The organism is Caballeronia arationis (assembly GCF_001544975.2).
Classification (GTDB): Bacteria; Pseudomonadota; Gammaproteobacteria; order Burkholderiales; family Burkholderiaceae; genus Caballeronia; species Caballeronia arationis.
In genome coordinates, this window is record NZ_FCOG02000033.1 from 1 (window position 1) to 56,361 (window position 56,361).

Genomic DNA, 56,361 nt, shown 5'->3' on the forward strand with positions numbered 1-56,361 from the left:
GTCCCCGCTGCATTTGGCTTCATCCGCAGCACAAGCACCCGCCCCGATGGCTCATCCCGTAGCTGCCCGCGGATTCATCCTGCGTGCGTGACGAGTCGCCTGCAACCGTCGGCGCGCCGATCACGACGCGCGTCGCAGCCGTTCCGCATCGTGGACAGAGGGCCGGATCGTCGCGTTCGGCGATGCGGCGAACCGCTTCGAAAGCGCCGCAGTCGGTGCACTCGTAATCGTAGACTGGCATGGTGTTGGAGCAAAAAGACAAGCGAATGCTCGATGATACGCGCGGCGCCGGGCGATCCGCCGTCAGCGCGCAATAAGCGACTCATGTAAAATCCGCTCCTTCGCAGTCGATTTATCGCGTCGCCGTGTGGTTCCCCTCGCGACGCCAGTCCTTCGCATTCCCCGCTTCGCCTCAACAGTTCCCGGACATCTCATGGAAGTTCTCACCGCCGAAACCGGCCGGTTTTCGGACCTGCGCAGCAATGTGCTCGCGGGCCTCACGTCCGCGTTCGCGCTGGTTCCCGAGTGCATCGCCTTCGCGCTCGTCGCGCAACTGAACCCGCTGATGGGCCTTTACGGCGCATTCTTCATCTGCACGATCGCGGCGCTCTTCGGCGGCCGTCCGGGCATGATTTCGGGCGCGGCCGGATCGATGGCGGTGGTCATCGTCGCGCTGGTCGTGCAGCACGGCGTGCAATATCTGCTCGCGACCGTCCTCCTCGGCGGCGCGCTGATGATCCTGTTCGGACTGCTGCGGCTCGGCAAGCTGATCCGCATGGTGCCGCATCCCGTGATGCTCGGCTTCGTGAACGGCCTCGCGATCATCATCGCGATGGCGCAACTCGAGCACTTCAAGGAGACGACGCCCGCCGGCGTCGCCTGGCTTCACGGCGACGCGCTCTGGCTGATGTGCGGCCTCGTCGCGCTGACGATGTGCATCGTCTACCTGCTGCCGCGCCTCACGAAGGCGGTGCCGCCCGCGCTCGTCGCGATCGTGGGCGTCGGCGTGTTCGCGCAACTGCTGCACCTGCCGGCGCGAACGCTCGGCGACATGGCGCACATCGCGGGCGGCCTGCCGACATTCGCGATCCCGACCGTGCCTTTCAACCTCGAGACGCTCTCCATCGTGCTGCCCTACGCGGTGCTGATGTCGGTCGTCGGACTACTGGAAACGCTGCTCACCCTCAACCTCACCGACGAGCTGACCGAAACCCGCGGCCAGCCGAACCGTGAATGCATCGCGCTCGGCGCCGCCAATGTCGTGTCGGGTTTGTTCGGCGCGATGGGCGGCTGCGCGATGATCGGCCAGACGATGATCAACCTGAGTTCCGGCGGACGCTCGCGCCTGTCCGGCGTGACGAGCGGCGTGATGATCCTGCTCTTCATCCTGTTCTTCTCGCCGCTGATCGAGCGCATTCCGCTCGCGGCGCTCGTCGGCGTGATGTTCGTCGTGGCGCAGCAGACGTTCGCCTGGGGTTCGCTGCGCGCGTTGAACAAGGTGCCGCGCAATGATGCGCTCGTGATCGTTGCCGTCACGACGATCACGGTGTTCACCGACCTGGCGATCGCGGTCCTGTGCGGCGTCGTGATCGCGGCTCTGAATTTCGCCTGGCAGCACGCGGGCGAAATCCGCAGCGACACGAAAGACGAGCCGGGCGGGAGGACCTACGTTCCGCATGGCACGCTCTTCTTCGCATCGAGCGCGCATTTTCAGGGCCTGTTCGATCCGCTGAACGATCCGCAGCACGTGACGATCGATTGCAGTCACCTGCGTTTCGCCGATCACTCCGCCATCGCGGCGGTCGAAGCCATCAACGAGCGTTATGAAAAGGCCGGCAAGCAGTTGACGCTCACGAACCTGTCCGTGCGCTGCCAGCGGATGCTGCAACGCGCCCGCGTGGGGCTCGCGCTCGATTGAGCGCGTCGCGTGCGTAAGGGCCGATGCGAGCCCGCTTCCTCGCGGCGGCGGCGCGCTGAGCGAAAGCTGCTGCAATAGCCGATAACACCTCGAAAGGACTTCGCGAACACGAACGTTGCTTGCCGCTTTGCACCGTGCGAGTGTGCCCGAACATGACGATGCGCGATCAATCGATTGCGCCATGTGAGCCAACCCTCGATAAACGCACCGTCAAGCCATGCAAGCACGTCTTCGTATCCGTTCCCGTTTCGCCGCGCTCAAGAGCGCGCTCGCCGTTGCCCCCGTCGCTTTCCTGGCGCTCGCCACGCCGATGCACGCATTCGCAGAAGACCTTCCGGACGTGTGCACCGCGCTCAAGGCAATCGTCGCGGCGAAGTCCTTCAGCACGCTCGACGCCGCGCATCCGCTGATGCCCGCCGGCGCGCCCGGACAGGGCACCTGCCGCGCGAGCGCGCATGCCTACGATTGCCGCTGGCAGGCGCACTGGGGCGCGGACGGTATCGTCGCCGATCCGCTGCAGGAACTCGGTGCCGATATCGCCGCGTGTTTTCCGGACGTGAGGCACGACGTCAACACGGCGACTCGCCAGCACTTCGTGATTCACGCGAACGACGAAGGCGGCACCCGCGCCGCGCGCCCTGTCGCGCTGACGGCGACGATCGACGGCCCGAACGCGCTTCGCCTTCGCGTCGTGCGCTGAAGTTCCCGGCGATGCGTCCGATGAATCGTGCGAAGTTCGCGGCGGCGTGTGTGTCGATCGTGGGCGCAAACCTGCTCTCGGGCTGCGCGTGGACGCTCATCTCGGCCGCCGATGCCGCCGGCTCGCTCGTGCAGGCGGGCTTCACGGTGGCATCGAACTATTCGTCGCCATCGTTTGTCACGGGCACGCCCGCGACGCTGCGCTCGGTCTGCATCGAACTGAACCAGACCGTCAACGCGAGCGACTTCGTGCCGACCTTGCAACTCGCGTTGCAGCGGCGCGGCGTGAACTCGATGGTCTACAACCCGGGCACGTCGCCGCCCGGCTGCGAAGCCATGCTCGTGTATGCCGCGACCACCGACTGGGACCGCCGCGCGTTCAGCGACGAACCGACCTCGTATCTCGCCGCCATCGACCTCACGCTTGTCAAGCAAGGCCAGATTCTGGTGACGGCGCGCTACCAGACGCGTGGACTGAACGTCGACCGCTTCGCGAGCGCGCGCCAGAAGCTCGCTGCGCTCGTCGACAAGATGGTGGTCGCGCGGGCGGACTAGCAGGCCGCGCGCTTACCGGCCTTGCTTCGAGGCTTGCTTCCCCGCTTGTTTCGCCGCTTCCTTCCCGAGCCTTACTTCGGCCAGTGGCAGCGCGCAGGCGCTGCTATCTTCCCCTCGTTGTTGCTTCAATATCGATCCCTCTTCGGTCCGCCCGGGTCTTCCCGGGACGGGCCGTCTTTTTATCTGCGCGGCGTTTCTGTTCTTCAGAGCACGAGTCTCGCCCGCAGCATCTCGATGTCCGCCTGCGCGATGGCGAGGCCTTTCACCAGATAGTCCGTCAGCGTGCCGAAGCTCTGCTGCATCTGATCGAACGCGGCTTCGAGCGTTGCGCTTTGCGCGCGAAAGAGCGGCGCGACGTTGGCTGTATCGGTGCCGATGCGTGCCGCATGCGCATCGATGCGCAACTGGATCGCCGCGGCCGCGACGCTATTGGTCAGCAGATAGTCCTGGACGATCACGTCGAGCGGCACGCCCGCGATCGCAAGCAACAGCGCGGCGGCCCATCCGGTGCGGTCCTTGCCGGTCGCGCCGTGAATGATCTGCGGCCCCGCCGTGAATGATCTGCGGCCCCGCCGTGTTGGCGAGGCGCGTGAAGACGACACCGAGATGCGCACGCGCGGTGGCATCGATCACGAGACGGCGCTGCGCCTCGGTCATCCATGCGCTGGCGGCGGCTGCGCTGGCGGGCGCGGCTGAAGCGAAGTCGAACGGTGCGATGTCGGCGAGATCGCGCGTCGCGCCGGAAGGCACGCGGTCCGGCGCGAGCGATGCCTCGTTCAGCGTGCGCAGGTTGTGAACCGCCTGGATCTGCAGGCGGTTCAGCGTGGCGGCATCGTTGTCGTCGGGCGCGAGCGTGCCCGAGCGATAGAACACGCCGCGCCGCAGGCGACGGCCATCGGCGGTGGGATAGCCGTCCGCATCGCCTGCGAGGTCGCGGAAGTTTTCGACCGAAGCGAGACGCGGCGTGTCGATTGCCTGCGTGTTGTCGTTCGCACCGCCGCATGCCGCGAGCAGGCTCGTGCCGAAGCCGCCGGCCACCGCGGATGCGAGCGCGGAACGGGTGCCGCCGCGCAGGAAGGCGCGGCGCGTAAGCGGTGCGTCGCGCAGGAAAAGTGGGAGCATGTGTTGATCGATGTTGTTATCGGATCGGCAATCGCTTCAGGCAATCGCATCACGCAATCGCTTCAGGCCAGCTCGGGCACGGGCGCTTCATGGCGCGCGGTGGTGGCGGGCATCGCGATGCGCACGAGCAGTCCGCCGCCCGCCGCGTTCCGCACTTCGCAGCGGCCGCCATGCTCGCCCGCAAGCCGGCCCACGATGGCAAGGCCGAGCCCGCAATGACCGTCGCCACTGCGTGCCGGATCGAGCCGCACGAACGGCTTCAGCGCTTCCTCGATGCGGTCCGCGGGAATGCCCGGCCCGTGATCGCGCACTTCGACGATCCATTCGCCCGCGCGCCGCGCGGTGCGGATTTCGACCGGCGGCTCGCCGTGTTCGAGCGCGTTGTCGACGAGATTCGTCATCAGCCGGTCGATGAACGTGCGCGGCAGGCGAAACGCATCGCCCGCTTCGAGCGTTAGCGCGAAGAGCGTCGCGTCGCTGTCCTCCGGCAACGAGAACTGCTCGGCGAGAAACGCATCGACGCCGACTTCCGGTCCGTGCGAGGGCGAGCGCGCCGCGAACTCAAGGAATTGCTGGACGATGCGCGTGAGCGAGTCGATGTCGCGCATGAAGTGACTGCGCTCGGCGTCGTCGTCGACGAGCATGCTCGTGCGCAGCTTGAGCCTGGTCAGCGGCGCCTTCAGGTCGTGCGCGATGCCCGCGAGCATCACGGCCTTGTCGTCATCGGCGTCGCTGATCGTGCGCATCATCTGGTTGAAGGCGCCGATCAGGTCGCGCAATTCGCGCGGCCCGTTCTCGCCGACCGGCATCGGCCGTTCGCCCGCGCCGAAGCGGCGGGCCGCCTGCGCGACGCGCGACAGCGGCCGCTGCAACTGCCACGTCGCGAAGAGCGAGAGGATCACGGCGCCGACGAGCATCGCGATCGATTCCATCATGAAGGGCGGTGCCGGCGGCAGGTCGATCGGCGTGACGATCCAGTTGCTGCTCGTCGGATAGCGCACCCAGAGGCGCGGCTGGTGTTCCTTGCCGCCGTCGACCGCGAGCTGCGTGCCCGGCGGCAGGTCGCCCGCGAGCTGGCGTGCGAGCGGCGCGAGCGGCGTCTTCGCGGGATCGCGCAACTCGACCGATGCGGGCATGTTCCACACCGGCACGAGATGGACGCGCATCGCGCGCGAGAGGCGGCCGCCGAGCGTCGCGTCGCTGTTGGCCGCCTCGATCACGAGCAACAGGCCGCGCGCATAACCATCGGCATCGTGCAGCGGACGCTCGATCGCGAGGATCGTGAACCAGCCCGCCTGCACCACGACGAGCACGGTCACGGAGATCAGCGCCATCCGCCCGAACAGCGAATTGAACGGGCGGCACAGGGACTTTCGCAGGTTCATCGGGATGGCGCGTCCGTGACGAAGGCGGCGCCGTCGGCGTCCGGCACGAACACATAGCCCTGGCCGCGCACCGTCTGGATGTGGCGCGGATTCGACGGATCGTCCTCGACGATGCGGCGCAGGCGCCAGATGGGCACATCCAGCCCGCGGTCGCGAAACGCGAGGTCGTCGCTGTGTACCAGATTGTGAATCAGCACGCGCGAGAGCACCTTGTACGGGTGCTTGATGAACACCTTCAGCAACGCGAACTCGCTGTCGCGCAATGGCATGCGCTCGTCGCCTGCCATCAGCGAGCGCGTCACGAAGTCGACTTCGAAGCGGCCGAACCGCTCGCGCGCGCGGGGCTCCGGCTTGCTCGCGACGGGCGCGCGGCGGCGCAGCACCGTTTCGATCCGCGCGAGCAGCTCGCGCGGATCGAAGGGTTTCGCGAGATAGTCGTCCGCACCGGCTTCGAGGCCGCTCACCTTGTCGGTCACGCTGCCGCACGCGGTGACGAAGATCACGGGGATGTCGTCGCCGGCGGCGCGTAACTGACGCAGCGTCTGCAACCCGTCCGTGTCCGGCATCATGATGTCGAGCACGACGATGGACGGCCGCTCGAGTTCGAGCCGCCGGCGCAGGCCGCGGCCGTCGTGCAGAACCGACACGTCGAAGCCGCGTGTTCTCAGGAAGCGGCACAGCAGGTCGCGCACCACGGGGTCGTCGTCGACGATCAGAACCGATGTAGTCATCCCGAAATTTTATTACCGCATCTCGAAATTGATGACGTTTGGCGGCGGGGAACGCATTACCGAATCTTACGGAGTCTTGTGGAAAGAGCTTGCGCGCTTCGTCCGGCGACGAAAATAGCACTTGTCTCAGGCGGTAAAAACTACGGCCGGCCCGCGTGGCGCGGGTGCCGGCGTGTGCGCGCATGCACGCGAGGCGAGACGGGCGCAGTAAGAATCGGAAAGCGACTCGCTATCGCGGAAAGATCGCGATGCGTCTTAAAATGAATCGCATGACTCAACAAGTGCTGATCGTCGATGACGACCCCGTGGTGCGCGACCTCGTTCGCGAATACCTGCAATCCCACGGCTTCGCGGTGTCCGTGCTGCATGATGGCGCGGGCCTCAAGCGCCGCATTGAAGCCGAGCGGCCGTCCCTTGTCGTGCTGGACGTGATGATGCCCGAGCGCGATGGTATCAGCGCGTTGCGCGAGTTGCGCGAGTTGCGCGACGGCGGCGAGGATATCCCCGTGATTTTTCTGACCGCGCGCGCGCTGATGTGGTCGATCGCGTGATCGGACTGGAACTGGGTGCCGACGACTACCTCGCGAAGCCGTTCGATCCGCGCGAACTGGTGGCGCGGATTCGATCGGTGATGCGGCGCCGACATGCGGCTGTGCCGGGCGCGCCGGAGAATCGTCCGCCGTATCGCTTCGGACCATTCGAAGTGGACTTCGCTGCGCGCGAATTGCGCCGCGCAGGCGAGCGGGTGCCGCTGCGTTCCGGCGAGTTTGCCACGCTCAAGATCTTCGTGAAGAACGAGATGGTGGTGCTCACGCGATCGCAACTGAACGAGAAGCTGCGCGGGCAGGCAGGCTCGTATCGCGACCGGAGTCTCGACGTCTCGATCTGGCGGCTGCGGCGGCTGCTCGAAACCGATCCGTCGGAGCCGCGGTATGTGCAGACCGTGTGGGGTCAGGGGTACATCTTTGTGCCCCACGGTGAGACGGGTGCCGCTGAGCGCATCGTGCGGGGGGCATGCTGATGGGGCATGCATTGGGGGGTGTTCACACCGTTTGATGTTTCTGGGCTTCTATGGAACTTGTTTTCTTTGTGGTCTATTAGCTCTGCCCCTGTGCGGGGCGGCAGTCACTTTCTTTGCTGCTGCAAAGAAAGTAACCAAAGAAAGCAGCTTTTTCAGGCAGCAGTCTTAGGACGGCAACGCACCAGCAATACCGAGTGGCCCAGCGCCTAAGTGTCGCCCTCAAAAGACCGAGGGGCTTGGTGCGCGGCACGCACTGTGTCATCGCGCAGTGAACAAGTTGGCACAGCAGTCATTCATCCGTTTTCGCTTCGCTGGACGAAAGGTGCATTAGTCGTGCGGTTGAGGGTCGCGGTCGAGCTTGCAATCCGCTGGTTTTCGGTTGTGCCCGTCGTCCGAGCGAAGCGCGGACGGACCGGAACGGAGCGCATACCGCTCCGTGAGAGACTCAGAGGTGTCAGTGCGTGCGCGCGCCAAGCCCGGTGGTCGTTTGAGGGCGACACTTAGGGGCTGGGCCACTCGGTACTGCTAGGGTGGTCACGTCCTAATACCGTTGGCCCCCTAGCTGCTTTCTTTGCTTACTTTCTTTGCAGCAGCAAAGAAAGTAAGTCCCGCCCCGGACAGGGGCAGAGCTAATAGACCGATAAGAAAGCAAGTTCCATAGAAGCCCAGAAACATCAAACGGTGTTGCAGACCAACCGCCCCAAGCGCCACGTACAACCGCGCGCCAGCTAAAAAGTCAGCACGCTCAGAAAGAGCCGCTGCAGCCAGCCCATCGTAGTGGAATCGGCAAGCATGCCGACGCCTGCCTGCTCGATGCGCGCATTGGCGACCTTGTTCGACGGCACATAATTGCCCGCCTCGATGTCCTTCGGGTTCACGATGCCCGAGAGTCGCAGGCGGTCGTTGTTGCCACTCATCGCGATGACCTTGTCTCCAGCGACGATCAGGTTGCCGCTCGGCAGCGTGCCGATCACCGACACCGCGAGAGTCCCGTTCATCGCGCTCACGTTCTTCGTGTTGCCCTCGCCCTTGAACGTCGTGTTCGCCGAGCCGATGTTGAACAGGCGCGCGAGCCGCGCCGCCGCGCCAGTCGACTTGTCGGCGGCTTCCGCGCTGATGCTGCTCGCGCGACTCGCGGCGGCGTCGGCGGAACTGCTGCCTTCGTAGTTCTCCGAGAGCCGGATGGTCAGCACGTCGCCGACGCGCTGCGCACGCGGCGTTTCATAGAGCGAGAGCGAGCTGCTCGCCTGAAAGATCGCGCCCTGCGTGTTCACGTTGACCGGCTGCGCGACCACCGGCGCGAACGTCGGCATCTCGACGATGGAGCGTGGCGGCGAAGACGTGCAGGCGCTCGCCGCAAGGGACGCGCAAAGGACGAGGATTCGGTTGCATCGGATCATGTCGGTGAGAATGAGGTTCGGTCGCGAGGTCATGGCGCACTCAGCGATGCGGTGGCGGAGCGCCATCGGTTCATCACGTCGCGCAGGTACGCTTCGTGATCCTTCAGGCGATAGATCACGCGGCCCGCCGTGGCGACACCGTTCGTATCCAGCGTGATCGAACTGGAGGCGTTCTCCCACACGCGCTTCGATGCGCCGTGTTCGCGCTCGATGCGGCTCGCGCCGTACTTCGACGTGAGCGCATCGGTGAGATCGGCGAACACGGCGGCATCGACGACGAACGACATGCGATAGAGCCGCGGCGAGGCCTCGCCCGGCATCGCGAGAAAACGCAGGATGTGATCGCGCGCCGGCGTGCCGTCGACCACCGCTTGCCACGCATGCCAGCCGTCGTCGGCGCGATGCGCCCACTTGCACGCGATCGACAGGCTTTCCGCATTACGCAGGCTCATGCCGAGCGCGGCGGCTTCGGAGTCGGTCTCGCAGATCGCGACGCTTCCCGCGGGCGTCGCGCGCGCGGCCTCGTGGCTGCGGAATGCGTCGATGGAGATGCCGAGCGGCAGGCCGCGAAATTCGTACGGCTTCTGCGCGGCAGCCACCGACGGCATGAGCGTGCAGGCAGCGAACGCGCAGGCGATGAGAGTCGTGTTGAAGGCGAACATGGATTCACACGCTCAGTCGATGGCGTTCGCGCAGACGTCGAACGGCGACGCTGCCGCATGGCCGACCACGGGAACAATCTTCAGCGTCGCGGATGTCAGCCGGCAGGGAAGGGCGGCGAGCGCGCAACCGTCGAGCGTCAGCGTGCAGGCGATCAGGGCGCCGCCGAGCGCGGCGCGAAAGGTATATCGGGCGAGCATCGGCGGATCAGGCCGTGGTGTCGATGGTCGTGCCGAGATGCGAAGGCAGCGAGCGGCTGGGTGTCGCCGGAGTGGCGGGCGTCTTTGTCGATTGCGTCGATGCCGCGCCGGACGTGCCGGAGTTGCGCTGAAGAGGCAGGGTGCGCGCGGTCGATTGCGGCGCGTGGTTGCCGATCGGATTGCTGACGGTCATGGCGATGTTCCGTGAAGAGTTGTCGACTGGATCGAAGCGCGCGGTGGCGTCTTCGATGCATGAATCTTCACGTAGGGACCGTCTTGCCGATGGTGCGAGAAACGCGCGGTTTCCGGGGGTTCTTACTTGCCGTTACCGCATGTGAGAGATGGTGAAACAGACGGGCGCCTCACCCCTCCTTCGACACCATCCAGCCCACGCCGCGCACGTTCCTGATCGCGTCGCTGCCCAGTTTCTTGCGCAGCGAATAGATGATGAATTCGACCGCGTTGCTCTCCACTTCCTCGTTCCAACCGTAGATGCGGTCTTCGAGTTCGGCGCGCGAGAGGATCGCGCCGGGCCGGATCATGAGCGCCTGCAGGAGCGAGAACTCGCGGCCGGAGAGCCGCGTGGCCTGACCGTCGACAATCGCCTCGCGCGTCGCCGGATCGAGCGAGAGCGCGCCGTTCGTCATAACGGGCGCCGCCTGCCCGCCGCGCCGCCGCATCACCGCGCGCATGCGTGCGAGCAACTCGGTCATCTCGAACGGCTTGAGCACGTAATCGTCGGCGCCGCCGTCGAGGCCGCGCACGCGGTCTTCCACCGTGTCGCGCGCCGTGATCACGACGAGCGGCACCGGATTCATCGAAGCGCGCACCGTATGCAGCACGTCGAGACCGTCACGCTTCGGCAAGCCGAGGTCGAGCAGTACCACGTCGTACACCTGCGTCTCGATGCTCGCGAGCGCGGTCTGTCCGTCGCAAACCCAGTCGACAGCGTAGCTCGCGTCCCTCAGCACGCTCGCCACGGCCTCTCCGATCATCAGGTCGTCCTCGACCAGCAATACCCTCATCGCGCCGCTCCGCTTGTTCATGATCGCCACGCCCGAGAATAGCGCACCGGTTGCGAGCGCGTCATCGCGACACCCATCCGCGCCGGATGAGCGGCGCAAATACCGGCCGGTAAATGGCCGTCGCCACGCGCAGCACCGGCTCTGCGAACCAGCGCCCGGTGGCCGCCGCGAGCCCCGCGGCCGCGCTCGCGACGAGCGCCGCGCCGACCATGTCAAAGGGGAAATGCACGCCGAGATAGATGCGCGACCACGCGATCGGCAGGCCGAGGAGCCCAAGCAGGGCGCCGGCTCGGCGCGTGCGGGCATGCAGCATGAGACTCGCTGCCACGGCGCAGAGGAACGTGAGATGGTCGCTCGGCAGCGAGGGGTCCGCGATGTGCGGCATCAGGTAGGTGCCGAGCCCGATCATGAACGGTCGCGGATGAGGCCAAAGCAGCACGACGATCTGCGCAAAGAACAGGGCAGCGAGCGCCGCAGCGCTCGCTTCGATCAGACCGCGCCGCAATGAGTCGTTGCCGCGCAGCCAGCCGATGACGAGCCCGAGCGGCACGAGCCAGATCGCGTAGTCGGCGAACACGAACGCGGCTGTCACTGCATAGGGGTTCGGATGGGCCGGCGCGTTGATCAGGAGGAACAGCGATTGATTGAGTGATTCCATGAGCGTCCAGATGCGGATATTTATTTGCGACCGTAACGAGGAAGACTTAGCGGATACCGAGGAAGCTTCAGAGCGGCATGCGGCGCGGGATCGCGGCGGGTTCGCGAAGACCGCGCGCCTTGACCGCCCGCCATGCGGCGATGGCGATGCACCCCCAGGTGATTTCGCATATCCGCCGCGCGTGTGCCGGCATGAGACGCATGGCTCATGCCGGCACACGCGCGGCGGCGCGCGCCTTGTGGCCGAAGATGTCGGCGAAACCGCCCTGCATTGCGCCGCTCGCGGCGAGCGCCTCCGCGACCGCCGGCGAGCGCAGGGCCGCGAGTTCGTCGGCGTGCCGGTAGCCGCGCATCGACGACGTGAGTTCGCCCGTGCCGGGGCTCGCCGGATGGCAGTAGATCTCCAGCACGCCATCCGGTTGCTGCGCGAGCACCGCGAGCAACGCGGCCTCGTCCATGCGGCCAGTCAGTGAAAGGCCGGCGACACGATCGTTATGGTCGATGCCCGCGCGCGCCATGCGCGCTTTCGCGAGTGCGATCCACGGACGCAGACCGATCGAGCCGTGGAGTTCGTTTGGCAGGCGCATCGCACGCATGCCGAACTCGCGGCCGATCTCGAGAATGAGCGCAAGCACGGTCGGATGCAGATGAAAATGCTTGTGCGTGTTGACGTGATCGAGCGCGAGGCCGGTCGCGGCGAAGGTTTCGAACTGCGCGCGGATTTCCGCCGCGAGTTGCGCGCGCACACGCGGCAGGCAGAAGAAGCGCAGACCGTCCAGCGCCATTGACGAGCCGAAGCGGCCCTCGCGGTCGACGAGATCGGGAATCGCGCGATGCGGCAGCGTCGCGCGGCCGTCCGCGAGGACGATGTGCAAGCCGACACGCAGTCTCGGCAACTCGTGCGCGCACGCGATCGCGCCTTGCGCGGCGGGTGCGCCGACCATCAGGCTCGCGGCGGACAGCACACCGTCGCGATGCGCGAGCACGACCGCTTCGTTCACCCGCGCGTGCAGGCCGAAGTCGTCGGCGGTGACGATCACGCCGCGCACGCTCACGCCTCGTGCGTGCGCGTGAAGCGGAAGAACTCGAACGACGGAACCTGCAGGAACAGTGTCTTCATGACGGAACTCTTTGTGGTGAGAAGGGATTCATCGGCTATCCGGAAGGTCGGACGCGTCTGGGTCGGGGCGCAAATGCGGCTTGCTCGCGGTGCGCGCGCTGTCGACCGGCACGCGCGCACCGCGCCATGACACGCTGCTGCCGAACGCAGCCGCGAACCATTGCAGCCAGAGAAGGGCGTCGCGCAGCGGCAGGAGCGGCAGGTCGCGCCAGAAGCCGCGCCAGCTGCGCGCGCTGCGCCAGTGCAGCAGAAGACGCGCGCTCAGGCCGAGCGACGTGCTGAGGTCAACGATCGTGTCGACGTACGAATGCTCGATATTGCCGCCGCTCGCATCGATGCCGACGCCGAGCAGGCCGCTCGCGACGAGCCACGGCGATGTGAACGTGACGAACAGGAACGCGAAGCCGATCGGATTGACGGAGCGGATCGTGCGCAGCCAGCGCGTCTCGCGGCGCCAGAGCGAAGCGAAGTCGCGTTCGGTCACGTCGGTCGCGACCACCACGTCGGAGAGCACGACCGCGAGGCCCAGGTCGCGCACGCGTTCGGCGAGGCGGTAGTCGTCGGCAAGACAGTCGCGCAGCGCGTGAAAGCCGCCGCTCGCCGCGAGCGTGTCGCGTGTGAGCGCGAGCGTCGCGCCGAAGCCGAAACTGCGCGAACCCGCCGCGTGCGCAATGTGGACCGAGGGCACGAACCATTCGTCGATGAAGAGCGCGCCGATCCGCGCCCAGAAGCCGCCGACGCGCCGCGCCCGATAGAGGCACGTGACGATGCCGACCTCGCGCTCGAAAAGCGGCGCGGTGACGCGCGTGAGATAGTCGGGCTCGACGGCGATGTCGCTGTCGGCGATGACGAGCAGGTTGTGCCGCGCGTGTGCCGCAAGGTTGATGAGGTTGCCGACCTTGCGGTTGCTGCCGTGATGCGAGCCATCGACCACGAGCTGGATGTCGAGATGCGGATAGGCGCTTCGCAGGCGCGCGACGACCGCCACGGCCGGATCGCTCGCCGACGCCACGCCAAACAGCAGTTGATACGACGGATGGGTCTGCACGCAGAAGGTCTCGAGGTTTTGCACGAGGCGCGGTTCGGCGCCGCACAGCGGCTTGAGCACGCTGATCGCTGCGGTCCTCGACAGGCGAAGCGCTTCACGGGTCCCGCCGACGGTTTCGCGCACGGCGGGACGCACGAGCGACGCTACGGCCACGTAGCAGGTCGCGATGCAGCACAGGCCGATGAGCACCCATTCCGCGAAGGGCAGCGACGGCGCCATCATGAAGCTTTCCGCCTCGCCGGATCCGCATTCTTCTGCTTACGACTGACTGCGAGCGTTGCTGTCGGCATGCTGTCGATCACGGCGGCTCCCCTTGCATTGCGGTTTGGTCGGACTTCGTGACAGCGCTGCATTGCCACGGTCGCGAGGCCGCGGCACATGGCGCGGATTTCGCAAAGTCGAAAGGCTGCCTCGCCCATGCTTAAGGAACACTTAAGCGCACAACCGCAATGCACTCCGGGCAACGCCGTGTGCAGACAAAAAAAAGCCCGGCTTTCGCCGGGCTGAAGAGAACGGTCACGATTCCGAGGCCGTGGCCGTCCGCGTGGGGGTGTCGCTTCGAAGCGCGTCGTCGAAGACAAAGCGCCTCCGCGGAATCTACTCTGACCGGCCAGACTTAGATCAGACTTAGATCAGACTTAGGCCACACTCCGATTGAACCGCCGTGAGGGAAAGCCCCTATCCCTTGGCGGCCGCCTTACTTTGCGCCGCACTCCGGTTCAGTTCGATGTGCAGTTGCACAAGCCAGTCCTGGCTGCACGTCGAGGCGATGACAGGCTCGTGACTCGCGAGTTGACGCGACGATTCGGCAGCATCGAACGCACGGCGCGCCCGGCGCCTGACGAGCATCGCGATTACCGCCGCGCCGCCCAGCGCGGCAATCCGCGCGGCAGGCAGGCTCATGTAGTCTGACCGGCCGAGGAGCGCGGCCACGATCAGGCACACGGCATCCGACAGCGCCACCGCGAGCGCGAACAGCACCAGGTTCGCGCGGATCGCGACGGAAGTGAGCACTTGCATGGTTCTCTCCTGAACGGCGCATGACGCACGGTTAGCGCCATGGTGCGGGTGCGTACCTTAGGAGACCCTTAAGCGCACGATGGCAAGACCGCAGCGTTATGTATTGGGGCGCATCAGCAGCCGGAGGAGCACAGGCAGCACGAGCAGCACGAGCGGCAACTGCACGATCAGACCCGAGATGATCGCGATGGCAAGCGGCTGCTGCATCGCGGAGCCCTGGCCGAGCGCGAACGCGAGGGGCAACAGCGCGAGAATCGCGGCGATGGTCGTCATGGCGATGGGGCGCAGGCGGTTGCGTCCCGCCTCGATCAGCGCGCGCTCGAATGGAACGCCCTCCTCGCGCGTCAAGCCATTCAGTTCTGACACATAGAAGATCGCCACTTCAGTCACGATGCCGATGATCATCGTCATGCCCATCATCGCGGAGATGTTCAGTTCGATGCCCGTCAGCCACAGGCCGATGAACACCGCGCCGGTCGCGAAGAGCGGCATGGCGAGCACGGCGAGCGCGAAGCGAAAGCGTTCGTAAAGGAAGAGCAGCAGGCCGAAAACGAGCGCGACCGCCGCGCCGAACACGCTCATCAGCCCTTTGAAAGCGATCTGCTGCTGTTGATAGAGACCGCCGAGCTCGTAGTACACGCCGTTCGGCAGGAGGCCTGCGGTGCCGAGCGCCTTCTGCACATCGGAGATGGTCGAGCCGAGATCGCGTCCGTCGATGCGTGCCGTCACCGCCACCATGCGCTTGAGATTGTCGCGGGCGATCTCCGACTGGCCGCTCACCGCGACGCGCTCGGCGACGCGCTTGAGCGCGAACAGATGCCCGTCCGGCGCGCGAATCTGCAACTCGCCGAGTTGCGTGTCGGTCAATTTCATTGCGCCCGCGACGCGTACCCGCACGCCGACCGTCTTCGGCCCGGTCTGGAACTGCGCCGCCACACTGCCCTCGATCATGTCCGACACCGCTTGCGCGATCGCCTGCGGGTCCATGCCTTCGGCGGCCGCCGCGTCCGGGCGGATGTGCAGTTCGAGCGCGTCGCCGGCCGGATTGATGCCGTCGTTCACGTCGACCACGCCCTGAATCCTGCCGATGGCGGCGGCCACCTTGCGCGCAGTGGCATCGAGCGTCGTCTGGTCGTCGGAATAGATCTTGATCTGGACCGGTTGCGGCACGGCGGTCAGGTCGCCGATCAGGTCCTCCATCAGTTGCGCGAGTTCCACGCTGACTCCGGGCACCTGCGTTTCGACCTTCGAGCGGATTTCCTCCATCACGGTTTCGATCGGCTCGCGATTGCCCGATTTGAGCCGCACGAAGAAGTCGCCCTTGTTCGGCTCGTTGAGGTCGCCGCCGAGCCCCGCGCCCGTGCGGCGCGAATACGTCGCAACGTTCGGGTTCGCGCTCACGATCGTCTCGATCTGTTTCATGAGCCGGTCCGTCTCGCTGACGGACGTGCCCGGCTCCGTGTGATAGTCGAGCACGAAGCCGCCTTCGTCCATCGTCGGCATGAAGCCGCTGCCCACGCGCATGAACGCGATCGCCGCGACCACCGCGAGCGGCACGAGCCCGACCAGCACGAGCCACGGCCGCGCGCTCACGCGCTCGACGAGCGACCCGTAGCGCGTGTTCATCCATGCGGCGAGGCGCGTCTCGCGATGCTCCTCCGCATCGCGCGGCTTGAGCCAGCGGTCGCACAGGATCGGGACCGCGAGCCAGGTCACGAGGAACGAGATGAAGAGCGCGCTTGCCATCGTCACGGAGAGCGCCTTGAAGAACGCGCCTGTCACGCCCGAAAGAAACGCGAGCGGCACGAAGATGATGAGCGTCGCCGCCGACGACCCCGCAAGTGGCCGCGTGAACTCCAGTGCCGCCGACATCACGCGTCCGTGAAACGCTTTCGCGCCGCCTTCGCGCATGCGCCGCACGATATGCTCGATCATCACGATGGCATCGTCGATCACGAGGCCGACCGCCGCCGCCATGCCGCCGAGGGTCATGATGTTGAAGCCCATGCCGAAGACATCGAGCAGGAGGATCGTCGCGGCCATCACCACCGGCACGAGTGCGACCGCGATTGCCGTGATCTTCCAGTTGCGCAGGAACGCGAAGAGCGTGAAGGCCGCGAGCACGACGCCGATCATGATCGCGTCGCGCACGCTCGTCGCCGACGCGATCACGAGTTCGCTCTGGTCGTACCAATTGGAGAGATGCACGACCGCCGGTATCTGATGCTGGAAGTCGGTGAGCTTCGCGCGGATCGCCTTCGCCATCGCGACGCTGTTCGCACCCGGCTGTTGATAGATGTTCACGAGCACAGCGTCCTGGCCGTCGGCGGTCACGCGCATCCATTGCGGCACGACGCCTTTTTGCACCGTCGCGATGTCGGCGAGCCGTACCTGCGTCGTGCCGTTCGCCTGCACGACCACGTTCTTCAGTTCGTCGATGCGCGTGATCGTCGTGTTCGCGATCACGAGATAGAGCTTGTAGTGATCCTCGATGCGGCCCGTTGCCATCAGCACATTGCTCGCGCCGATCGCCTTCGAAACATCGGCGAGCGAGAGCTTGTAGGCCGCGAGCCGCGCGGGATCGATGGCGACTTGGAACTCGTCCTCGGCGCCGCCCGTCACGTCCACGCGTGCAACCCCTTCGACCGATGACAAGAGCGGCCGCATCTGGAATTGCGCGAGGTCATGCAGCGCGGAAAGCGTTTGCTGTTTCGACGTGAGGCTATAGGCAAGCACCGGGAACACGGTCGGGTCCATGCGACGAACCTGCATCGACGCGCCCTGCGGCAGCGTGCCGAGTATCTCGCCGATGGCCGACTGCGCCTGCAGCGTGGCCTGCGCCATGTCGGTGCCCCAGTCGAAGTTGATCGAGATCTCGGCGGCGCCGCGGCTTGTTTTCGATTCGACATCGCGTACGTTCGGCACGCGCCGCAGCGCTTCCTCGACCGGCATCGTCACGAGCGTCGTCATCTGCTCGGCGGGACGGTCGCCGGCATCTAGCGAGACCACCGCGCGCGGAAACGCGACGTTCGGAAAGAGCGAAATCGGCAGGCGGAACGCGGTGAGCGCGCCCGCGATGGCCGACAGCGCGATCACGAACAGCAGCGAGCGCCGGTGCGCCTGCATCCATTGACCAAAATTCATTTGGCGGCGCCCCCTGCGGGCTGCACCGTCATGCCGTCCTTCAACTCGTAGTTGCCGGTGACGACGAGCGGCTGCGATGCGTCGAGCGGGCCTTCCACACCGTAGCGCGCGCCGTCCTCGGTCTTCGTCGTCACGTTCACGCGGCGAGCCTTCTTCGCAGGCGTGACCTGGAACACGTAAGTGCTCTTGTCGTCCTTCAGCACGGCCGCGCGCGGCACGATCCAGTGCGTGCTACTCGAGGTCGCGATGTCGGCGGCGACGCGCGTGCCGGGAATGAACGCGGTCGAACCGAGCGGCACGTTCGCCCCGACATCGACGAGTTGCGTCTGCGGATCGATCGATGCGCCGACCAGCACGACGCGGCCCTGGACCGCCTCGTTCGCGAGCGCCGTCGAGAGGCCGTGCAGCGTGACGGTGTCGCCCGGCTGGATCGCGGCGGCATCGGCGGGTTCGATGCCGAGCGTCACGTTGCCGCGCTTGTCGCTACCGGTGCCAGAAGCGACGAGCTGCAGGATCGGCGCGCCGGCCTGCACCTGATCGCCGGTGTTCGCCTGCACCTGCAACACGACGCCGTCGGCCGGTGCCGCAATCGTCTTGCTGCCGTTCGTGACGCCGGTCTTCTCCTGTGCCGCGAAGGCCTGATGCGCATCGAGCGCGGCCTTCTTCGCGGCCGCGCGTTGCGATGCTGTGGCGAGGCCCTTGTCGTAGAGCGATTGCGTGCGGGCCAGCTCGCCGTCGGCGAGCGTGGCCGCGCTTTTCGCCTGCGTGGCGGCGAGCGCCGCGGCGGGATCGGCCTCGACGATGAAGAGCGGCGCTCCTCGCATGACCGTCTGCCCGGCCTGCACGCGCATCTGCACGATGCGCGCGACGTAGGGCAGGTTGATCGTGGTGAGATTCGCCGCCGACGCCGCGACGACGCCATAGGCGCGCACGGGCTGGGCGATCGCATCGCGATGGACGGCGGCGGTCGTCACGGCGACGGTCGCATCGTCGGCCCGGGCGCTCGGCATCGCGAGCACCATGAGGGAGATGACGAGCGAGAGGCGGTTATTTCGCATGGGCATCGATGAAGGTCTGGTCGGAGAGGAAGGCATCGGGGATTGCGCCGCCGAGAATCGCCTGCAAGCCCACGCGCTGTTCAGCGAGCGACTCGGCGAGCGTCGCGATGTCGACGCGGCGCGTGAGCGCGGCCGCCTGCGCGTCCGTGTAGGCACCGAGCGCGAGGTCGTGCTGGCCGTAGGCTTCGCGTGCGTGAAGCGCGGCCTGTTCCGCCTCGGGCAGCGCAGATTCGGTCTGAGCGAGCTGGCGCGCGAGGATCGCGGCGTCCGCGCGCAGGTGTGCGACGTCGGCGTACGCCTGGTTGAGCCGTGTCTGGTATTCGTCGCGCATGCGCGCGCGCGTCGCCGATTCGATCGCGACGTTGCCGCGATTGCGGTTGAAGATCGGCAGACTCAGGCTGATCTGGAAGCCCGTGGTGTAGATGTTCGACGTGTCGCGCGCGCGGTTGAAGCCGACCGTGAGGCTCGGAAACTGGCTCATGATCGCCGCGCGATACTTCTGCTCCTGCGCCTCGTAGCCCGCCTGCAGCGCGAGCAGGTCCGGGCGGCGCTTCGGCAAAGAGGCGAGCGCGGCTTCGACTGGCGCGTCGTCGGGCGCCGAAGCTTCGCCGTCGATGCCGCCCACGAGTTTCAGCGTCATCTCCGGCGCGACGCCGAGGAGCGCGTTGAGATCGTGATGCGTCTGCTCGGCGGCGCGCTCGGCATCGGTGTATTGCTTGCGCGCGTCGCTATATGCGGTGAGCGCTGCGCTAAGCGAGTCTTCGGTCAGGTTGCCATCGCGCTGCGCTTCGGCCATGCGTTCATAGCGCGTGCGCGAAAGGTCGCGCCGCTGTTGCACGAGCGGCAGCGTGGTCTCCTGAAGCCTCGCCTTCAGGAACAGCTGCTTCGCCTGCGCGATGACCTGCCACTCCTGCCAGAGCAGGCCGAGGTCGGTCTTCACGACCGTCGCATCGGCCGATGCCTGGTTCGCTCCGCGCGTGACGATCGCCATCACGTCCATGCTCAAGCCATAATTGAACGCGCGGGTCGTGCCTTCGGCGCCGGGATAGTCGCTCGATATCGCGACTTGCGGATCGGGCAGGAGGCCCGCCGAGAACGCCTGCGCACGCGCGATGCCAAGATCGCCGCGTGCGAGCTTCAGGTCGGGATCGTTGGCGACGGCGAGCATCGCGACTTCCTCAATGTCGAGTCCATCCGACGGATCGAAGCGATGCGCGGCAAGCTCGGGCAGCGGCATTGTCGCGGGATCGATGCGGATGCGTTCGAGCGATTCGAGCGACGTGGACGTGTCGCGCGGCGAAAGCGGCTCGCGCCGGTACCATGTGCAACTCGCGAGCATCGAAAGGCACGCGGCCATGACGGCGAAAAAACGCAGGCGCTCAAGCTTTGGGCGAGGGTGCAAGCAGGGCTCCGTGGAGATAATCGATTACATGCATGCGGCAAACGGATGGCACGCACGTCGAGGAGCGACCGATTCTATGGAGCACGAGCTTAAGGAACGCTTAAGTAAGGCTTAAGCTTGCGGGCAGGACAATCGGCGTTCTTACAGGGCCGCAGCGGCCAAAAAATGCGGAGAAAACCATGCGTCTTTTACTGGTGGAGGACGACGACATGATCGCGGAGACCGTGCTCGAATCGCTCAGGCGCACGGGCTATGCGGTCGACTGGGCGCAGGATGGCCGCGCGGCGGAGCTTTCGCTCAGCAATGGCGTCTACGATCTGGTGCTGCTCGATCTGGGGCTGCCGAAGCGCGACGGCATCGACGTGCTGAACGCGTACCGGCGTGCGGGCGGCGATGCGCCCGTGATGATCCTGACCGCGCGCGATGCCGTCGACGACCGCATCCGCGGCCTCGATGCCGGCGCCGACGACTACCTGATGAAGCCCTTCGACCTCGACGAACTCGCGGCCCGCGTGCGCGCGCTGCTCAGGCGCCGCACGGGCCAGAAGCATCCGGTCTACACGCACGGCGAACTGACGCTCGATCCCGCCGCGCACGAGGCGATGAAGGACGGCGTCGCGCTCAATCTCGTGCCGCGCGAGTTCGCCCTGCTGCAGGCGCTCATCGAAGAGCCGACCCGCGTGTTCAGGCGCGCGGAGCTGGAAGAGAAGCTGTACGGCTGGGGCGAGGAAGTGGGCAGCAACACCATCGAGGTCCACGTGCACAGCCTGCGGCGCAAGATCGGCGCGGAGCAGGTGGTGACCGTGCGCGGCGTCGGATACCGGCTGAAGAGGCCCGGATGACGTCGATCCGCCGCTGGCTGCTGGGTTGGCTTATCTTCGGTCTTGCGGCCGCGTGCCTCGTCGCGGGCTACGGCATCTTTCACACGGCACGCGCGGAAGCGAGCGAACTCTTCGACTACGAACTGCGCACCGTCGCGGTCTCGCTGCCAACCAACATCACGTCTGCAGAGAGCACCGAGCATCCGAGCCACGACTTCAAGGGCATCGCCGACGATCGTCTCGTCATCGACATCTGGGACAAGACCGGCCGGCTCGTCTATCACCCGCTCAAGGAGCCGGCGCTGCCGCGCATCGGCGAGGGCTTTCGCTCGGTCGACCGCGAGGGTTATCGCTGGCGCGTGTTCGGAATCGAGCAACGCGACCGCTTCGTGCAGGTCGCGCAGCCCTACTTCGTGCGCGACGAACTCGCGCTGAAACTCGCTTTGCGCACGCTCTGGCCGCTCGTCGTGCTCGTGCCGGTCACCATCGGGCTCGTGCTCTTTGTCGTCGCGCGCGGGCTTGCGCCGATCGGCTGGCTGTCGCGCGCGCTCGAAAGCCGGGCACTCGAATCGCTCGAACCGGTGCGGCTGGAACAGCCCGTGCCGACTGAGATCCGCCCGCTCGTCGAGGCGCTGAACGAACTGTTGTTGCGCCTTGCGGGCGCTTCGCAGGCGCAGCGCACCTTCGTCGCCGATGCCGCGCACGAACTGCGCACGCCGCTCACGGCGCTCAAGCTGCAGATGCAGGCCGCCGTGCGCGACGGCTCGCTTGCGGGCAGCGGCGACACGCTCGCGCGCATCGAAGGGCGCCTGAACCGCATCATTCATCTCGCGCAGCAATTGCTGACGATGGCGCGCGAGGACGCCGAGCGCGAGACGTCGATGAAGCCCGTGAGCCTGCGGCGTCTGTGCGAACTCTGCGTCGGCGATTTCTCGATGCTGGCAGAAACGAAGGCGATCGATCTCGGCCTCGAACTGGAACATGCGACCGGTCCCGCCGACAACTACATGGTGATCGGCGATGCGCATGCGCTCGCGGTGCTGCTCAACAATCTGCTCGACAACGCGATCCGCCACACGCCGCGCGGCGGGCGCGTCGACGTGACGTTGCGGCGCGAGGAGAGCGGCGTCGCGCTTGCGGTGCTCGACGACGGCCCCGGCATTCCCGAGGAGGAGATCGGGCGCGTCTGCGACCGCTTTTATCGCGGCGCGAGCGCGCAGGGACAGGGCAGCGGGCTCGGCCTTGCGATCGCATCGCGGATCGCGCGGCGGCATCGCGCCGCGTTTTCGGTGGCCAACCGCAGCGGCGCGCGCGGACTCGCGGTGTGGACGCACGGCTTGCGCAGCGCGCCGGCGGCCGCTTCATGAGGCTTCCTCGGATGGAAAGTCGTGCATCGATGGTCTAATGTCGATGCATGACCGCCCGCATCGGCATTCGTTCGACGAAAGCGCAGCCTCAGGCGCGCGCGGGCCACATGGGGCGTCCACGCACCCGGAGGAACCGGCATCATGAAGCAGACTTATACGAGCCCCGAGCAATTGCTGCGCTACAAGACGCTTCGTGAACTGCTGGCGGGAAAGCCGCCGGGCGCCTACTCGGTGGCACCGGACGCGTCCGTGCTGTCTGCCTTGCAGACGATGGCGGAGAAGGATGTCGGCGCGCTCGTCGTGCTGGACGGGCGGCGGCTCGTCGGCGTGTTCTCCGAGCGCGACTATGCGCGAAAGATCGTGCTGACCGGCAAGACGTCGAAAGAGACGCCGGTCGCCGACGTGATGTCCGGCGAGGTCCATTTCGTGAGCCCCGAGCACACGGTTCCGCAATGCATGGAACTGATGACCGGCAAGCGCATCCGGCATCTGCCGGTGGTCGCGGACGGCGACGTGATCGGCATGCTTTCCATCGGCGATCTGCTGAAGGAAATGCTCGCGCATCACGAGCAATTGCTCAGGCGCATGGCGATCGAGCAGACCATTCTGCTCACCGCGGACCCCAGCAGCTACTGAACGGCGGGCGCGCAGTGGCTTGCACGCCACGCGTTGCCATTGCCGTGGCCGGAATGCAAGCGGAAAAAACGCAGCGTCGCGGCGACCATGCTTCGCGCGGCCGGGGTAAAGTGATGGCCGCGGCGCCGCGTTCGTGACGCGGCCCCGCGACGCCCGGCGAGCGGCACGAGTGTTGCTCGAATGCATCATCCCTACGCGAATCGCTCGCGGCCCACGCGAGAACCCAGGAGACAGTCATGGCTGAGCAAACGAATCCCTTTGGCGATCTGACCAAGATGCTCGAACAGTTCAAGGTGCCGGGCGTCGACATGTCCGCGCTGATGGAGTCGCGCAAGAAAGACATCGAGGCGATCGTCGAGGCGAACAAGTCCGCTTATGACTCGATGCAGGCGGTGGCACGCAAGCAGACCGAGATGCTGACCCGCGCAATGCAGGACATTCAGGCCGCCGCGACCGCCGGCACCGATCCGGGCAAACAGACCGAAGTGGCGCGCAACGCGTGTGTCAAGGCGCTTGAAGACATCAAGGACCTGGCCGAGATCGCGCGCAAGTCGCAGACCGAAGCGATGACGAGCATCACGCAGCGCGCCAACGAGCACATGGAAGAAATCAAGAAGATGCTGCAGCGCAAATAGGGCGTGCCCAACGCCGGTTTCGCGCTGAATGCGAGCCGGCGCAGGTGGCGAAGCGCGTCGCGCGATGCGACGCGCAGGAGGCCTTTTTGACTGCAATCCCCAAGGAGAAAGCATGACCGCGCCGTTCAACATGCCGGACGAGTTCGTCCGGGGTTTCTTCAAATCGGGGCAGACGCTGTTGCAAGCCTACACGGGCGCAGCCGAAAAACCCGGCGACGCGCCTGCGGCCGCCCCGAAGATGCCGGCGCTCGCGCTTGCGCAGGCGCAGGCGCATTACTGGCAGCAGCAGATGGCGCTCTACATGGGCATGATGGCGAGCGCCACCGGGCAGGCCGCCGAGCCCGCCGTGCAGCCCGAGCGCGGCGATCGCCGCTTTTCCGCCGACATGTGGCGCGAGAACCCGTGGTACAGCCTGCTCAAGCAGACCTATCTGCTCAATTCGAAGCTCATCAACGACATGGTCGAGGCGGCGGGCGTCGGCGCGAAGGAGAAGCACAAGCTGCGCTTCTATGCGCGCCAGTTCATCGATGCCATGAGCCCCGCCAACTTCGCGGCCACCAATCCCGAGGCAATGAAGACCGCCGTCGAAACGCATGGCGAAAGCATGCGCGCCGGCTTCGCGAACCTGCTCGAGGACCTGAAGCGCGGACGCATTTCCATCACCGACGAAAAGGCCTTCGAAGTGGGCCGCAATGTGGCGGTGTCGAAAGGGTCGGTGGTCTTCGAAAACGATCTGTTCCAGCTGATCCAGTACTCGCCGCTCACGGACAAGGTCGCCGAGCGGCCGCTCGTGATCGTGCCGCCGTGCATCAACAAGTTCTATATCCTCGACCTGCAGCCGGAGAACTCGTTCGTGCGCTTCGCGTGCGAACAGGGCAATACCGTGTTCCTCGTCTCGTGGCGCAATCCAGATGCGAGCCTCGGCCACATCACGTGGGACGACTACGTCGAGCAGGGCGCGATCAAGGCACTCGAAGTGGGCCGCACGATCAGCGGCGCCGACAAGGTGAACGCAGTGGGCTGGTGTGTCGGCGGGACGATTCTGTCGTCGGCGCTCGCGGTGCAGCGTGCGCGCGGCGACGACACGGTGGCGAGCCTGACGCTCCTCACTACCATGCTCGATTTCAGCGATCCGGGCGATCTCGGCGTGTTCATCGACGAGCAGGGGGTTTCGCAGCGCGAGCAGTCCATCGGGAAGGGCGGCATCTACGCGGGCAGCGAACTCGGCTTCGTGTTCCAGACCCTGCGCGCCAACGACCTGATCTGGCCGTATGTCGTGAACAATTATCTGAAGGGCGGCGCGCCGCAGGCGTTCGACCTGCTCTACTGGAACGCCGACGGCACCAACCTGCCCGGCCCGATGTACGCCTGGTATCTGCGCAACATGTATCTCGAGAACAACCTGTGCAAGGCCGGACGGCTCACGATGTGCGGCACGTCGGTGGATCTCGCGCGCATCGACATGCCGAGCTACATCTTCGGCACACAGGAAGATCACATCGTGCCGTGGAAGGGCGCCTATCGTTCGACGCAACTCGTCGGCGGCGACACGCAGTTCGTGCTCGGCGCGAGCGGGCATATCGCGGGCGTGATCAATCCGGCATCGAAGAACAAGCGCTCCTACTGGACCGACGGCAAGCTCGACGCCGATCCCGAAGCGTGGCTCGCGTCGGCAACGTCGCAGCCGGGCAGCTGGTGGACGCACTGGAGCAACTGGCTGCAGTCGCATGCGGGCGATCAGGTTGCCGCGCCGAAGAAGCTCGGCAACGCGAAGTTCAAGCCGATCGAGCCGGCACCGGGACGCTACGTGGCGAAGCATCCGCCGGAGGTGATGGGCGCGTGAGCATGGCTATTTACGAAGAAGACAAGATCGATTGCCACAACCATATCTTCGATCCGGCGCGCTTCGCTTATCGCGATGACACGGTCTACCAGCCTTCGGGGCAGGAGATCGGCACGGCCAGCCAGTTCCTGCGCGTGATGGACGCTCACGGCGTGCGTCACGCGCTGCTCGTCGGTCCGACGAGCGGCTATCGCACGGACAACCGCTGCATGCTCGATGCAATCAAGCAGGGTGCGGGCCGGTTCAAGGGCATTGCGGTGGTCGATAACGATATCGGCCGAGCCGATCTGGAAGGGCTGAAGGCGGCGGGTGTGGTCGGCGTCGCGTTCAATCCGGCAATGGAAGGCGCTTCGGTTTTCAACGATGCCGACGCGCTGCTCGACCAGCTCGCCGAGCTCGATATGTTCGCGCAGATCCAGGTCGTCGGCGATCAGCTGGTGGAGTTGCTGCCGATGATCGAACGCACGCGGATGCGGGTTTTGATCGACCATTGCGGGCGGCCGGAAGTCGAGCAGGGCTTGAACCAGCCGGGGTTTCAGGCGCTGCTGCGGCTCGCGGATGGCGGGCGTGTGACCGTCAAGCTTTCGGGATGGCAGAAGTTCTCGAAGCAGGATCATCCATACGAGGACGCGCAGGCTTATGTGAGGGAACTGCTGCGCGCGTTCGGCCCGGATGCGTGCGTGTGGGGATCGGACTGGCCGTTTCTGCGCGCGACGTCGCGGCTGGATTACGGACCGTTGCTCGAACTGTTCGCGCAGATCGTTCCCGATGCAGGGGAGCGGCGGCGTGTGTTGTGGGACACGCCGCGGAGGTTGTTCGGGTTGGGTGAGTGGAAGACCGGCCTCGCGTCTTAGCGCCCGGCCGCCGCCTGCACCACCCCCCGACGCTGCGACATCCCCCAAGCAACCGTCATCCCGATCCCAAGCGTGGCGAGACACACCATCGGCACGACCATCGGCGCGCCTGCATTGCCCGCGACCTTTCCGACATACGGCATCAGGTTCTGGCTGAAGAACCCGCCGAGATTGCCGATCGAATTGATAGCCGCGACGCTCGCCGCCGCCCGCGCACCGGAAAAGAAGCGCGGCGGCAGCGACCAGAAGCACGGATACAGCAGCGGAATGCACGCCCCGCCGAGCACGAGCGCGGCAAATCGCAGCGGCAGCGTCGGCAACGCCAGGCTCAGCGCGAACCCCACCACGCCGACGCCCGCGACGATCGCCATCGCCTTCAGCACGACGCCCTCGCGCTTGAGCTTTGCGGGCAGCCACAGCAGCAGCAGCGCGCCGAGTCCCCACGGAATCATGTTGAGCAAGCCATTGAGCGACGACGAAACACCGCCGCTCTTGAGCAGCGTCGGCATCCAGTAGGTCACGCCATACAGCGACGTCGACATCAGCATGTACGCGGCGGCGAACATCAGGACACGCGGATCGATCAGCGCCCGCCACGGATGCTCCGACGTCGCCTCGGGTGACGCCTCGCGCAGCAACGCGCTCTTCATCACGCGCTTTTCATCGTCGGAGAGAAAGGGCGCGTCCTCCACCGAGTTCGGCAGAAAGCGCAACGCGACGCCCGCGACCAGGATTGCCGGCACGCCGGTCGCGACGAACACCCATTGCCAGCCCGCGAGGCCGAGATTGCCGTCGAGCGAAAGCAGCAAGCCTCCCGCAAGCGAGCCGAGCATGTTGGCAAGCGCGCTGCCGAGCGTGAAGAAGCCGAGCATGCGCGTGCGATGGCTCTGCGGGAACCACAGCGTCAGATAGAAGATGACGCCCGGATAAAAGCCCGCTTCGGCCACGCCGAGCGCGAAGCGAAAGACGTAGAAGAGGCCCATCGAATGCGTGAAGGCCATTAGGACCGTGATGACGCCCCACGTCAGCATGATGCGCGCGAGCCACAGCCGCGCGCCGAAACGATGCAGCGCGAGCGTGCTCGGCACCTCGAACAGCAGATAGCCGATGAAGAAGAGCGAGGCGCCGAGCCCGTACGACGCCTCGGTCATGCCGAGGTCGTGCACCATCTGCAGCTTGGCGAAACCGACGTTCTGCCGGTCGATGAACGCGATCAGGAACATGACGATCAGCAAGGGCATCAGTCGCCATGCGGTCTTGGTCACGACCTGCTGTTCGCTTGGGGAAATCGTCGGGGTCATGCGGTATCTCCGGTGAAATTCATACATATGTTTGGTTTAATCCGGCGTCCGGACAATCAGTGATTACCCGGCGCAGAGCCTTCTTAGGGTTTGTCTTAGCGTGACTCCGGCCGCCGGTACATGCAAACATATACATGAATTCACAACGCGAGCCGTCATGCAAGCCGACAACCGACTCCCCCGCTACCAGCGTCTGCGCGACGAACTCGTCGCGCAGATCGCTGCTCGCCACTGGCGTCCGGGCGAAGCCATTCCGACCGAACAGGCGCTCGCCAAGAGCTACGACGTCGCCGTCGGCACGGTGCGCAAGGCGGTCGACCTGCTGGTGAACGAAGGCATGCTCGAACGCTTTCAGGGCCGCGGCACCTTCGTGCGGCGCGCGAGCTTCGACAGTTCCCTGTTCCGCTTCTTCCGCTTTCAGACGAGGCAAGGCGAGCGGCGCATCCCCGAAAGCCGGATCCTGCGGCGCGAAGTCACCGAGGCGCCGTCGGCCGTCGCGGCCGCATTGCAGATCGCGCCGAAGGCACGGGTGATCCGCCTGTCGCGGCTGCGCCTGATCGACGACGTGCCGATGCTCGCCGAGGAAATCTGGCTGCCGTTCGAGCGCTTCGCGGCTTTCGCACAGTTGCCGATCGACGGCATCGGCGACCTGCTCTATCCGGTGTACGAGGCGCAGTGCAACCAGGTCATCGCATCGGCGACGGAGACGCTGACCGTCGAGTCGATCGGGCCGCTGCACGCCCGGCTCCTGCGCATCGAGCCGGGCACGCCGACGGTCGTCATCGAGCGCCTTGCGTACGGCTACGATCGCCAGCCGCTGGAGTGGCGGCGCTCGCGCGGTCCGGCGAGCGAATTCATCTATCAGGCCGAGATTCGCTGACCGGCACGAGCGCCGGATGGAAAAACGGCGAGGAGACGACGATGTTCCAGTGGTTCAGGGAAATTTCGGGCAACGAGAAGCGCACCTTCTGGGCGTGCTTCGGCGGCTGGGCGCTCGACTCGCTAGATGTGCAGATGTTCAGCCTCGTGATCCCGGCGATCATCGCGGAATGGTCGATCAGCCGTACGCAGGCGGGGCTGGTCGGCGGGGCGACGCTCGTGGCATCGGCGATCGGCGGATGGGTTGCGGGCATGCTCGCGGACCGCATCGGCCGCGTGAAGACGTTGCAGTGGACCGTCGCGTTCTTTTCCATTTTCACGTTTCTTTGCGCGTTCGCGCAGACCTATCCGGCGTTTCTCGTGCTCAAGAGCCTGCAGGGGTTCGGCTTCGGCGGAGAGTGGGCCGCCGGCGCCGTGCTGATGGCCGAAGCGATTCGCCCCGAGCATCGCGGCAAGGCAATGGGCACGGTGCAGAGCGCGTGGGCGGTGGGCTGGGCGGCGGCCGTGCTGCTCTATGCGCTGATGTTTTCGCTCGTTCCCGCCGATACCGCGTGGCGCGTCATGTTCGGCATCGGGATACTGCCGGCGCTGCTGATCCTCTACGTGCGGCGCGGCGTCGAAGAACCGGTGGCGCGCAAGACGGCGCAGAGCACGGGTACTGGCACGCTCGAAAGCGTCCCGCTCTTCGGTATTTTCTCGCCGCAGGTGCTGCGCATGACGCTCGTCGGCGGATTGCTGGGCGTGGGCGCGCACGGCGGCTATTACGCGCTGATGACGTGGCTGCCGACGTTTCTCAAGACCGAGCGCCATCTCTCCGTGCTCGGCACCGGCGGCTATCTCGCGGTGATCATCGTCGCGTTCTTTTGCGGGTGTCTCGTGAGCGCGCAGCTGCTCGACCGCATCGGCCGGCGCGCGACGATCCTGCTGTTCTCGATCTGCTGCGTCGCGACGGTCGTCGTCTATCTGTTTCTGCCGCTCGGCAATGTCGCGATGCTCGTGCTCGGCTTTCCGCTCGGATTCTTCGCGGCCGGCATTCCGGCGAGCATGGGCGCGCTCTTCTCGGAGCTTTATCCGCGTGGCACGCGCGGCACCGGCGTCGGCTTCTGCTACAACTTCGGGCGCGTGGTCTCGGCGGGCTTTCCGGTGCTGGTCGGCCATATGTCCGCGAACATGTCGCTTGGCGTGGCGATCGGCATCGATGCGGCCATCGCGTATTCGATCGTCGTCGTGGCCGTGCTGATGTTGCCGGAAACGCGCGGCAGGACGCTCGCCGACGATCTGCCGGAACCCGAGATAATCGTGCCGCTGCCGCGCGCGCATCGGCGCTGAGACGGGACCGACCGAGCATGGCGATTCAGCAGGAACACGACGCGGCGATCACCGCCATCGATGCTCACGCGCACGTCTTCGAGCGCGGGCTGCCGCTCGCGGCGCGCCGCCGCTACGCGCCGGATTACGACGCGACGCTCGCTGACTATCTCGTGAAACTCGACGCCCATGGCATCTCGCACGGCGTGCTCGTGCAGCCGAGCTTCCTCGGCACCGACTGCCGCTATCTGCTGGACGCGCTGGCGTGCGCGCCCGGGCGTCTGCGCGGGGTCGCCGTGATCGATCCGACGTGCGAAACCGCGTCGTTGGAGGCGATGGATCGCGCGGGCGTCGTCGGCATCCGGCTGAATCTCCTTGAAGCACCCGACCCGCATTTCGACGATCCGGCATGGCGCGCGACGCTCGCGCATATCGCGCGGCTCGGATGGCACGTCGAATTGCATGTCGAGGCGGCGCGGCTTGCGGGTGTCGTCCGGCCGCTCTTCGATCAGGAGCTGCGAATCGTCGTCGATCATTTCGGGCGGCCCGAGCCGTCGCTTGGCGTCGACGATCCGGGTTTTCGCGACCTGCTGTCGCTCGGGCGCACGGGGCGAGTCTGGGTGAAGGTGTCCGGCGTCTACCGGATCGGCGGGCTCGCGGCGGCGCAGGCTGCAACCGACGCGCTGAAGCAGGAATTCGGGCTGGACCGTCTCGTGTGGGGCAGTGACTGGCCGCACACGCAGTTCGAGCGGGTGGAGCGTTTCGATGACGCGCTGCGCGTCCTGCACACGCTCATTCCCGACGCGCACGAGCGGCACGCCGTCCTGGCGAACACGCCCGCGCAACTGTTCGGGTTCGTCTAGCGTTCTTCAGGCCGCCTTGCCGCCGACGTCCTGCCCGACCCAGATCTGGCTGTCGGGGAACCAGAACGCATCCGGCCTCGGCGGCGCGGCGAGCGTGACGGGCAAATCGGGATTGAATATCTTCGACCACGCCGACAAATACGACGGCATTTTCACGAGATAACCGCAATTCGAAAGCAGCAAACTGGAAACCAGCGCTTCGCGTCCGATTTCCAGTCCCGGATAACCGCTGAAATGAATCGGCATACCGCCATTCGAAAGCAGTTTCGCAGGCGCCACTTTAATGGGACGGCTGAAGGGCCATGCGCAAAAGAAATCGATAAATGGCTGCTCGTCGCTTGAAACGAATATGTTCGTCAATTGCGGATTGAGCGCGAGCGTCTGTTCGACGAGCCGACAGAAATCGCCCCACGGCACTGTCATCGCTTCGATCTTTTTATCGGTGCCTCTGAAATGCACGCCCAAAGTCGATTTGCCGATTTCGAGTCTTTTACATATCGATTCGACTTCGTCGCGAACAGAAGCCGCCGGCCGGTAATACGAACGGAAAAGCTCGCTCGCGCTTTGCAAACGAAGTCCGGCTTCATAGCGCTGCCGAAAACCCAGTTGAACCAGATCGCGCACGGTCGAAGTCCGCACCTTGCGCGAGGAGGGCGCACCGGCCGATGGCCGCACGGTTTCGAACAGCGCCGAGAACCAGTCGATTTTGCCTTCCGGATCGCCGTAAAGGCCGCCGCGTGCCGAAATGCGCGGCGTCAGCCGCTTTTCTTCGCAATGCATGAGAATGAACAGGACCATCTGCATCACGGAAAAGAAACCGGAATTTTCCCTGATCTCGATGGAGAACACGCTGCGGTTCAATCGCTGCCGCGCATGCAGCGAAAACCGGATTGGCGTGGCGACAGAATGCTTGAACCCTTCACTGCGCCGGAATTGTCTTACCCGATCGACCACCCTTCGCAACATCGCGTGACTCCCAATCAATTAGGCTTGTTGGAATTTGCGTACGGCGTGCGATACCAGGACTGTCCGGCAAGAATAGCAACGGGTCATCGCTTGCGGAGTAAATCCAACATGCAATTTCGTGGGGTAGCAAACGCAGTCCGGTAAGAATTCCTTTATCGAAATCGGGTCGTCCTTTAGCAAACGTTGGCGTCGCCACTGACGATGTCATTAATATCCGGGTAATTGGAGTTAACCCCGAAACGACGCGGCGAACGCGTGTATCGTGCATATTCCGCGAACGCCGCAATTCCTCATGGCCGATCTATCTATATACGGCGGGCTCTTCGTCGTCGCGCTCGTCGCCGCGACGATCTTCCCGCTCCAGTCCGAAGCGCTGCTCGTCGGCTTGCTGCTGCACGGCGGACATCCGGCGTGGCTGCTGGTCGCGGTGGCGAGCGTCGGCAACATCGCGGGGTCGACGATCAACTGGGTGCTCGGCCGCTCGATCGAGCGGTTCCGCGACCGCCGATGGTTTCCGATCAAGCCGGGCGCGCTGGATCGCGCGGAACGCTGGTATCGTCGATACGGGCGCTGGACGCTGCTGCTTTCGTGGACGCCCGTCATTGGCGACCCGCTCACGATGATCGCGGGCGTGCTGCGCGAGCCGCTGCCGTCGTTCCTCTTCATCGTCGCGATCGCGAAGACGGGGCGGTATATCGCGGTGGCGGCGCTGACCATGATGTAACGTCGCCGCGCTTTGCGCGCGCAGTGTTTGCGTTTTCCATCCTTCGGTGAAAGTCGATCGACGCACGCTGACCCATGAACGCTCGCCCGCCCGACCCGCGCCCTTCGTCGTTCGCGACGCTCACCCTGATCACCCGCGACGCCTTGACGGCGCTCGGCCGCGAACTGGCCGCATGGAAGCCCTCGGCCGAGCGCGCCGGCTTCGCCACGCAGGCGGTGGTTTCGGTCGCCCTCGCGGTGGCGCTCGCGCGGGTGTTCGGCCTGTCCAATAGCTGGTGGGCGGCGATCAGCGGCTTCGCGGTCATGCAGACGACTTCGCCGCGTCCGCCCGGCGCGGGCTGCATCGGATGCTCGGCACGGTGCTCGGCGGGCTGCTCGGCGCACTGGCCGGTCCCGCGCTCGGCGGTCTGCCGTGGCTCTTCGTGCCGGCGATGGGCGCGATGGGGGGCGTCGCCGTGTACCGGGCGCTCGCGTCGGAATTCAGCTACGCGTGGGTGCTCGGCGGCGCCACTGCGCTGATGGTGATCTTCGAGGCGCACACGCTCCACACCTTCGCGGCGACCGCCTCGTTCGCAACGCTGCGCGTAGCGGAAGTCGTCGTCGGGACGCTGGCCTGCGTGGTTGTGTCGGGCGTCTTCCACGCGGGCGAGCGGCAGTACCGGCGATATCGTCCGCTGGGCGCCGTCGAGGCGCTCGCCGCGGCGGGCGCCCCTCCGTCGCCGGAGTCGATTCGCGCCGCGCGCAAGCTGCTCGCATGGCAGGGCGCGGCGTCGATCGCGATCCTGGCGGCGCTGATCTACATCCTGAAGCTGCCCGGTTTCGCGCAGGCGATGGTCACCGCGATGGCTGTCCTGATCCTGCCGGCGGCGTCGCTGGCCGGGCACACGCGAAGGCCCGTCGCCGAAAGGATGGTCCAGCGCTTCGCGGGCTGCCTGCTCGCGGGATTGATCGGCGTGGCGCTCTTGCCGCTCCTGGGCAATCACGCCTGGCTTTCGATGATCGCGCTGTCGGCGGGTGTGTGGTTCGGTTGCCATGTGCAGACCGGGAAGGAAGGCGCGAGCTATGTCGGGCGGCAGTTCACCATCGCGTTCATCATGGTGTTCGTGCAGGACCATCGATGGTCGGCCGATCCGCTCCCGGCGCTCATGCGCCTCTCGGGCATCCTGACGGGCATCGTCGTGCTTACCGCCGTGATTCTCGCCATGAGCCGGCTGCCGCTCGCGCGCGAAAGCAGCGACGCGCTCTGAAGGCGGCTCCCGGGTCGGCACGAAAGACACGGGCGCGTGCGCCCTGGGCAACAAGCGCGGCACTCCGACGAATCAGTGACGCAGTTCGCCCGGCCCTTTCCCTGTCCAGCGCTTGAGCGCCCGCCGGAAGTTCGCCGCATCGCTGAAGCCGAGCAGCATGGCGATATCGTCGGTGCTCATCTTGGTCGTCTTCAGATATTCCGTTGCGAGCGAGCAGCGCACGTCGTCGACGATCGCGACGAATGACGTTCCCTCCGCCTCCAGGCGCCGGCGCAGCGTACGGCTCGTCATCTTCAGGACTTCTGCGACCGCTTCCATGCTCGGGAAGACGCCGGGTTCGCGCATCAGCACCTGATAGACCTCGCCGGACGCGCCGACCGATGTCTTCGCCTGCCCGATCAGCCGGTCGCAGGTTTCCTGGAGAAGCGCCGCCGAGTGCAGATGCGCAAGCTGCGGCTTCTGGTCGAGGATCGCGCTGTCATAGATCAGTTCACATTGCTCGTGGTCGAACTCGCACGGGCAGCCGAGATACTTCGGATAGAGATCGGCGTGAGCGGAGGCCGGGTAGGAAAAGCAGGCCTTCACAGGCGGGCAGCTTCGGCCGGCAACGTCCTGCAGATGCGTGACGTGCTGCGTGAATTGCTGCTCGATCACGAACTCGCGCAATTCGCGCGACGGACTGGAGATGAACGCGTCGGGAAAGGTCCAGACGCCCTTGTCGGGATATTCGGTCCAGGCGATCGTGACCGTGGGTGTCGCCAGCCGGTGGTATTTCACGCCGAGCCTGAAGTAGTCGCGCAGCGACAGGCACGACATCAGCGCGTAGCCGTACATGCCGTAGGCGGACAGGTGCAGGCGCGAGCCCACTTCGAACGGCGTGGCCGGATCGGTGGACAACAGGATGGCGTTCTTGCACACGGCCGCGTACTGACGCACCGAGGTGAGCGCGGACGCGTCGTAGATCTCTTCGGCCTTCACGCCGCTGCCTTTCAGGCTGTCCTCCGGCGCGATGCCCTGCTCGGCAAGCACTTCCACCAGCGCCGCGATCTTGTAGGGCGCATAGATGCGCTCGTTGAGCAGCGGATATTTCGACGACACGGCATCTCTCCCAGAATGTCCCCGGAAGCTACCCATCTGTCCGGAAATGACCTTACCGGCGCCATGCTATCCCACTACCATCGGTATCACAAGGGAGCGGTCCGCACGCGACGCCCTCGATTAGAAAGTACCCGGAGACAGCATTCAGCCATGAGCAATACCAGCCGCAAGGTCATCATTTCCTGCGCCGTGACGGGTTCCGCGCATGTCCCGTCGATGTCGGAATATCTGCCGATCACGCCGGACGACATCCGCTCACAGGCGATCGAAGCGGCCGAGGCCGGCGCCGCGATCCTTCATTTGCATGCGCGCGATCCACGCGACGGCCGGCCGACGCCGAGCCCCGACGTCTACCGGGAGTTCGTGCCGGCGATCGCGAAGGCGACCGACGCCGTCATCAACATCACGACGGGCGGCAGCACACGCATGACGCTCGACGAGCGGCTGGCGTATGCGCGGCTCGCCCGGCCCGAAATGTGTTCGCTCAACATGGGATCGATGAACTTTTCGCTGCATCCGGTGGCGGCGAAGATCGATTCGTGGCGTTTCGACTGGGAAAAGGACTACGTCGAAGGCATGGAGGACATGATCTTCCGCAACACGTTCCGGGACATCAGGAACATCCTCGCGGAGTTTCAGGAGTACGGGACGCGCTTCGAGTTCGAATGCTATGACGTCGGGCATCTGTACAACCTGGCGCATTTCGTCGACCAGGGATTGGTCAAGGCGCCGTTCTTCATCCAGTCCGTGTTCGGGATTCTCGGCGGCCTCGGCCCCGATCCCGAGAATGTGGCGCTCATGCGCTCCACCGCCGACCGCCTTTTCGGTCGCGAGCACTACCACTTCTCGATTCTCGGCGCGGGCCGCCACCAGATGTCGCTCGTGACGATGGGCGCGATTCTGGGCGGCAACGTGCGCGTCGGGCTGGAGGACAGCGTGTACCTCGAAAAGGGCGTGAAGGCGACGACCAACGCGGAGCAGGTCCGCAAGATCCGGCGAATCCTCGAAGAGCTGTCGTTCGAGATCGCGACGCCCGCCGACGCCCGCCAGATCCTCGGCCTGAAGGGCGCCGGCAAGACCGCGCTCTGAATCCTGCCGCTCAGCGCAGGCAAGCCGCATACAAAAGCAGATTCCTTGCAGGAGACATCATGGTTACGCATTCCACCGAACACAGCACGGACGACACGCATCGGATCGCGACACTCAAGGCGATGCAGAAGCTCATTCCGCTGATGTGCGCCATCTATTTCATGTCGTATCTCGACCGGACCAACGTCGCGCTCGCCAAGGCGCAGCTGGCGGCCGATCTGGGCATCAGCGCCGCCGCATACGGGCTCGGCGCGGGCATTTTCTTTCTCGGCTATGCGCTGCTCGAAGTACCGAGCAATCTGGCCGCGCACCGGGTCGGGCCGCGCCGCTGGATCGCGCGCATCGCGGTGACGTGGGGAGCGCTCTCCGCCGCGATGATGTTCGTGAAGGGCGAGTATTCGTTCTACGCGATCCGCGTGCTGCTCGGCATCGCCGAAGCGGGTCTGTTCCCGGCGCTGATGTACATGGTCACGCTCTGGTTCGCGCCGAAGGACCGTCCGGTGGCCGTCGGCTGGATCTATACGGCGCCGGCCGTGGCGCTCGTGATCGGCAACCCGCTGGGCGGCGCGCTGATGCAGCTAGACGGCACCGGCGGGCTGCACGGCTGGCAATGGATGTTCCTGCTCGAAGGCCTGCCGACGATCCTGGTCGGCGTGCTGCTGTACTTCAAGCTGCCCGAGCGGCCGCGCGACGCCCGCTGGCTCTCCGCGACCGAAGCCCGGGCGCTCGAAACGCACGCGGTCATCGACACGCACGGCCACGCCGACCTGTCCTCCGCAAACTGGATCGCGGCACTCAAGCGACCGAGCACCATCCTCATCGGCCTGATCTACTTTTTGAACCAGGTGGCGTTCGTCGGCCTCGTGTTCTTCACGCCGGCCATGATCCAGCAGATGCATGTGAAAGCGCCGCTCGTCGTCGGGCTGCTTTCGAGCAGTGTGGGGATCGGCTTCCTGCTGGGCGTGCTGATCCTTCCGCGCATTCATCGCCGCATGAAGAGCGACTGCCTGTACCTCGGCGTGCTGACTGCGGGGCTGGTCGCGAGCGGCCTTGCGTTCATCGCGTCGACGAGCCCGGTCGTCCAGATCGCGCTCTTCGTGGCAACCGCTTTCTTCGGCGGCGGCGTGCTGCCTTCCTACTGGGCCATTGCGATGAAGCGACTCCAAGGCATCCAGGCGGCGGCGGGGCTCGCCTTCATCAATACGATCGGGCTCATCGGCGGTTTCGTGGGTCCGTATGTCTTCGGCATGGCCGAGACGGCGTCGGGCAGTAGCGCGTCCGGCTTCACCGTGGTGGTCGCGGCGGCGGTGCTGGGCCTCGTGCTCGTGCCGCTACTCGCCAAGGCCATCCGGCTCGAAGAGCGACCGGGCGCGCTGTGCCAGCCCGCGCTCGAACTTGATGCGTGACGAGGCGCGGCAGCCCCGCGCGTGCAGGGATCGAATTCAGAAAAGAATGGAGAGCAGGGAATGAGACTGAAAGGCAAAGTGGCGATCGTGACCGGAGCGGGCCAGGGAATCGGCGCGGCAACGGCGCTGAAGTTCGCCCGCGAAGGTGCGGCGGTCGCGGCATGCGACGTGAATCGCGAGGCGTTGTCGAAGGTGGTCGAAGCATGTCGTGAAGCGGGCGGCGAAGCCGACGCCTTCGGCGTGGATGTCGCGGACCGGAAATCGGTCAACGACATGGTTGCCCGAGTGCTCGCGGGGCATGGACGGATCGACGTGCTGGTGAACAACGCCGGCATCACTCGCGATGCCCGGCTCCAGAAGATGACGCTCGAACAGTTCGACGACGTCATCGACGTGAATCTGCGCGGCGTCTTTCATGCGGCACAGGCCGTCGTCGATACGATGGTGGAGCAGGGAGCAGGCGTCATCCTGAACGCAAGCTCGGTGGTGGGCATCTACGGCAACTACGGCCAGACCAACTACGCGGCGGCCAAGTTCGGTGTGATCGGCTTCACGAAAACGTGGAGCCGCGAACTCGGACCCAAGGGGATTCGCGTGAACGCCGTCGCGCCGGGTTTCATCGACACGCCCATTCTCTCGACGGTGCCCGATGAAGTCATGGCGAAAATGCGCGAGCAGGTTCCGTTGCGCCGTCTCGGCAGGCCCGAGGAAATCGCCAGCATCTACGCGTTTCTTGCAAGCGACGAGGCGAGCTACATCAACGGCGCGGTGATCGAAGCATCGGGAGGAATGTCGCTATGAGCGCACTCAAGCTTCTGAAGCCCGCGCCGGGACTTCGGGTCCTCGTGACGGGTGCCGCAACGGGCATCGGCGCTGCCATCGCGCAGGCCTTCCTCGAAGCGGACGCGGCGGTCTATGTCTGCGACATGGATGCATCCGCCATCGACCGCGCGAAGGCGAGCCATCCGCGTCTCTACGCAGGCGTCGCGGACGTTGCGAACCGCGAGCAGGTGGATGCCGTCATCGACGACGCACGCCGCTCGCTCGGCGGCCTGGACATTCTCGTGAACAACGCGGGCATCGCCGGTCCCACGGGCGCGGTGGAGTCGATCGACCCCGGAGAGTGGGAACGCACGGTCGCGACCAATCTCAACAGCCAGTACTACTTCCTGAGAAAGGCCGTGCCCGTGCTGAAGGAGAGTTCGGACTGCCCGGGCATCATCGCGATGTCGTCCGTGGCCGGCCGCCTCGGCTACGGGTTTCGCACGCCCTATGCCGCGACCAAGTGGGCGATCGTCGGGCTGGTGAAGTCGCTCGCCGTGGAACTCGGGCCGGACAACATCCGCGTGAATGCGATCCTTCCCGGGGTGGTCGAAGGCGAAAGAATGGACCGGGTGATCGCGGCGCGCGCGGAATCGCTCGGCATCACGGCCGACGCCATGCGCGAAGAGTATCTGCGAAAGATCTCCCTCCGGCGCATGGTGACGGTCGAGGACATCGCCGCGATGACGCTGTTCCTGGCATCGCCCGCGGGCCGCAACATCTCGGGCCAGGCGATCAGCGTGGACGGCAACGTCGAGTATCTGTAGCTGCCGCCGTTGCCGCCCGACCGGCTCAGGCCTCTTCGGCCCAGGCCATGTTCTCGCGCGCCATCAGCGCCGACGATGCCGCCGGCCCGAACGTTCCCGCCGTGTAGGTGCGCGGCCGGTCGTTCAGCTCCTTCCAGCCGGCGAGAATCGGCTCGACCCACGCCCACGCGGCTTCGAGTTCGTCGCGTCGCATGAAGTGCGTGAGGCGCCCGCGAATCACGTCGATGAGCAGGCGCTCGTACGCTTCCGCACGACGCTCGGTGAACGCCTGTTGCAAGTCGAGGTTCAGGTTCACCGGCAGCATGTGCATGCCGCTGCCGGGCTCCTTTGCGAGCATCTGGAGCTGGATCGACTCTTCCGGCTGCAACTGGATGATCAGCCGGTTGCCGTAGCTGCGCGGGCCGCTCGGGATGATCGAGAACGGCAGGTCCGCGAAATCGATCACGATCTCCGACTGCCGCTTCTGCAACCGCTTGCCCGTGCGCAGGAAGAACGGCACGTTGGCCCAGCGCCAGTTGTTGATGTGCGCGTGAATGGCGACGAAGGTCTCGGCGCGGCTGTCCTGCGGCACGTTCGCCTCTTCGAGATAACCCTTCACCGGCTCGCCGCCGATCGCGCCCGCGGCGTACTGGCCGCGCACGGTATCGCGGGCGATGTCGGCAACCGACATGGGCCGAAGCGAGCGCAGCACTTTCAGCTTTTCGTCGCGCACGGCATCGGGATTGAGCGACACGGGCGGCTCCATCGCGACGATGCAAAGCAGTTGCAGCAGGTGGTTCTGCACCATGTCGCGCAGCGCGCCCGTCTGGTCGTAGAAGCCCGCGCGGCTGCCGACGCCCACCGTCTCCGACACCGTGATCTGCACGCTCTTGATGTACGGCGCCTGCCAGAGCGGCCCGAAGATCGCGTTGCCGAAGCGCAGCACCATCAGGTTCTGCACGGTCTCCTTGCCGAGATAGTGGTCGATGCGATAGATCTGCGCTTCCTTGAAATGCCGCCCGACCGATGCGTTGATCGCCTGCGCCGAGGCAAGATCGTGACCGAGCGGCTTTTCGAGCACGACGCGCGAATGCTCGTCGACGAGACCCGCGTTCGCGAGGTTGTCGCAGATTGTCGTGAAGAGATCGGGCGCGGTCGCGAGATAGAAGACGCGCAGCGCATTCGGTCGCGAAACCTGCGCGAGCCGCTCGAAGTCGGCGGCGTTGTCGATGTCGATGCGCACGTAGTCGAAGAGCGCGAGAAACTTGTCCCACGCCTGGGCGTCGAGCGCCTTGGCGTCGACGAACGGGCGCGAGTGCTCTTCCATGAACGCGAGGTAGTCGTCGCGCGACCAGTCCTTGCGGCCGATGGCGATGATGCGCGTCTCGGGCGGCAGATTGCAGTGCAGGTGCGCCATGTACAGCGCGGGCAGCAGCTTGCGCGCGGACAGGTCGCCGCCGCCGCCGTAGATGATCATGTCGACGGGACGGTCTGTGGCGGATGGGTTCTGTGTCGTCATGGTGCGTAGGGGTCGCCGGTTGAAGGGGCCCTGAAGGGCCGATTGAAGAGGCAGCAACTAACCTGCATGGGACCAGGGACAGCGCTAACTCTGGTCGACAGGGGTCAGAACGTTCCGAAGATAGCTATGGTGCATGTTTTACGGCTTTTTTGCACGCAACGGCATCTTTCGCCCGCCCGGTGCGGGCCTGCGCCGGACGGTGTCCAAAATGAGGCGGCCGACCATGCGTCCGCTTAATTCAGCGACGGGTGGGCACGCAGCGTATCGATGGCGAGGTCGAGGAACGCGCGGACCTTCTGCGTGGCGTGCCGTCCTTCGCGATGCACGACCTGGATCGGCAGCGCGGGCGGCTCGAAGTCCGCCAGCACGATTTCGAGCGAGCCGTCGCGCAGGTGCTGCGCAATCTGGTACGACAGGAGGCGCGTGATGCCGAAGCCCGCGACGGCGGCCGTGATCGCGGCGTCGTTGGTAGTGGTCGTGAGCCGCGGCTGGAGGCGCACGACCGTTTGCTTGCCGTTTTCGTCGAGACGCCATTCGGGCGTCGTCGAGATGCCGCTCGCGAGGATCGCCGTGTGGCTGGTCAGGTCTTCCGGGCGGCGCGGCGTGCCGTGCTCCTTCAGATAAGCCGGCGACGCGCACAGCACGCGCCGCACGCGGCCCACGCGGATCGCCTGCAGCGTGGAATCGGGCATCTCGCCGATGCGCACCGCGACGTCGATCCCCTCGTCGACCAGATTCACCACGCGGTCGATGAACCACGCGTTGACGTCGGCCTGCGGGTAGCGCGACAGATACTCGATCACCACCGGCATCACGAAGTACTTGCCGAACAGCATCGGCGCGGTGATCGTCAACTGGCCGCGCGGCGTCGAGTGCGTGCCGGTGGCCGAGAGTTCCGCGTCGTCGACTTCGCCGAGGATGCGGCGGCAGTCCTCGAAATAGGCCGTGCCGACCTCGGTCACGCGCACGACGCGCGTCGTGCGCGTGAGGAGCCGCACGCCGAGCCGCTCCTCCAGTTCCGTCACCACGCGGCTCACCACCGAGGGCGAGACGTCGAGCTTGCGCGCGGCGGACGCAAAGCCGCCGGTTTCGACTACCGTCACGAACGTCGCCATCGCCTGGAATCGGTCCATCTCGCTCTCTGTGTGCCCGCGATGACGTGCATTCTCAGACATGAGACGCCGCGGAGCAATGGCGAGGACCGTTATCGCGCCTTTACAGATCGAGAACGAGCGGGCCGGCGTGGGAGGCGGCGGGCACCGCGCAGCAGATGAGCGCCTCGTCGTCGCCGACCTGGAACGACGGCGCGACCGGATACGCGACCTCGCCTTCGACGACGCGCGTCCTGCACGTCCCGCAGCTTCCGCCGCGGCAGCTGAACTCGGGCGCGAGGCCGCGCGCCTCGGCGAGTTCGAGCAGCGTGCCGGCGCCGGGTGTCCAGCGCGCTTCCTTCGACGACTTCACGAACGCCACCGGCACGGGTTCGCTCGCGGGAAGACGGGCGGGCGTCTTCGATGCGCCTTCGTCCAGCTTGCGCACGAGCCCGGACGGCCCGAACGCTTCGGCATGAATGCGTCCATCGGCGACGTTCAGGCCGCGCAGGCCGTCATAGATCGACTGCATGAACGCGGTGGGGCCGCACAGGTAGAAGTCGTAGTCGTCGAAGGGCAGGATGCCCTTCAGCATGTCGATGTCGATGCGGCCTTCGATGTCGTAGTCGGCGCCTTCGCGCGCGCCCTCGGTATCGGTCAGCGAGCGGATCACGTGCACCGCGCCGGCCGCGCGTTCGGCGAGGCCGCGGATTTCATCGGCGAACGCGCGCTCCCCGAGCGAACGCGCCGAGTGAAAGAACCACGCCGGCCGCACGCGGCGTTTGCGCTGCCCTTCGTAGACGAGATGACGCAGCATCGCGAGCATCGGCGTCACGCCGACGCCCGCCGCGAGCAACACGGCCGGGCGCGTCTCGCTGGCGTCGATCGTGAAGTTGCCGGCCGGTGCGCGCGCTTCGACCATGCCGCCCGCGTGCAGCGTGTCGTGCAGATGCGCCGACACGAGCCCCTGGCGCTTCACGCTGATGCGGTAGAAGCCGTCCGACGGCGCGACGGAAAGCGTGTACGTGCGGATCACGGGCGGGCCGCCTTCTGCCGGCGTCACGCGGATCGGCAGATGCTGGCCGGCCGCGTGCGCCACGATTCCCGCGCCATCCGCCGGTTCGAGATAGAACGAGCGGATCGCGTCGCTCTCGTCGACCACCTTGGCGACGCGAAACGGCCGCCAGGCGCGGGCGAGCGCCGCCGCCTTCAGGCGCTCGGCGGTCTCGTCCCAGCTCCCGGTCAGAAGCGAATTCGGCGACTGGCCGGTGGCGTCGGCATGCCAGCGCAGCGGCAGCGCGTCCGCACGATAGACGATGCGGCGCGGCGTGAAGCGCCACAGGCGCTCGGCGCCCTGGAACGCGGCGATCTCCGGCGAATCGAGCATGACTTCGGCGTCGCCAGAGAGTTGCAGCAGGTCGCCGGTTTTGAAATCGGCGAAAACCAGGCCCGCCTTGCCGTTCACGAGGATGTTGCCGAGCGTGTTGAAAAACAGGTTGCCGGCGAAATCGGGAATCGTGAGCACGCCGTCGTCCGCTAACCGCACGAACCCCGGCTTGCCGCCGCGATGCGAGACGTCGACCTGCCGTTCGCCGTTCTCGCGGTCCGCGTACGAGGCGACGAAGAATGTGTCCGCCTTCGCGATCATCTGCGCGGCGCGCGCGGACAGCCGGTCGAGCCGCTCGGGCGCGGCTGACGCGCGCACGGCCGGATCGCGGACCAGCTCGAAGTCGCGCAACTGGATGTATTGCGGGCAGTTGCCGTAGCTCTGCTCCACTTCGACGCCGAACGCCGCGCCGCCATTGTGCCGGATCACGCCGTTCAGACGATTGCGCCGCCGCGTCGCGAGGTCGATGCCGAGCAGGCCAATCGCGGCGCCGTCGCTGAAACCGGCATCGGCGGGGTCGTCGGGATCGCGCGCCGCGTGCACGTCCAGTACCGCGGGCGTCGGCGCCTGCAGGAAGCCTGGCTTCCCGGCGATCACGGTCGCCCAGGCGTCGCCCTCGGCATCGACCGCGCCCGCCACGATGAACGGCAGGAGCGGATAAAACTGCCGGTGCTGGTCGAGCAGGTAGTCGCGCACGAAGCGGCGGCCGGGACCGTCCATCCGCTCGACGACACCCACGCTGCGCTGCAGGGCGAGTTCGCCTTCGTGCCACGGTGAGCGGAGACCGGTTTCCAAGGTGCTGGACATGATGATTCGCCTTTCGACGTAAATGAAGCGGCCAGGAGTGCTCAGCCGGCCGCAGTGAGCCCGGCGGGCGTCTCTTGAAACTCCACGAACCCCGGCAACGCTTCGACGCGCGCGAGCCACGCATTCACGTTGCGATAGCCGGAGAGATCGACGTTGCCTTCCGGCGCGCGCGCGATGTAGCTGTAGAGCGCGACATCGGCGATGGTCGGATGGCTTGCCGCGATCCATTCGCGGCCGGCCAGTTCTTCGTCGATCAGCTTGAGCACCGCGTGGGCGCGGGCAATCACTTCCTTCGGATTGAACGGCGCGCCGAACACGGTGATCAGGCGCGCAGCCGCCGGGCCGAACGCGATCTGGCCCGCCGCGACCGACAGCCAGCGCTGCACGGCGGCGGCTTCGGCGGGAGTCGTCGGCAGCCAGTCTTCCTTGGCGTACTTCTTCGCGAGATAGACGAGGATGGCGGCCGAATCGGCGATGACGGTGTCGCCGTCGACGAGTACGGGAATCTGGCCGAAGCGGTTCAGGCGCAGGAACTCGGGCGACTTGTGTTCGCCCGCCGCCAGATCGACGTGAACGACTTCATGCGGCACGCCGAGCAGCGACAGGAACAGGCGGGCACGGTGCGAGTGGCCGGACAGCGGATGGTGATAAAGCTTCATGTGCGACTCTCCTTCGATCGGTGGATGGGCCGGGGTGTTTTCCCGAGTGCTGGATCGAAGTTTGGGGTCGCGACGCGCGTTGTTGAATACGAGCGAAATTCAATTCACCATTCTCGAAACGAGAATGGTGGGCGATGCGGGCGCCGGTACGCCCGCTCCTCAGTACTGCGGCTGCCCGTCTGGCTTGACGTTCACCTTGCTGCCCGCGAGCGGCGATCCATAACCGCCGCCGAGCGCGTTGTTCGGCAGCCCGTTCGCGAGTTGCGCGCGCGGGTCGGTCGGATTCAGGTTAAGTTCGCCGGCCTGCTGGTTGCCGTGCGAAGGATACTGGCTGCCGAGCGCCGCATCTGGCTGTAGCCTGGGGTTGTTCTCGGGCGCGGACATGTCGGTTTCGGGATTGGGCCGCGCGAGTTGCTGGGCGCTCGCGGTCTGAAGCGACAGGCAGGCAAAGGCGAACATCGACGCGGCGATTTTCGTGCGCACGATAGCGTTCATGACTGAACTCCCTGGAAGTTTCGAGGTTCGTGTCCGGTCCACGCATCGTTGTTGGGCTTGCCGCGGCGTGGTCATTGAGACCAGTCTAGTCCACAGTCCCGGCGAGCGAGGCGATTCGTGCGAGCGCCCCGCCGGCGCGCCGTCATTGCTTGTGTTTCTTGAGCTTGTGTTTGCGCTTGCCGCGCTCGTCGATGATTCTTGTCCGGTGTTTGTCCTTCATCTTCTTCCATTGCTTGCACTCGTCCTTCGTGCGCAGGCAGCCGATGCAGAAGCCGGTCTTCTCGTCGAACTTGCAGATGCTGATGCAGCGCGATTCCACGGCCATGAACGATTCACTCGGTTTGTCGGCTTCGGGACGGTCAATCTCGCACGCCGCGTGCCCGCCCGGCAAACTGATTGTTTCAATGGCGCTCATAGGCGGGGGCGGCCGATCGAGGCATCGCAAGCGCAGGTAAGCCGTTTTCTCCGATGCTAAGATGCCCGCATCATCGCGTGAAAACGCGCGATCAAACGCGGGCCGGGTGCGCTCTGGCACTTCATGACATGCGGCGACCACTTGTATTTTCAACCTTGAGCCGGCTCGAATTCGAGCGTGCAGTGCTTGGCCGTGTCGTGGCCGGCATGCCGCTTTCCGAGGTGCTCGCGCACGTGATCTATCGTGTGGAGGCTCTCTCGGGAGAGCGCATGTATGCGTCGATCCTGCTCGTCGATGCAAGCGGCAAGCATCTCGTTCACGGCGCCGCGCCGAGCCTGCCCGCGAGCTACAACGAAGCGATCGACGGACTCGAATTCGGCCCGATGTCGGGTTCCTGCGGCGCGGCGGCGTACAACGCGGTGCCGGTGATCGTCGACGACATCGAGACCGATCCGCTCTGGGAGCCGTTTCGCGACCTCGCGCTGAACCACGGTCTGCGCGCGTGCTGGTCGGCGCCGACCGTGCCGCCGACGGCCGCGTGCTCGGAACCTTCGCCAACTACTATCCGATTCCGAAGAGCCCGTCGAACGACGATCTCGAAGAGATCGCGTTCGTCGCGAGCGTGACCGCGCTCGCCATCGAGCGCTACAACAGCGACCGCGCGCTGCGCGAAAGCGAGGAGCGTCTGCGCATCGCGCAGCAGGCGGGGCGCGTCGGCACCTTCGAGCTGTTTCCGGAGCGCGGGCGCCTCGCGGTGTCGGAGGAATTCTGCCGGCAGTGGGGCCTGCGGGTGCTCGCCGAGTTCGACATCACAGAGCTGATCGCGCTGATCCATCCGCAGGATCGCGCGCAAGTGCTCACGGGCACGCCCGCGGTGCCGCACCACGCGCTCGACTATCTCGAATACCGCATTCGCCGCCCCGATACGGGCGAGGAGCGCTGGATGGGCCGTCGCGGCGAGGCGATCGACGGCGCGCTTGGCAAGCGCTATCTGGGCGTGTCGTATGACATCACGGAGCACAAGCGCGTCGAGGAGCGGCTGCGCGTCAGCGAGGCGCAACTGCGTCGCCTGAACGATTCGCTCGCGGCCGAAGTGGAGGCGCGCACGCGCGAGCGCGACCGCATCTGGCGCAATTCGCGCGATCTCTTCATCGTCGCGAGCGAGGACGGCGTGCTTGGCGCGGTGAATCCGGCCTGGACCTCGATCTTCGGTTTTACCGAGGACGAACTGATCGGCCGCACGTTCGAGGCGATCGTGCATCCCGAAGACGCCGACGCGACCCGCACGGCGCTCGAAGTGGCAATCGGCGCGGGCTTTGCGCGCTTCGAGAACCGCAACCGGCACAAGGACGGCACGTATCGCTGGGTGTCGTGGGTCGTGACGCGCGAAGGCGGCGCGCTCTACGGCAACGGGCGCGACATCACGCGCGAGAAGGAGACGCAGCGCGCGCTGCGCCAGACCGAGGAAGTGCTCAGGCAGGCGCAAAAGATGGAAGCGCTCGGGCAACTGACGGGCGGCATCGCGCACGACTTCAATAACCTGCTGCAAGGCATCACCGGGCCGCTCGAACTGATTCGCCGCTTCGTGCAGCTTGGCCGTATCGACGAGATCGACCGCTTCATCACCATGGCGATGGGTGCGGCCAACCGCGCGGCTTCGCTCACCCATCGCCTGCTGGCGTTTTCGCGGCGCCAGCCGCTCGATCCCAAGCCGGTCAACGCCGACGAGCTGCTCCACTCGATCGACGACCTGCTGCGCCGGACGATGGGCGAGGCGATCGACGTCAAGGTGATCCGCAACGAGCAGCTCTGGCTCACCCGTTGCGACGCGAACCAGCTCGAAAACGCGCTGCTCAATTTCGCGATCAACGCTCGCGACGCGATGCCCGACGGCGGCAGCCTTTCGCTCGAAACCGCCAACGCGGAACTGGACGCCGAGTTCACCGCACGCCATCCGGACGTGCTGCCGGGGTCCTATGTGGTGGTATCGGTGTCGGACACGGGCGGCGGCATGCCCGACGACGTCCGCGAGCGCGCGTTCGACCCGTTTTTCACGACCAAGCCGCTCGGGCAGGGCACGGGACTCGGGCTCTCGATGGCCTACGGTTTCGCGAGACAGTCGGGCGGCATCGCGACGATCGACAGCGAACCCGGCGCCGGCACGACGGTGCGGCTCTATCTGCCGCGCCATCAGGGCGGCGCCGCGCGTGTGGAAGCGGTGGGCGAGCTGACGGACGCGCATCGCGCGCAGGAGCGGCACGCGATTCTCGTCGTCGAGGACGACGCTTCCGTGCGTGAACTCGTCTGCGAAATCCTGCGCGATCTTGACTACGAAGTGATGGAAGCCATCGACGGACCGACGGGGCTTGCCGTGCTGAATTCGCCGGCGCGCATCGACCTGCTGGTGACCGATGTCGGCCTGCCGGGCCTGAACGGCCGTCAGCTCGCCGATGCCGCGCGCGCCACGCGGCCGTCGCTGAAAGTGCTCTTCATGACCGGCTATGCCGAAGCGGCGGCGCGCGGCAGCGGCTTTCTCGACGCCGGCATGGAACTGATCACGAAGCCGTTCACGCTCGAATCGATCGCGAGCCGCATCCGGCGCATCGTCGCGCCGACGGCGCCGCAGTGATTCCACCGTGATTCCGCAGTGATTCCGCAGTGATTCCGCTGTGAGCGCCGCGCCGGGTGACGCGTGCGTCCCGGATTGCCTCACCGTCGAGCTCCCGCATACACTCACCTTTCCGACCCCGCATGGCGCCGCGATGCGCCGAGCGGCACGCCGCTTGCTTCAACGCTTCTGCCGCGACTTTTCCGCCGCCCTACGAGAACAATTCCATGCCTCCAACGCCCGGCTCGCGCCGCCCGCCCGCCAAGGTCCTGCCGCCCGAGGCGCCGAGCATCCGGGCGCTCACGTCGCTCGTGACCGGCGTCGTCGTGATCTGCGCGCTTTACTTCGGGCGCGCGGTGATGATCCCGATCATTCTCGCCGTGCTGCTGAGCTTCCTGCTCGCGCCGTTCGTCGATATGCTGCGGCGCTTCAAGTTCGGGCAGGTGCCTTCGGTGATTGTCGCGGTGCTGCTGGCGCTTTCGGTGCTGACGGCCGTCGGCGCGCTGATCGGCGCCCAGGTCGCGCAACTCGCCGGCGACCTGCCGAAATATCAGGTCGCGGTCGAGCGCAAGATCGCTGCGGTGCAGAAGATGACGGTCGGTCGCGCCGACGAGTTTCTCGGCAAGGCTTCGCATGCGCTCAAGCGCCTCTCGCCCGCGCGCGAGCAGGAAGCGCGCAAGGACGAGAACGATCAGACCGTTTCGCCGATCGACCAACCGATGCCCGTCGAAGTGCACGAGCCGTCGCCGTCGCCGCTGGAACTCGCGCAGCGTTTCCTCTCGCCCGTGATCAGTCCGCTCGAAACGACCGGCATCGTGCTCGTCGTCGCGATCTTCATTCTGTTGCAGCGCGAAGACCTGCGTGACCGGCTGATCCGTCTCTTCGGCTCGCGCGATCTGCATCGCGCGACCACCGCAATGGATGAAGCCGCGCGCCGCCTGTCGCGCTATTTCCTGGCGCAACTCGGCATCAATCTGGGCGTGGGGATCGTCGTGGCGATCGGGCTCGCGATCATCGGCGTGCCCGGCGCGCTGCTCTTCGGCGTGCTCGCGACCTTGCTGCGCTTCGTGCCGTATGTCGGCACGTGGATCGCGGCGCTGATCGCCGTGGTGTTCGCCGCAGCCGTCGGGCCCGGCTGGTCGATGCTGATCTGGACCATCGTCCTGTTCGGCGTCACCGACGTGGTCGCGGGCCAGGTGGTCGAGCCGCTCCTGTACGGCCACAGCACGGGGCTTTCGCCGTTCGCGGTGATCGTCGCGGCGATTTTCTGGAGCTGGATCTGGGGGCCGATCGGCCTTGTGCTGTCGACGCCGCTCACGCTCTGCCTCGTGATTCTCGGGCGTCACGTCGACCGGCTGGAGTTCCTCGACGTGCTGTTCGGCGACCGGCCCGCGCTTACGCCGGCCGAAAATTTCTACCAGCGCCTGCTGGCCAACGATCCCGACGAGGCGCTGATCCAGGCGGAGTCGCTGCTGAAGGAGCGCTCGCTCACGGCGTACTACGACGAAGTGGCGCTCGAAGGCCTGCGCTTCGCACACAACGACGTGATGCGCGGCGTGGTGACGGTGGACCAGTTGCGGCGCATCAACGAATCGGCACTCGACATCGTTGAAGGACTGGAGGATGCCGAGGATCTCGTTACCGCGCACGCGCCCGAGGAGGAACTGCCCGCGAGCCTCGAAAGCGCGAGCGAGCGCGCGGGCATTGCGTCGGAATCACCTCCCGAGCGCTTCGATGCCTCGCGCGAAGGGCACACGGCGTCGGTGCTGTGCATCGCGGGACGCGGCGAACTCGACGACCTCGCCGCGACGATCGCCGTGCAGCTTTTCAGGAAGCACGGCATGGGCGCCGATTTCGCGCCCTACGAGCGCTTCTCGCGCAATCGCTTCGCGGACGTGGATTTAAGCGACGTGTCGATCATGTGCGTCGTCTCGTTCGATGCCGCCGAATCGCCGCCGTATATGCGAAATCTGCTGCGGCGGCTGCACCAGCGGGCGCCGTCGGCGGATCTGATCGTCGGGCTCGTCGTGCCCGAAAGCTCGCTGCAGGGAGAAGCGCTCGTGCGCACGAGTTCGGCGGCGACGTCGTTCAAGGAACTCGTCGAGGCCTGCGTCGCCGCCGCGCGCCGTCAGTCGAACGACGGCGTGTCGTGGGCCGGGCTCAATTCGCCCGACGAAGCGGCCGAGCACAAGCCGCAGGAAGCGCCGCGCGTGCCCGTGCTGCGCGGCGCCTGAACGCGGCGCCGTCTCGTTCAGCGGTTGCCGTCGAAGAGATCGTTCAACATGGTGTCGAAGGCCGCCTGCGCTTCCTCGAGTTCCTGAAGCGCGGCGTCGAACGTTTGCAGCGCCATCTGCGACGGGCGGCCGTCGCCTTCCGGCGGAAACTGCGTCTGCAGCGCGGTGAATGCCGTCTGCACCTGCTTCGTCGCGTTCACGATTCGTTCCATCGCCCGCGCTTCTTCTACGCGATTGTTTTCAGCGCTCATCGAATACTCCTCGGTGGTAATGCCCCGATAGTACCAAGCGGTGCCGACTCCGGCTCTGCGTTACGCTGCCTGTCCCGCTACGCGCTGACCCGCACGCGGTCCTCTATCTGTTCGACCGTGAAAAGGCGCACGGCCTCGTCGAGCACGCCCGCGCGGTCGACGAGACTCTGCGCGGTCGCCGCCGCCTGTTCGACGAGCGCCGCGTTCTGCTGCGTGGCGTCGTCGAGATTGGCGACGGCCTGATTCACCTGCCGGATGCCGAGCGCCTGCTCGCTGCTCGCATTGGCGACTTCGAGAATGATCGCCGAGACGCGGTTGACGGCGGCGTCGATTGCGCGCATCTGGCTCGTCGTGCGCGCGACGAGCCCGGTCCCGGCCTTGATCTGAGCGGCGCTCGCCGTCACCACAGCCCCGATTTCCTTCGCCGCCGCCGCCGAGCGCTGCGCGAGGTTGCGCACTTCGCTCGCGACGACTGCGAACGAGCGGCCTGCCTCGCCCGCGCGGGCGGCCTCGACGGCGGCGTTCAGCGCGAGGATGTTGGTCTGGAACGCAATGCCGTCGATCACGTCGGTGATATCCGCGATCCGCCGCGCGGCCGCGTTGATGCCCGCCATCTTTTCTTCGACCTGGCTCGCGATCCGGTCGCCATCGTTGGCCGCGGCGAGCGCTTCCCTGACCACGTCGAGCGCACGCGCGCTGGCGTTGGCATTGCCCTCGACGGTGGCGGTGATCTGCTCCATCGCGGTGGCCGTTTCCTGCAACGAGCTCGCCTGCGATTCCGTGCGGCGCGACAACTCCGTGTTGCCGCTCGAAATTTCGCGCGCGGAGTCGAGCAGTCCGCCGATCTGGCCGCGCACGTCGAAGACGATCGCCGAGAGGTTCGCCTTCAACTGGTTCAGCGCGCGCTGGACGTCGCCGAGATCGCCCTCTGCGCCGGCTTGCGTCTCGGCGGTCAGGTCGCCCGCGGCCATGCGGGCGGCGAATCCGGACATCGTGCGCACCGGCGCATCGACCTGGCGCGTGAGCGCCAGCCAGCCGCATGCGGCGGCGGCCGCGCTCGCGGCGAACGCGATCCAGAACGGCAGCGGCGGCGCGCCGCGCCAGGCGGCGAAGCCCGCGACGGCGAGCGCGACCGGGGCCGCCGCGTGGCTCGCGGCCATCCGCGACGAAAGCGACAGGCGCGCGAGCCGCTGCAGACTTCCGGCGATGCCCGTGCGCAGCAGCGCGCCGCGTTCGAGGCGCGCCGAGCGGAGCGTGCCCGCGCGAATCTGTGCATACAGCGCTTCGGCCGCCTTCACTTCGTCGCGACCGGGCTTCACGCGCACGCTCAGGTAACCGACTGTCTTGCCGTTCTCGAGGACCGGCGTGACGTTCGCGCGCACCCAGTAGTGATCGCCGTCCTTGCGGCGATTCTTGACGAGCGCGGTCCACGAGCGGCCCGAACGGATCGTCGACCAGAGATCGGCGAACGCTTCGCGCGGCATGTCGGGATGGCGGATGACGTTGTGCGGCTGGCCGGTCAGTTCTTCCTTCGAATAGCCGGAGACGGCGATGAACGCCGGATTGCAGTACTGGATGTTGCCGGAGAGGTCGGTCGCGGAAACGAGCATCTGCGACGCGGGATAGTCGTATTCGTGCTGAGTAACGGGCTGGTTGTTGCGCATGCGCGTGTCCTTGTTTCTTCGTTTTGGCGCGCCGCGACGGCGGCGCGCTTTTTTGCCTACAAGGACGTAACGACGAGTAGCCCTACAAACTTTAGGGGAATCCGACTAAAGCACTCGGGTTAACGAGGCCTTCAGCCTTGCGGGACGCTCATTGCGCGCTCCAGCCGCCGTCGATCTGCAAGGCCGCGCCGCGCATTTCGCTGGCGGCGTTCGAGCAGAGGAACACGGCCATTTCGCCGATCTGCTGCGGTGTCACGAATTGCGCCGACGGCTGTTTTTCGCCGAGCAGCTTCGCGCGCGCGTCGTCGGACGAGAGCGATTCGCGGGCGGCGAGGTCGTCGATCTGTTTCTGGACGAGCGGCGTGAGCACGAAGCCCGGACAGATCGCGTTGACGGTCACGCCGGTGCGCGAGTTTTCGAGCGCGGCGACCTTGGTCAGACCGACGATGCCGTGCTTCGCCGCCACGTACGCCGACTTGCCCGCCGAGCCGACCAACCCGTGCACGGATGCAATATTGATGACGCGACCCCAGCCGCGCTCGCGCATCGCGGGCAGCGCGACGCGCATCGTATGGAACGCGGAGCTCAGGTTGATCGCGATGATCGAATCCCAGCGTTCGACCGGGAAGGTGTCGATGGTTGCGACATGCTGGATGCCTGCGTTGTTCACGAGGACGTCGACGGCGCCGAAGCGTTCGGCCGCGAATGCGATCATCGCTTCGATTTCGTCGGGCTTGGACATGTCGGCGCCGTGGTAGGCGACCTGCACGCCGAGGGCTTCGATCTGCGCGATCGCGGCTTGCGAATCGCCGAAACCGTTGAGCACGAGATTGGCGCCGGCTTGCGCGAGCGCGGTCGCGATGCCGAGGCCGATGCCGCTCGTCGAGCCGGTGACGAGGGCGGTCTTGCCGGTGAGAGACTGGTTTGCTGCTGTGGTCATGGGCGGTTCCTGTAGTTGGATTAATCAGGCGATGACGGCCTGCATACGTTACCAAAACGCATACGGTCGGCTTGCCGGATCGCCTCGTCCCGAAATACGCGCGTGCGCCGGCTCGACGAGCCGACGCACGCCTCACCTCAAACGAGCCCCGTCATGTAGTACACCCCGATCACGAAGAACACTGCCAGCGTCTTGATGATCGTCACCGCGAAAATGTCGCGATACGACTCGCGGTGCGTGAGCCCCGTCACTGCGAGCAGCGTGATGACGGCGCCGTTGTGCGGCAGCGTGTCCATGCCGCCGCTCGCCATCGCGACCACGCGATGCAGCACTTCCAGCGGAATGTGCGCGGCGTCGGCGCCCTTGATGAAAGTGTCCGACATCGCGGCGAGCGCGATGCTCATCCCGCCCGAAGCCGATCCCGTGATACCCGCGAGCGAACTCACCGAAACCGCTGCGTTCACGAGCGGATTCGGAATGTTCTTCAGCGCATCGCTCACCACGATGAACCCCGGCAGCGCGGCGATCACGCCGCCGAAGCCGTATTCCGACGCCGTGTTCATCGCCGCGAGCAGTGCGCCCGCGACCGCCGCGCGCGTGCCCGTCGCGAAACGCTCTTTCACGCGGCCGAACGCCGTCAGCAGCACGAGCACGATGCCGAGCAGGAGCGCGCCCTCGACGGCCCAGATCGCGACGACCGTCTTCACTGCCGTCGTCACCGGCGCGTGCACGCCCGGCAGTACTTCGGGCGCGACCGTGTAGCTCGCGCCGTACCACGTCGGAATCCACTTCGTCAGCGCGAAATTCGCCACGCCGACCAGGATCAGCGGCGCGACTGCGAGCAGCGGATTCGGCAGCGACTTCGCCTCGACGCGCTCCGGCTCGTTCACGAGCGACGTACCGTAGCCTTCGCCCTTCGCCATCGCGGAGCGGCGGCGCCATTCGAGGAACGTCAGCCCCACCACGATGATGAACAGCGAGCCGATCACGCCCAGCCACGGCGCGGCCCAGCCGGTGGTCTTGAAGAACGTCGTCGGGATGATGTTCTGGATCTGCGGCGTGCCGGGCAGCGAATCCATCGTGAACGAGAACGCGCCGAGCGCGATCGCGCCGGGCATCAGGCGCTTCGGAATATTGCTCTGGCGATACATCTCGGCCGCGAACGGATAGACCGCGAACACGACCACGAACAGCGACACGCCGCCATACGTGAGCAGCGCGCACACCGCGACGATCACCGCATTCACGCGCGACTTGCCGATGTAGCGGATCGCGGCGACGACGATCGACTCGGAGAATCCCGACAGTTCGATCACTTTGCCGAACACCGCGCCGAGCAGGAACACGGGGAAATAGAGCTTTACGAAACCGACCATCTTCTCCATGAAGATGCCGGAGAAGACCGGCGCGACGGCCGCGGGCTCGGTGAGGAGCACGGCGCCGAGTGCCGCGATCGGCGCGAAGAGGATGACGCTGTAGCCGCGATAGGCGGCCAGCATCAGGAACGCCAGGGCGGCGAGCACGATGATGAAGGACATTGAGTCTCCGTTGATGTTTTTGTGGGCGGCTTCTTGTGAAAGCCAGTGTGTGCGGACGATGACGCGACGGGCGTCACTGCAGGCAGGTTCCGTGCCAGCGCCGATTCCGCACGCCTTGCAGGCGAAATGCCACGCGGATCGATGAGCGATTGTACTGAAATGTCCACGAAGCGAGACAGCCGCACACGACGAAATATCACCCGCCAATGCTCCATTCAAAGGATGAACATGGCATTGCGCACTGTCTCTGTTGTGAGATATTCTGTCGCGATAAAGAGACCACGACAACGATAGATGGGGAACACGCATCGATGGACGACTGGACCAATGTGCCGGCCAATTACGGCGACGTGCTGCGGCGCGCGATGGATTCGCTTTTCAAGACCTTCGAGAACCTGAGCGAAGGCACCTTCATCGTCGATGCGGACGCGCGCGTCGTCTGGATCAACAAGCGCTATGCGGCGCGCTTCGGCTTCTCCGATCCGGCGCAAGCGATCGGTCTCGACTGCGAATCCGTGATTCCGCACAGCCTGATGCGCGAAGTCGTGACAACCGGCAAGCCGATCCTGCTCGACGTGCTGGAAACGGACCGCGAGCCGCTCGTCGTCACGCGCCTGCCGCTCAAGGACGACCACGGCGCGACCGTCGGCGCGATCGGCTTCGCGCTCTTCGACGAGATGAAGGCGCTCACGCCGCTCTTCGCGCACTACTCGCGCGTGCAACAGGAACTGATCGCGACGCGCCAGTCGCTCGCGCAGGCACGGCGGGCGAAGTACACGTTCGCGAGTTTCGTCGGCACTAGCGCGGCGAGCCTGGAAGTGAAGCGCAAGGCGCGCCGCGCCGCGCAGGTCGAATCGCCGGTGCTGCTGCTCGGTGAGACCGGCACCGGCAAGGAACTGCTCGCACACGCGATCCACGGAACCTCGACGCGCGCCGCCAAGCCGCTCGTCACCGTGAACGTCGCGGCGATTCCCGACACGCTGCTCGAAGTCGAGTTCTTCGGCGCCGCGCCGGGCGCGTACACCGGCGCGGATCGGAAAGGGCGGGTCGGCAAGTTTGAGCTGGCCGACGGCGGCACGCTCTTTCTCGACGAAATCGGCGACATGCCGCTGCCGCTTCAGGGCAAGCTGCTGCGCGTGTTGCAGGACAAGGAGTTCGAGCCCCTCGGCTCGAACCGCATCGTACGCGCGGACGTGCGGATCATCGCGGCCACCTCCGCCGATCTGCCCGCGCTGGTCGCGGCCGGCCGTTTTCGCGCGGACCTGTTCTATCGCCTGAACGTGCTGACGATCCACGCGCCGCCGCTGCGCGAACGGCTCGCCGACATCGAAGCGCTCGCCTACGCGATCCTCGAAGAACTCGCGACCGAGGCGCGTCCCGGTCACGCGGGCCACGCCGTGCTGCAGGACGATGCGCTGCGGCTACTCTGCGCGTATCCGTGGCCCGGCAACGTGCGAGAACTGCGCAACACGCTTGAGCGCGCGCTGATGCTGTCGGACAGCGAGCATATCGATGCCCGCGCGCTTGCGCCGTTCATCGGCTCGGCGCGCCTGCAGCCTTCGGGCGAAAAGTCGTCCAGCGATGAAGAACCCGTCACGTCCTACGCCGACGCGATGGCGAGCTTCGAAAAGACCTTTCTCGTCGATGCACTGCGCGCGAGCGGCGGCCGCGTGACGGAGACGGCGAAGCGCATCGGTATCGGGCGGGCGACGCTGTACAAGAAGATCGTCGCGCTCGGGATCGACGTGTAGCGCCGCGCAGGTTTATGTCCGCGTGGCATACTCCGGAGATCAAAAAATACAGCGTGAACAAGGGGTTGGCATGAAGATCGGGAAAGCGTTCGGCCTTTCGGTTTCATTCGCGGCGATGGCATCGGCGCTCGCCGGGTGCAGCAGCGCACCGCCGCTCTTTTCCGCCGACGGCCGCCCGACCACGCTGATCCAGTGCCCCGCTGCCGGCGGCTGGAGCCTGTGCACGCAGAACG

Annotated in this window: 53 protein-coding genes and 1 pseudogene (1 of these 54 only partly in view); 24 read left to right on the top strand and 30 right to left on the bottom strand. The window is 66.0% G+C overall.

Annotated features, from left to right (window positions below):
* Window positions 1-19: 19 nt before the first annotated feature.
* On the bottom strand, window positions 20-241 hold the full coding sequence (locus tag AWB81_RS20405) for an FmdB family zinc ribbon protein (protein ID WP_062638368.1): 222 nt from the start codon (window positions 239-241) through the stop codon (window positions 20-22).
* 192 nt (window positions 242-433) lie between these two features.
* Between AWB81_RS20405 and AWB81_RS20410 the strand changes: the two genes are divergently transcribed.
* From AWB81_RS20410 to AWB81_RS20420, 3 genes are all read left to right on the top strand, one after another.
* Entirely contained in the window at window positions 434-1,918 is a 1,485-nt protein-coding gene (locus AWB81_RS20410; RefSeq protein WP_062638369.1) for a SulP family inorganic anion transporter, read from the top strand.
* Window positions 1,919-2,135: 217 nt separating this feature from the next.
* Window positions 2,136-2,618: a hypothetical protein gene (locus AWB81_RS20415; RefSeq protein ID WP_062638370.1), complete on the top strand. Its 483-nt coding sequence runs from the start codon at window positions 2,136-2,138 to the stop codon at window positions 2,616-2,618.
* Window positions 2,619-2,638: 20 nt separating this feature from the next.
* Window positions 2,639-3,172, top strand: coding sequence for a hypothetical protein (locus AWB81_RS20420; protein ID WP_062638429.1), 534 nt, complete (start codon window positions 2,639-2,641; stop codon window positions 3,170-3,172).
* Between the two features lie 203 nt (window positions 3,173-3,375).
* Here the strand turns inward: AWB81_RS20420 and AWB81_RS46895 are convergent, their stop codons facing one another.
* The 4 genes from AWB81_RS46895 to AWB81_RS20435 form a co-directional block, all read right to left on the bottom strand.
* Window positions 3,376-3,642, bottom strand: a complete 267-nt coding sequence (locus AWB81_RS46895; RefSeq protein ID WP_374730500.1) for a tyrosine-protein phosphatase — start codon at window positions 3,640-3,642, stop codon at window positions 3,376-3,378.
* Window positions 3,599-4,294 (bottom strand): tyrosine-protein phosphatase, encoded by a 696-nt coding sequence (locus AWB81_RS20425; protein ID WP_235025844.1) that lies wholly within the window; start codon window positions 4,292-4,294, stop codon window positions 3,599-3,601. Before AWB81_RS20425 ends, AWB81_RS46895 begins: the two co-directional genes overlap by 44 nt.
* 62 nt (window positions 4,295-4,356) lie before the next feature.
* Window positions 4,357-5,679, bottom strand: coding sequence for an ATP-binding protein (locus AWB81_RS20430; RefSeq protein ID WP_062638371.1), 1,323 nt, complete (start codon window positions 5,677-5,679; stop codon window positions 4,357-4,359).
* Window positions 5,676-6,410 carry a response regulator gene (locus tag AWB81_RS20435; RefSeq protein ID WP_062638372.1) on the bottom strand — a complete coding sequence of 245 codons (735 nt, stop codon included), beginning with the start codon at window positions 6,408-6,410 and terminating at the stop codon, window positions 5,676-5,678. Before AWB81_RS20435 ends, AWB81_RS20430 begins: the two co-directional genes overlap by 4 nt.
* A gap of 269 nt (window positions 6,411-6,679) precedes the next feature.
* Here AWB81_RS20435 and AWB81_RS20440 point away from each other — a divergent pair.
* Window positions 6,680-7,431: pseudogene (locus AWB81_RS20440) on the top strand (response regulator).
* Window positions 7,432-8,159: 728 nt separating this feature from the next.
* Here AWB81_RS20440 and AWB81_RS20445 read toward each other — a convergent pair.
* The 12 genes from AWB81_RS20445 to AWB81_RS20500 all read right to left on the bottom strand — a co-directional run bounded on the left by AWB81_RS20445 (window position 8,160) and on the right by AWB81_RS20500 (window position 20,165).
* Complete coding sequence (locus tag AWB81_RS20445) at window positions 8,160-8,831, bottom strand: flagellar basal body L-ring protein FlgH (protein WP_087135088.1); 672 nt, start codon at window positions 8,829-8,831, stop codon at window positions 8,160-8,162.
* Window positions 8,832-8,860: 29 nt separating this feature from the next.
* Window positions 8,861-9,493, bottom strand: a complete 633-nt coding sequence (locus AWB81_RS20450; protein ID WP_062638373.1) for a hypothetical protein — start codon at window positions 9,491-9,493, stop codon at window positions 8,861-8,863.
* Window positions 9,494-9,505: 12 nt separating this feature from the next.
* Window positions 9,506-9,691 (bottom strand): DUF6726 family protein, encoded by a 186-nt coding sequence (locus AWB81_RS20455; RefSeq protein ID WP_062638374.1) that lies wholly within the window; start codon window positions 9,689-9,691, stop codon window positions 9,506-9,508.
* 7 nt (window positions 9,692-9,698) lie between these two features.
* Entirely contained in the window at window positions 9,699-9,884 is a 186-nt protein-coding gene (locus tag AWB81_RS20460; RefSeq protein WP_062638375.1) for a hypothetical protein, read from the bottom strand.
* 169 nt (window positions 9,885-10,053) lie between these two features.
* Entirely contained in the window at window positions 10,054-10,716 is a 663-nt protein-coding gene (locus AWB81_RS20465) for a response regulator transcription factor (protein ID WP_062638431.1), read from the bottom strand.
* A 61-nt stretch (window positions 10,717-10,777) separates the two neighbouring features.
* Entirely contained in the window at window positions 10,778-11,374 is a 597-nt protein-coding gene (locus AWB81_RS20470; protein WP_062638376.1) for a phosphatase PAP2 family protein, read from the bottom strand.
* Between the two features lie 205 nt (window positions 11,375-11,579).
* A complete protein-coding gene (gene hpnK / locus AWB81_RS20475) occupies window positions 11,580-12,422 on the bottom strand; it encodes a hopanoid biosynthesis-associated protein HpnK (protein WP_062638432.1) in 843 nt (280 codons plus the stop codon).
* A gap of 99 nt (window positions 12,423-12,521) precedes the next feature.
* The gene (gene hpnI, locus AWB81_RS20480) at window positions 12,522-13,763 is read right to left on the bottom strand and encodes a bacteriohopanetetrol glucosamine biosynthesis glycosyltransferase HpnI (RefSeq protein ID WP_062638377.1); all 1,242 of its coding nucleotides are present in this window, start codon (window positions 13,761-13,763) and stop codon (window positions 12,522-12,524) included.
* 456 nt (window positions 13,764-14,219) lie between these two features.
* On the bottom strand, window positions 14,220-14,561 hold the full coding sequence (locus AWB81_RS20485) for a hypothetical protein (protein ID WP_062638378.1): 342 nt from the start codon (window positions 14,559-14,561) through the stop codon (window positions 14,220-14,222).
* A gap of 96 nt (window positions 14,562-14,657) precedes the next feature.
* Entirely contained in the window at window positions 14,658-17,705 is a 3,048-nt protein-coding gene (locus tag AWB81_RS20490) for an efflux RND transporter permease subunit (RefSeq protein WP_062638379.1), read from the bottom strand.
* A complete protein-coding gene (locus AWB81_RS20495) occupies window positions 17,702-18,763 on the bottom strand; it encodes an efflux RND transporter periplasmic adaptor subunit (protein WP_235025845.1) in 1,062 nt (353 codons plus the stop codon). Before AWB81_RS20495 ends, AWB81_RS20490 begins: the two co-directional genes overlap by 4 nt.
* Complete coding sequence (locus AWB81_RS20500; RefSeq protein WP_327372381.1) at window positions 18,753-20,165, bottom strand: TolC family protein; 1,413 nt, start codon at window positions 20,163-20,165, stop codon at window positions 18,753-18,755. The genes AWB81_RS20495 and AWB81_RS20500 overlap by 11 nt, the downstream gene beginning before the upstream one ends.
* A 179-nt stretch (window positions 20,166-20,344) precedes the next feature.
* On the opposite strand from AWB81_RS20500, the gene AWB81_RS20505 reads away from it, so the two are divergent.
* The 6 genes from AWB81_RS20505 (at window position 20,345) to AWB81_RS20530 (ending at window position 26,321) form a co-directional block, all read left to right on the top strand.
* Entirely contained in the window at window positions 20,345-21,007 is a 663-nt protein-coding gene (locus tag AWB81_RS20505; RefSeq protein ID WP_062638382.1) for a response regulator, read from the top strand.
* Window positions 21,004-22,353, top strand: coding sequence for an ATP-binding protein (locus AWB81_RS20510; RefSeq protein ID WP_062638383.1), 1,350 nt, complete (start codon window positions 21,004-21,006; stop codon window positions 22,351-22,353). Before AWB81_RS20505 ends, AWB81_RS20510 begins: the two co-directional genes overlap by 4 nt.
* Window positions 22,354-22,494: 141 nt before the next feature.
* Window positions 22,495-22,989 (top strand): CBS domain-containing protein, encoded by a 495-nt coding sequence (locus tag AWB81_RS20515; protein ID WP_062638384.1) that lies wholly within the window; start codon window positions 22,495-22,497, stop codon window positions 22,987-22,989.
* Window positions 22,990-23,225: 236 nt separating this feature from the next.
* Window positions 23,226-23,624, top strand: coding sequence for a TIGR01841 family phasin (gene phaP / locus AWB81_RS20520; RefSeq protein ID WP_062638385.1), 399 nt, complete (start codon window positions 23,226-23,228; stop codon window positions 23,622-23,624).
* Between the two features lie 112 nt (window positions 23,625-23,736).
* Complete coding sequence (locus AWB81_RS20525; RefSeq protein WP_062638386.1) at window positions 23,737-25,467, top strand: PHA/PHB synthase family protein; 1,731 nt, start codon at window positions 23,737-23,739, stop codon at window positions 25,465-25,467.
* A gap of 2 nt (window positions 25,468-25,469) precedes the next feature.
* The gene (locus tag AWB81_RS20530; RefSeq protein ID WP_062638387.1) at window positions 25,470-26,321 is read left to right on the top strand and encodes an amidohydrolase family protein; all 852 of its coding nucleotides are present in this window, start codon (window positions 25,470-25,472) and stop codon (window positions 26,319-26,321) included.
* On the opposite strand, the gene AWB81_RS20535 is transcribed toward AWB81_RS20530, so the two are convergent.
* Window positions 26,318-27,586, bottom strand: a complete 1,269-nt coding sequence (locus AWB81_RS20535; protein ID WP_235025848.1) for an MFS transporter — start codon at window positions 27,584-27,586, stop codon at window positions 26,318-26,320. The two genes, AWB81_RS20530 and AWB81_RS20535, sit on opposite strands and share 4 nt — an antisense overlap.
* A 193-nt stretch (window positions 27,587-27,779) precedes the next feature.
* Between AWB81_RS20535 and AWB81_RS20540 the strand changes: the two genes are divergently transcribed.
* From AWB81_RS20540 to AWB81_RS20550, 3 genes are read left to right on the top strand one after another with little or no spacing between them, the layout of a single operon-like run.
* Window positions 27,780-28,502: a GntR family transcriptional regulator gene (locus tag AWB81_RS20540; protein WP_062638389.1), complete on the top strand. Its 723-nt coding sequence runs from the start codon at window positions 27,780-27,782 to the stop codon at window positions 28,500-28,502.
* A gap of 41 nt (window positions 28,503-28,543) precedes the next feature.
* Entirely contained in the window at window positions 28,544-29,830 is a 1,287-nt protein-coding gene (locus AWB81_RS20545; RefSeq protein WP_062638390.1) for an MFS transporter, read from the top strand.
* Between the two features lie 17 nt (window positions 29,831-29,847).
* Window positions 29,848-30,672, top strand: a complete 825-nt coding sequence (locus AWB81_RS20550; RefSeq protein ID WP_062638391.1) for an amidohydrolase family protein — start codon at window positions 29,848-29,850, stop codon at window positions 30,670-30,672.
* Between the two features lie 6 nt (window positions 30,673-30,678).
* On the opposite strand, the gene AWB81_RS20555 is transcribed toward AWB81_RS20550, so the two are convergent.
* The gene (locus AWB81_RS20555; protein WP_062638392.1) at window positions 30,679-31,638 is read right to left on the bottom strand and encodes an O-fucosyltransferase family protein; all 960 of its coding nucleotides are present in this window, start codon (window positions 31,636-31,638) and stop codon (window positions 30,679-30,681) included.
* 292 nt (window positions 31,639-31,930) lie between these two features.
* Between AWB81_RS20555 and AWB81_RS20560 the strand changes: the two genes are divergently transcribed.
* Both AWB81_RS20560 and AWB81_RS20565 read left to right on the top strand, forming a co-directional pair.
* On the top strand, window positions 31,931-32,362 hold the full coding sequence (locus tag AWB81_RS20560; protein ID WP_062638393.1) for a YqaA family protein: 432 nt from the start codon (window positions 31,931-31,933) through the stop codon (window positions 32,360-32,362).
* Between the two features lie 274 nt (window positions 32,363-32,636).
* Entirely contained in the window at window positions 32,637-33,608 is a 972-nt protein-coding gene (locus AWB81_RS20565) for an FUSC family protein (RefSeq protein WP_327372382.1), read from the top strand.
* Between the two features lie 72 nt (window positions 33,609-33,680).
* Here AWB81_RS20565 and AWB81_RS20570 read toward each other — a convergent pair whose 3' ends face one another.
* Window positions 33,681-34,706: an AraC family transcriptional regulator gene (locus tag AWB81_RS20570; protein ID WP_062638394.1), complete on the bottom strand. Its 1,026-nt coding sequence runs from the start codon at window positions 34,704-34,706 to the stop codon at window positions 33,681-33,683.
* Between the two features lie 150 nt (window positions 34,707-34,856).
* Here AWB81_RS20570 and kce point away from each other — a divergent pair, with 150 nt between their 5' ends.
* From kce to AWB81_RS20590, 4 genes are read left to right on the top strand one after another with little or no spacing between them, the layout of a single operon-like run.
* Window positions 34,857-35,795 carry a 3,5-dioxohexanoate:acetyl-CoA acetone transferase gene (gene kce, locus AWB81_RS20575; RefSeq protein ID WP_062638395.1) on the top strand — a complete coding sequence of 313 codons (939 nt, stop codon included), beginning with the start codon at window positions 34,857-34,859 and terminating at the stop codon, window positions 35,793-35,795.
* Between the two features lie 59 nt (window positions 35,796-35,854).
* On the top strand, window positions 35,855-37,201 hold the full coding sequence (locus AWB81_RS20580; protein ID WP_062638396.1) for an MFS transporter: 1,347 nt from the start codon (window positions 35,855-35,857) through the stop codon (window positions 37,199-37,201).
* A 60-nt stretch (window positions 37,202-37,261) separates the two neighbouring features.
* Window positions 37,262-38,002: a 3-oxoacyl-ACP reductase FabG gene (gene fabG, locus AWB81_RS20585; protein ID WP_062638397.1), complete on the top strand. Its 741-nt coding sequence runs from the start codon at window positions 37,262-37,264 to the stop codon at window positions 38,000-38,002.
* On the top strand, window positions 37,999-38,790 hold the full coding sequence (locus AWB81_RS20590) for an SDR family oxidoreductase (RefSeq protein ID WP_062638398.1): 792 nt from the start codon (window positions 37,999-38,001) through the stop codon (window positions 38,788-38,790). Before fabG ends, AWB81_RS20590 begins: the two co-directional genes overlap by 4 nt.
* A 25-nt stretch (window positions 38,791-38,815) precedes the next feature.
* Here AWB81_RS20590 and zwf read toward each other — a convergent pair whose 3' ends face one another.
* The 6 genes from zwf to AWB81_RS20620 form a co-directional block, all read right to left on the bottom strand.
* Window positions 38,816-40,288 carry a glucose-6-phosphate dehydrogenase gene (gene zwf, locus AWB81_RS20595; RefSeq protein WP_062638399.1) on the bottom strand — a complete coding sequence of 491 codons (1,473 nt, stop codon included), beginning with the start codon at window positions 40,286-40,288 and terminating at the stop codon, window positions 38,816-38,818.
* A gap of 233 nt (window positions 40,289-40,521) precedes the next feature.
* Entirely contained in the window at window positions 40,522-41,421 is a 900-nt protein-coding gene (locus AWB81_RS20600; protein WP_062638400.1) for a LysR substrate-binding domain-containing protein, read from the bottom strand.
* A gap of 82 nt (window positions 41,422-41,503) precedes the next feature.
* Entirely contained in the window at window positions 41,504-43,573 is a 2,070-nt protein-coding gene (locus AWB81_RS20605; RefSeq protein ID WP_062638401.1) for a 2Fe-2S iron-sulfur cluster-binding protein, read from the bottom strand.
* Window positions 43,574-43,614: 41 nt separating this feature from the next.
* Window positions 43,615-44,232 (bottom strand): glutathione S-transferase family protein, encoded by a 618-nt coding sequence (locus AWB81_RS20610; protein ID WP_062638402.1) that lies wholly within the window; start codon window positions 44,230-44,232, stop codon window positions 43,615-43,617.
* 159 nt (window positions 44,233-44,391) lie between these two features.
* Entirely contained in the window at window positions 44,392-44,727 is a 336-nt protein-coding gene (locus tag AWB81_RS20615) for a hypothetical protein (RefSeq protein WP_062638403.1), read from the bottom strand.
* Between the two features lie 142 nt (window positions 44,728-44,869).
* Window positions 44,870-45,052 carry a DUF1289 domain-containing protein gene (locus AWB81_RS20620; protein ID WP_062638433.1) on the bottom strand — a complete coding sequence of 61 codons (183 nt, stop codon included), beginning with the start codon at window positions 45,050-45,052 and terminating at the stop codon, window positions 44,870-44,872.
* 272 nt (window positions 45,053-45,324) lie between these two features.
* Here AWB81_RS20620 and AWB81_RS44785 point away from each other — a divergent pair, with 272 nt between their 5' ends.
* The 3 genes from AWB81_RS44785 (at window position 45,325) to AWB81_RS20630 (ending at window position 49,984) form a co-directional block, all read left to right on the top strand.
* Entirely contained in the window at window positions 45,325-45,768 is a 444-nt protein-coding gene (locus AWB81_RS44785) for a GAF domain-containing protein (RefSeq protein WP_235025846.1), read from the top strand.
* Window positions 45,681-47,771: a hybrid sensor histidine kinase/response regulator gene (locus tag AWB81_RS20625; RefSeq protein WP_144444145.1), complete on the top strand. Its 2,091-nt coding sequence runs from the start codon at window positions 45,681-45,683 to the stop codon at window positions 47,769-47,771. The genes AWB81_RS44785 and AWB81_RS20625 overlap by 88 nt, the downstream gene beginning before the upstream one ends.
* Window positions 47,772-47,977: 206 nt before the next feature.
* Window positions 47,978-49,984 carry an AI-2E family transporter gene (locus AWB81_RS20630; RefSeq protein ID WP_062638434.1) on the top strand — a complete coding sequence of 669 codons (2,007 nt, stop codon included), beginning with the start codon at window positions 47,978-47,980 and terminating at the stop codon, window positions 49,982-49,984.
* A 17-nt stretch (window positions 49,985-50,001) separates the two neighbouring features.
* Here the strand turns inward: AWB81_RS20630 and AWB81_RS20635 are convergent, their stop codons facing one another.
* From AWB81_RS20635 to AWB81_RS20650, 4 genes are all read right to left on the bottom strand, one after another.
* The gene (locus AWB81_RS20635) at window positions 50,002-50,235 is read right to left on the bottom strand and encodes a hypothetical protein (RefSeq protein WP_062638405.1); all 234 of its coding nucleotides are present in this window, start codon (window positions 50,233-50,235) and stop codon (window positions 50,002-50,004) included.
* Between the two features lie 77 nt (window positions 50,236-50,312).
* Entirely contained in the window at window positions 50,313-51,899 is a 1,587-nt protein-coding gene (locus AWB81_RS20640) for a methyl-accepting chemotaxis protein (protein WP_062638406.1), read from the bottom strand.
* A 148-nt stretch (window positions 51,900-52,047) separates the two neighbouring features.
* Window positions 52,048-52,839: a 3-hydroxybutyrate dehydrogenase gene (locus AWB81_RS20645; protein WP_062638407.1), complete on the bottom strand. Its 792-nt coding sequence runs from the start codon at window positions 52,837-52,839 to the stop codon at window positions 52,048-52,050.
* 137 nt (window positions 52,840-52,976) lie between these two features.
* Complete coding sequence (locus AWB81_RS20650) at window positions 52,977-54,377, bottom strand: GntP family permease (protein ID WP_062638408.1); 1,401 nt, start codon at window positions 54,375-54,377, stop codon at window positions 52,977-52,979.
* A 311-nt stretch (window positions 54,378-54,688) separates the two neighbouring features.
* Here AWB81_RS20650 and AWB81_RS20655 point away from each other — a divergent pair, with 311 nt between their 5' ends.
* Together AWB81_RS20655 and AWB81_RS20660 are read left to right on the top strand one after the other, a co-directional pair.
* Window positions 54,689-56,128 (top strand): sigma-54 interaction domain-containing protein, encoded by a 1,440-nt coding sequence (locus tag AWB81_RS20655; RefSeq protein ID WP_062638409.1) that lies wholly within the window; start codon window positions 54,689-54,691, stop codon window positions 56,126-56,128.
* 70 nt (window positions 56,129-56,198) lie between these two features.
* Window positions 56,199-56,361: the 5' portion of a hypothetical protein gene (locus AWB81_RS20660; RefSeq protein WP_062638410.1), read on the top strand. Its footprint extends 95 nt past the window's final position; only the first 163 of its 258 coding nucleotides appear in the window; its start codon is at window positions 56,199-56,201; its stop codon lies beyond the right edge, outside the window.

What these genes read in the sequence shown, in the direction of transcription:
- AWB81_RS20650 (WP_062638408.1), bottom strand. Translation starts at nt 54,377, where the DNA reads ATGTCCTTCATCATCGTGCTCGCCGCCCTGGCGTTCCTGATGCTGGCC.
- AWB81_RS20510 (WP_062638383.1), top strand. Translation starts at nt 21,004, where the DNA reads ATGACGTCGATCCGCCGCTGGCTGCTGGGTTGGCTTATCTTCGGTCTT.
- AWB81_RS20550 (WP_062638391.1), top strand. Translation starts at nt 29,848, where the DNA reads ATGGCGATTCAGCAGGAACACGACGCGGCGATCACCGCCATCGATGCT.
- AWB81_RS20580 (WP_062638396.1), top strand. Translation starts at nt 35,855, where the DNA reads ATGGTTACGCATTCCACCGAACACAGCACGGACGACACGCATCGGATC.
- AWB81_RS20460 (WP_062638375.1), bottom strand. Translation starts at nt 9,884, where the DNA reads ATGACCGTCAGCAATCCGATCGGCAACCACGCGCCGCAATCGACCGCG.
- AWB81_RS20545 (WP_062638390.1), top strand. Translation starts at nt 28,544, where the DNA reads ATGTTCCAGTGGTTCAGGGAAATTTCGGGCAACGAGAAGCGCACCTTC.
- fabG (WP_062638397.1), top strand. Translation starts at nt 37,262, where the DNA reads ATGAGACTGAAAGGCAAAGTGGCGATCGTGACCGGAGCGGGCCAGGGA.
- AWB81_RS20640 (WP_062638406.1), bottom strand. Translation starts at nt 51,899, where the DNA reads ATGCGCAACAACCAGCCCGTTACTCAGCACGAATACGACTATCCCGCG.
- AWB81_RS20410 (WP_062638369.1), top strand. Translation starts at nt 434, where the DNA reads ATGGAAGTTCTCACCGCCGAAACCGGCCGGTTTTCGGACCTGCGCAGC.
- AWB81_RS20600 (WP_062638400.1), bottom strand. Translation starts at nt 41,421, where the DNA reads ATGGACCGATTCCAGGCGATGGCGACGTTCGTGACGGTAGTCGAAACC.
- AWB81_RS20485 (WP_062638378.1), bottom strand. Translation starts at nt 14,561, where the DNA reads ATGCAAGTGCTCACTTCCGTCGCGATCCGCGCGAACCTGGTGCTGTTC.
- AWB81_RS20530 (WP_062638387.1), top strand. Translation starts at nt 25,470, where the DNA reads ATGGCTATTTACGAAGAAGACAAGATCGATTGCCACAACCATATCTTC.
- AWB81_RS20615 (WP_062638403.1), bottom strand. Translation starts at nt 44,727, where the DNA reads ATGAACGCTATCGTGCGCACGAAAATCGCCGCGTCGATGTTCGCCTTT.
- AWB81_RS20630 (WP_062638434.1), top strand. Translation starts at nt 47,978, where the DNA reads ATGCCTCCAACGCCCGGCTCGCGCCGCCCGCCCGCCAAGGTCCTGCCG.
- AWB81_RS20455 (WP_062638374.1), bottom strand. Translation starts at nt 9,691, where the DNA reads ATGCTCGCCCGATATACCTTTCGCGCCGCGCTCGGCGGCGCCCTGATC.
- AWB81_RS20635 (WP_062638405.1), bottom strand. Translation starts at nt 50,235, where the DNA reads ATGAGCGCTGAAAACAATCGCGTAGAAGAAGCGCGGGCGATGGAACGA.
- AWB81_RS20490 (WP_062638379.1), bottom strand. Translation starts at nt 17,705, where the DNA reads ATGAATTTTGGTCAATGGATGCAGGCGCACCGGCGCTCGCTGCTGTTC.
- kce (WP_062638395.1), top strand. Translation starts at nt 34,857, where the DNA reads ATGAGCAATACCAGCCGCAAGGTCATCATTTCCTGCGCCGTGACGGGT.
- AWB81_RS20515 (WP_062638384.1), top strand. Translation starts at nt 22,495, where the DNA reads ATGAAGCAGACTTATACGAGCCCCGAGCAATTGCTGCGCTACAAGACG.
- AWB81_RS20525 (WP_062638386.1), top strand. Translation starts at nt 23,737, where the DNA reads ATGACCGCGCCGTTCAACATGCCGGACGAGTTCGTCCGGGGTTTCTTC.
- AWB81_RS20430 (WP_062638371.1), bottom strand. Translation starts at nt 5,679, where the DNA reads ATGAACCTGCGAAAGTCCCTGTGCCGCCCGTTCAATTCGCTGTTCGGG.
- AWB81_RS20405 (WP_062638368.1), bottom strand. Translation starts at nt 241, where the DNA reads ATGCCAGTCTACGATTACGAGTGCACCGACTGCGGCGCTTTCGAAGCG.
- AWB81_RS20645 (WP_062638407.1), bottom strand. Translation starts at nt 52,839, where the DNA reads ATGACCACAGCAGCAAACCAGTCTCTCACCGGCAAGACCGCCCTCGTC.
- AWB81_RS20620 (WP_062638433.1), bottom strand. Translation starts at nt 45,052, where the DNA reads ATGGCCGTGGAATCGCGCTGCATCAGCATCTGCAAGTTCGACGAGAAG.
- AWB81_RS20590 (WP_062638398.1), top strand. Translation starts at nt 37,999, where the DNA reads ATGAGCGCACTCAAGCTTCTGAAGCCCGCGCCGGGACTTCGGGTCCTC.
- zwf (WP_062638399.1), bottom strand. Translation starts at nt 40,288, where the DNA reads ATGACGACACAGAACCCATCCGCCACAGACCGTCCCGTCGACATGATC.
- AWB81_RS20605 (WP_062638401.1), bottom strand. Translation starts at nt 43,573, where the DNA reads ATGTCCAGCACCTTGGAAACCGGTCTCCGCTCACCGTGGCACGAAGGC.
- phaP (WP_062638385.1), top strand. Translation starts at nt 23,226, where the DNA reads ATGGCTGAGCAAACGAATCCCTTTGGCGATCTGACCAAGATGCTCGAA.
- AWB81_RS20505 (WP_062638382.1), top strand. Translation starts at nt 20,345, where the DNA reads ATGCGTCTTTTACTGGTGGAGGACGACGACATGATCGCGGAGACCGTG.
- AWB81_RS20470 (WP_062638376.1), bottom strand. Translation starts at nt 11,374, where the DNA reads ATGGAATCACTCAATCAATCGCTGTTCCTCCTGATCAACGCGCCGGCC.
- AWB81_RS20450 (WP_062638373.1), bottom strand. Translation starts at nt 9,493, where the DNA reads ATGTTCGCCTTCAACACGACTCTCATCGCCTGCGCGTTCGCTGCCTGC.
- AWB81_RS20610 (WP_062638402.1), bottom strand. Translation starts at nt 44,232, where the DNA reads ATGAAGCTTTATCACCATCCGCTGTCCGGCCACTCGCACCGTGCCCGC.
- AWB81_RS20425 (WP_235025844.1), bottom strand. Translation starts at nt 4,294, where the DNA reads ATGCTCCCACTTTTCCTGCGCGACGCACCGCTTACGCGCCGCGCCTTC.
- AWB81_RS20495 (WP_235025845.1), bottom strand. Translation starts at nt 18,763, where the DNA reads ATGCGAAATAACCGCCTCTCGCTCGTCATCTCCCTCATGGTGCTCGCG.
- AWB81_RS20445 (WP_087135088.1), bottom strand. Translation starts at nt 8,831, where the DNA reads ATGATCCGATGCAACCGAATCCTCGTCCTTTGCGCGTCCCTTGCGGCG.
- AWB81_RS20435 (WP_062638372.1), bottom strand. Translation starts at nt 6,410, where the DNA reads ATGACTACATCGGTTCTGATCGTCGACGACGACCCCGTGGTGCGCGAC.
- AWB81_RS20555 (WP_062638392.1), bottom strand. Translation starts at nt 31,638, where the DNA reads ATGTTGCGAAGGGTGGTCGATCGGGTAAGACAATTCCGGCGCAGTGAA.
- AWB81_RS20465 (WP_062638431.1), bottom strand. Translation starts at nt 10,716, where the DNA reads ATGAGGGTATTGCTGGTCGAGGACGACCTGATGATCGGAGAGGCCGTG.
- AWB81_RS20655 (WP_062638409.1), top strand. Translation starts at nt 54,689, where the DNA reads ATGGACGACTGGACCAATGTGCCGGCCAATTACGGCGACGTGCTGCGG.
- AWB81_RS20415 (WP_062638370.1), top strand. Translation starts at nt 2,136, where the DNA reads ATGCAAGCACGTCTTCGTATCCGTTCCCGTTTCGCCGCGCTCAAGAGC.
- AWB81_RS20420 (WP_062638429.1), top strand. Translation starts at nt 2,639, where the DNA reads ATGAATCGTGCGAAGTTCGCGGCGGCGTGTGTGTCGATCGTGGGCGCA.
- AWB81_RS20540 (WP_062638389.1), top strand. Translation starts at nt 27,780, where the DNA reads ATGCAAGCCGACAACCGACTCCCCCGCTACCAGCGTCTGCGCGACGAA.
- hpnI (WP_062638377.1), bottom strand. Translation starts at nt 13,763, where the DNA reads ATGATGGCGCCGTCGCTGCCCTTCGCGGAATGGGTGCTCATCGGCCTG.
- AWB81_RS20560 (WP_062638393.1), top strand. Translation starts at nt 31,931, where the DNA reads ATGGCCGATCTATCTATATACGGCGGGCTCTTCGTCGTCGCGCTCGTC.